This window comes from Mucilaginibacter frigoritolerans, from assembly GCF_007830615.1.
In the GTDB taxonomy this organism is placed as follows: Bacteria; Bacteroidota; Bacteroidia; order Sphingobacteriales; family Sphingobacteriaceae; genus Mucilaginibacter; species Mucilaginibacter frigoritolerans.
Genome location: NZ_VLLI01000012.1, coordinates 1 through 57,671 on the forward strand (window position 1 = coordinate 1; position 57,671 = coordinate 57,671).

General features: G+C 39.0%; 51 protein-coding genes and 1 tRNA gene (1 of these 52 running past the window's edge). 20 read left to right on the top strand and 32 right to left on the bottom strand.

Annotated features, from left to right (window positions below; genetic code table 11):
- Positions 1-265, top strand: a 265-nt coding sequence (locus JN11_RS18395; protein WP_211360832.1) for a transposase, incomplete at its 5' end; no start/stop codon positions are given.
- A gap of 272 nt (positions 266-537) precedes the next feature.
- On the opposite strand, the gene JN11_RS18400 is transcribed toward JN11_RS18395, so the two are convergent.
- A complete protein-coding gene (locus JN11_RS18400) occupies positions 538-1,200 on the bottom strand; it encodes a metal-dependent transcriptional regulator (protein WP_144914922.1) in 663 nt (220 codons plus the stop codon).
- A 127-nt stretch (positions 1,201-1,327) separates the two neighbouring features.
- Here JN11_RS18400 and JN11_RS18405 point away from each other — a divergent pair, with 127 nt between their 5' ends.
- The 5 genes from JN11_RS18405 to JN11_RS18425 all read left to right on the top strand — a co-directional run bounded on the left by JN11_RS18405 (position 1,328) and on the right by JN11_RS18425 (position 9,667).
- Positions 1,328-3,805, top strand: a complete 2,478-nt coding sequence (locus JN11_RS18405) for a TonB-dependent receptor (RefSeq protein WP_144914924.1) — start codon at positions 1,328-1,330, stop codon at positions 3,803-3,805.
- A 7-nt stretch (positions 3,806-3,812) separates the two neighbouring features.
- On the top strand, positions 3,813-4,472 hold the full coding sequence (locus tag JN11_RS18410) for a metal-dependent transcriptional regulator (RefSeq protein WP_144914925.1): 660 nt from the start codon (positions 3,813-3,815) through the stop codon (positions 4,470-4,472).
- Complete coding sequence (locus JN11_RS18415) at positions 4,453-5,805, top strand: Nramp family divalent metal transporter (RefSeq protein WP_144914927.1); 1,353 nt, start codon at positions 4,453-4,455, stop codon at positions 5,803-5,805. The genes JN11_RS18410 and JN11_RS18415 overlap by 20 nt, the downstream gene beginning before the upstream one ends.
- 285 nt (positions 5,806-6,090) lie before the next feature.
- Positions 6,091-8,886 carry an outer membrane beta-barrel protein gene (locus JN11_RS18420; protein ID WP_144914929.1) on the top strand — a complete coding sequence of 932 codons (2,796 nt, stop codon included), beginning with the start codon at positions 6,091-6,093 and terminating at the stop codon, positions 8,884-8,886.
- A gap of 7 nt (positions 8,887-8,893) precedes the next feature.
- On the top strand, positions 8,894-9,667 hold the full coding sequence (locus JN11_RS18425; protein ID WP_144914931.1) for a GLPGLI family protein: 774 nt from the start codon (positions 8,894-8,896) through the stop codon (positions 9,665-9,667).
- A gap of 181 nt (positions 9,668-9,848) precedes the next feature.
- On the opposite strand, the gene JN11_RS18430 is transcribed toward JN11_RS18425, so the two are convergent.
- The 5 genes from JN11_RS18430 to JN11_RS18450 form a co-directional block, all read right to left on the bottom strand.
- Positions 9,849-10,280, bottom strand: coding sequence for a DUF1801 domain-containing protein (locus JN11_RS18430; protein WP_144914933.1), 432 nt, complete (start codon positions 10,278-10,280; stop codon positions 9,849-9,851).
- A gap of 103 nt (positions 10,281-10,383) precedes the next feature.
- Positions 10,384-10,602 (bottom strand): hypothetical protein, encoded by a 219-nt coding sequence (locus JN11_RS18435; RefSeq protein WP_144914934.1) that lies wholly within the window; start codon positions 10,600-10,602, stop codon positions 10,384-10,386.
- A 44-nt stretch (positions 10,603-10,646) separates the two neighbouring features.
- The gene (locus tag JN11_RS18440) at positions 10,647-11,309 is read right to left on the bottom strand and encodes a hypothetical protein (RefSeq protein ID WP_144914936.1); all 663 of its coding nucleotides are present in this window, start codon (positions 11,307-11,309) and stop codon (positions 10,647-10,649) included.
- 36 nt (positions 11,310-11,345) lie between these two features.
- A complete protein-coding gene (locus JN11_RS18445) occupies positions 11,346-11,840 on the bottom strand; it encodes an SRPBCC domain-containing protein (protein ID WP_144914938.1) in 495 nt (164 codons plus the stop codon).
- A 12-nt stretch (positions 11,841-11,852) separates the two neighbouring features.
- Positions 11,853-12,164 (bottom strand): ArsR/SmtB family transcription factor, encoded by a 312-nt coding sequence (locus JN11_RS18450; protein ID WP_211360833.1) that lies wholly within the window; start codon positions 12,162-12,164, stop codon positions 11,853-11,855.
- Positions 12,165-12,358: 194 nt separating this feature from the next.
- Between JN11_RS18450 and JN11_RS18455 the strand changes: the two genes are divergently transcribed.
- Positions 12,359-13,219, top strand: a complete 861-nt coding sequence (locus JN11_RS18455) for a helix-turn-helix domain-containing protein (RefSeq protein WP_144914940.1) — start codon at positions 12,359-12,361, stop codon at positions 13,217-13,219.
- A 94-nt stretch (positions 13,220-13,313) separates the two neighbouring features.
- Positions 13,314-14,027, top strand: coding sequence for an alpha/beta hydrolase (locus tag JN11_RS18460; RefSeq protein ID WP_144914941.1), 714 nt, complete (start codon positions 13,314-13,316; stop codon positions 14,025-14,027).
- 177 nt (positions 14,028-14,204) lie between these two features.
- Here JN11_RS18460 and JN11_RS18465 read toward each other — a convergent pair whose 3' ends face one another.
- Positions 14,205-14,594 carry a winged helix-turn-helix transcriptional regulator gene (locus JN11_RS18465; protein ID WP_144914943.1) on the bottom strand — a complete coding sequence of 130 codons (390 nt, stop codon included), beginning with the start codon at positions 14,592-14,594 and terminating at the stop codon, positions 14,205-14,207.
- A gap of 89 nt (positions 14,595-14,683) precedes the next feature.
- On the opposite strand from JN11_RS18465, the gene JN11_RS18470 reads away from it, so the two are divergent.
- Positions 14,684-15,691 carry a zinc-dependent alcohol dehydrogenase family protein gene (locus JN11_RS18470; protein WP_144914945.1) on the top strand — a complete coding sequence of 336 codons (1,008 nt, stop codon included), beginning with the start codon at positions 14,684-14,686 and terminating at the stop codon, positions 15,689-15,691.
- Between the two features lie 347 nt (positions 15,692-16,038).
- On the opposite strand, the gene JN11_RS18475 is transcribed toward JN11_RS18470, so the two are convergent.
- From JN11_RS18475 to JN11_RS18490, 4 genes are all read right to left on the bottom strand, one after another.
- Positions 16,039-16,614, bottom strand: a complete 576-nt coding sequence (locus JN11_RS18475; protein WP_144914946.1) for a YceI family protein — start codon at positions 16,612-16,614, stop codon at positions 16,039-16,041.
- Positions 16,615-16,668: 54 nt separating this feature from the next.
- Positions 16,669-17,148 carry a hypothetical protein gene (locus tag JN11_RS18480; protein ID WP_144914947.1) on the bottom strand — a complete coding sequence of 160 codons (480 nt, stop codon included), beginning with the start codon at positions 17,146-17,148 and terminating at the stop codon, positions 16,669-16,671.
- A 5-nt stretch (positions 17,149-17,153) separates the two neighbouring features.
- Positions 17,154-18,113: a heme-binding domain-containing protein gene (locus tag JN11_RS18485; RefSeq protein ID WP_144914948.1), complete on the bottom strand. Its 960-nt coding sequence runs from the start codon at positions 18,111-18,113 to the stop codon at positions 17,154-17,156.
- A gap of 274 nt (positions 18,114-18,387) precedes the next feature.
- Positions 18,388-19,035 (bottom strand): GIN domain-containing protein, encoded by a 648-nt coding sequence (locus JN11_RS18490; protein WP_144914950.1) that lies wholly within the window; start codon positions 19,033-19,035, stop codon positions 18,388-18,390.
- A gap of 273 nt (positions 19,036-19,308) precedes the next feature.
- On the opposite strand from JN11_RS18490, the gene JN11_RS18495 reads away from it, so the two are divergent.
- Both JN11_RS18495 and JN11_RS18500 read left to right on the top strand, forming a co-directional pair.
- On the top strand, positions 19,309-20,661 hold the full coding sequence (locus JN11_RS18495; protein WP_144914951.1) for a sensor histidine kinase: 1,353 nt from the start codon (positions 19,309-19,311) through the stop codon (positions 20,659-20,661).
- Entirely contained in the window at positions 20,654-21,355 is a 702-nt protein-coding gene (locus JN11_RS18500; protein WP_144914952.1) for a response regulator transcription factor, read from the top strand. The genes JN11_RS18495 and JN11_RS18500 overlap by 8 nt, the downstream gene beginning before the upstream one ends.
- Before the next feature lie 68 nt (positions 21,356-21,423).
- Here JN11_RS18500 and JN11_RS18505 read toward each other — a convergent pair.
- Positions 21,424-21,497: transfer RNA gene (locus tag JN11_RS18505), tRNA-His, on the bottom strand.
- A gap of 220 nt (positions 21,498-21,717) precedes the next feature.
- On the opposite strand from JN11_RS18505, the gene JN11_RS18510 reads away from it, so the two are divergent.
- Together JN11_RS18510 and rnhA are read left to right on the top strand one after the other, a co-directional pair.
- Positions 21,718-23,808: a heavy metal translocating P-type ATPase gene (locus JN11_RS18510; RefSeq protein WP_144914954.1), complete on the top strand. Its 2,091-nt coding sequence runs from the start codon at positions 21,718-21,720 to the stop codon at positions 23,806-23,808.
- 121 nt (positions 23,809-23,929) lie between these two features.
- Complete coding sequence (gene rnhA / locus JN11_RS18515) at positions 23,930-24,400, top strand: ribonuclease HI (RefSeq protein ID WP_144914955.1); 471 nt, start codon at positions 23,930-23,932, stop codon at positions 24,398-24,400.
- A 103-nt stretch (positions 24,401-24,503) separates the two neighbouring features.
- On the opposite strand, the gene fbp is transcribed toward rnhA, so the two are convergent.
- The 10 genes from fbp to JN11_RS18565 form a co-directional block, all read right to left on the bottom strand.
- Entirely contained in the window at positions 24,504-25,553 is a 1,050-nt protein-coding gene (fbp, locus tag JN11_RS18520; protein ID WP_144914956.1) for a class 1 fructose-bisphosphatase, read from the bottom strand.
- 26 nt (positions 25,554-25,579) lie between these two features.
- The gene (locus JN11_RS18525) at positions 25,580-26,068 is read right to left on the bottom strand and encodes a metallophosphoesterase family protein (protein ID WP_144914957.1); all 489 of its coding nucleotides are present in this window, start codon (positions 26,066-26,068) and stop codon (positions 25,580-25,582) included.
- Positions 26,061-26,351: a hypothetical protein gene (locus tag JN11_RS18530; RefSeq protein ID WP_144914959.1), complete on the bottom strand. Its 291-nt coding sequence runs from the start codon at positions 26,349-26,351 to the stop codon at positions 26,061-26,063. Before JN11_RS18530 ends, JN11_RS18525 begins: the two co-directional genes overlap by 8 nt.
- A gap of 1 nt (position 26,352) precedes the next feature.
- Positions 26,353-27,066: a tRNA1(Val) (adenine(37)-N6)-methyltransferase gene (locus JN11_RS18535; RefSeq protein WP_144914961.1), complete on the bottom strand. Its 714-nt coding sequence runs from the start codon at positions 27,064-27,066 to the stop codon at positions 26,353-26,355.
- Between the two features lie 2 nt (positions 27,067-27,068).
- Positions 27,069-27,458 (bottom strand): SMU1112c/YaeR family gloxylase I-like metalloprotein, encoded by a 390-nt coding sequence (gene gloA2, locus JN11_RS18540; RefSeq protein ID WP_144914962.1) that lies wholly within the window; start codon positions 27,456-27,458, stop codon positions 27,069-27,071.
- Positions 27,458-29,680 (bottom strand): phosphoribosylformylglycinamidine synthase subunit PurL, encoded by a 2,223-nt coding sequence (gene purL, locus JN11_RS18545; protein WP_144914964.1) that lies wholly within the window; start codon positions 29,678-29,680, stop codon positions 27,458-27,460. Before purL ends, gloA2 begins: the two co-directional genes overlap by 1 nt.
- A 129-nt stretch (positions 29,681-29,809) precedes the next feature.
- Positions 29,810-30,643, bottom strand: coding sequence for an energy transducer TonB (locus tag JN11_RS18550; protein ID WP_144914966.1), 834 nt, complete (start codon positions 30,641-30,643; stop codon positions 29,810-29,812).
- Positions 30,644-30,812: 169 nt separating this feature from the next.
- Complete coding sequence (locus JN11_RS18555) at positions 30,813-31,394, bottom strand: DUF4468 domain-containing protein (protein WP_144914967.1); 582 nt, start codon at positions 31,392-31,394, stop codon at positions 30,813-30,815.
- A gap of 64 nt (positions 31,395-31,458) precedes the next feature.
- Positions 31,459-32,568 (bottom strand): porin, encoded by a 1,110-nt coding sequence (locus JN11_RS18560; protein ID WP_246139054.1) that lies wholly within the window; start codon positions 32,566-32,568, stop codon positions 31,459-31,461.
- A gap of 229 nt (positions 32,569-32,797) precedes the next feature.
- Positions 32,798-34,387 (bottom strand): ammonium transporter, encoded by a 1,590-nt coding sequence (locus tag JN11_RS18565; RefSeq protein ID WP_144914969.1) that lies wholly within the window; start codon positions 34,385-34,387, stop codon positions 32,798-32,800.
- 556 nt (positions 34,388-34,943) lie between these two features.
- Here JN11_RS18565 and JN11_RS18570 point away from each other — a divergent pair.
- Entirely contained in the window at positions 34,944-37,118 is a 2,175-nt protein-coding gene (locus tag JN11_RS18570; protein ID WP_144914970.1) for a glutamine synthetase III family protein, read from the top strand.
- Between the two features lie 37 nt (positions 37,119-37,155).
- Here the strand turns inward: JN11_RS18570 and JN11_RS18575 are convergent, their stop codons facing one another.
- Positions 37,156-38,937, bottom strand: a complete 1,782-nt coding sequence (locus tag JN11_RS18575; RefSeq protein WP_144914972.1) for a chloride channel protein — start codon at positions 38,935-38,937, stop codon at positions 37,156-37,158.
- Positions 38,938-38,998: 61 nt separating this feature from the next.
- On the opposite strand from JN11_RS18575, the gene JN11_RS18580 reads away from it, so the two are divergent.
- Positions 38,999-40,180 carry an AIR synthase related protein gene (locus JN11_RS18580; protein ID WP_211360835.1) on the top strand — a complete coding sequence of 394 codons (1,182 nt, stop codon included), beginning with the start codon at positions 38,999-39,001 and terminating at the stop codon, positions 40,178-40,180.
- 70 nt (positions 40,181-40,250) lie between these two features.
- Here the strand turns inward: JN11_RS18580 and JN11_RS18585 are convergent, their stop codons facing one another.
- On the bottom strand, positions 40,251-43,592 hold the full coding sequence (locus JN11_RS18585) for a TonB-dependent receptor (RefSeq protein ID WP_144914973.1): 3,342 nt from the start codon (positions 43,590-43,592) through the stop codon (positions 40,251-40,253).
- A gap of 450 nt (positions 43,593-44,042) precedes the next feature.
- Between JN11_RS18585 and lpdA the strand changes: the two genes are divergently transcribed.
- The gene (gene lpdA, locus JN11_RS18590; protein ID WP_144914975.1) at positions 44,043-45,431 is read left to right on the top strand and encodes a dihydrolipoyl dehydrogenase; all 1,389 of its coding nucleotides are present in this window, start codon (positions 44,043-44,045) and stop codon (positions 45,429-45,431) included.
- 122 nt (positions 45,432-45,553) lie between these two features.
- On the opposite strand, the gene JN11_RS18595 is transcribed toward lpdA, so the two are convergent.
- Positions 45,554-46,084, bottom strand: a complete 531-nt coding sequence (locus JN11_RS18595) for an RNA methyltransferase (protein WP_144914977.1) — start codon at positions 46,082-46,084, stop codon at positions 45,554-45,556.
- Positions 46,085-46,181: 97 nt separating this feature from the next.
- On the bottom strand, positions 46,182-47,357 hold the full coding sequence (locus tag JN11_RS18600) for a galactokinase (RefSeq protein ID WP_144914979.1): 1,176 nt from the start codon (positions 47,355-47,357) through the stop codon (positions 46,182-46,184).
- A gap of 159 nt (positions 47,358-47,516) precedes the next feature.
- On the opposite strand from JN11_RS18600, the gene JN11_RS18605 reads away from it, so the two are divergent.
- Positions 47,517-47,807 (top strand): YciI family protein, encoded by a 291-nt coding sequence (locus JN11_RS18605; protein ID WP_144914981.1) that lies wholly within the window; start codon positions 47,517-47,519, stop codon positions 47,805-47,807.
- A gap of 89 nt (positions 47,808-47,896) precedes the next feature.
- Here the strand turns inward: JN11_RS18605 and JN11_RS18610 are convergent, their stop codons facing one another.
- Together JN11_RS18610 and JN11_RS18615 are read right to left on the bottom strand one after the other, a co-directional pair.
- Positions 47,897-48,655: a hypothetical protein gene (locus tag JN11_RS18610; protein WP_144914983.1), complete on the bottom strand. Its 759-nt coding sequence runs from the start codon at positions 48,653-48,655 to the stop codon at positions 47,897-47,899.
- A gap of 139 nt (positions 48,656-48,794) precedes the next feature.
- On the bottom strand, positions 48,795-49,658 hold the full coding sequence (locus JN11_RS18615; protein ID WP_144914985.1) for an aldo/keto reductase: 864 nt from the start codon (positions 49,656-49,658) through the stop codon (positions 48,795-48,797).
- Between the two features lie 137 nt (positions 49,659-49,795).
- On the opposite strand from JN11_RS18615, the gene JN11_RS18620 reads away from it, so the two are divergent.
- Positions 49,796-50,230, top strand: a complete 435-nt coding sequence (locus tag JN11_RS18620; protein ID WP_144914986.1) for a DUF6526 family protein — start codon at positions 49,796-49,798, stop codon at positions 50,228-50,230.
- Between the two features lie 77 nt (positions 50,231-50,307).
- Here the strand turns inward: JN11_RS18620 and JN11_RS18625 are convergent, their stop codons facing one another.
- Together JN11_RS18625 and JN11_RS18630 are read right to left on the bottom strand one after the other, a co-directional pair.
- Positions 50,308-51,693 (bottom strand): DUF6600 domain-containing protein, encoded by a 1,386-nt coding sequence (locus tag JN11_RS18625; protein ID WP_144914988.1) that lies wholly within the window; start codon positions 51,691-51,693, stop codon positions 50,308-50,310.
- Between the two features lie 144 nt (positions 51,694-51,837).
- Positions 51,838-54,561 (bottom strand): carboxypeptidase regulatory-like domain-containing protein, encoded by a 2,724-nt coding sequence (locus tag JN11_RS18630; protein WP_144914990.1) that lies wholly within the window; start codon positions 54,559-54,561, stop codon positions 51,838-51,840.
- Positions 54,562-54,740: 179 nt separating this feature from the next.
- Here JN11_RS18630 and JN11_RS18635 point away from each other — a divergent pair, with 179 nt between their 5' ends.
- Positions 54,741-55,526: a CHAD domain-containing protein gene (locus tag JN11_RS18635; protein WP_144914992.1), complete on the top strand. Its 786-nt coding sequence runs from the start codon at positions 54,741-54,743 to the stop codon at positions 55,524-55,526.
- A gap of 8 nt (positions 55,527-55,534) precedes the next feature.
- Positions 55,535-56,014, top strand: coding sequence for a CYTH domain-containing protein (locus tag JN11_RS18640; RefSeq protein ID WP_144914994.1), 480 nt, complete (start codon positions 55,535-55,537; stop codon positions 56,012-56,014).
- Between the two features lie 21 nt (positions 56,015-56,035).
- On the opposite strand, the gene JN11_RS18645 is transcribed toward JN11_RS18640, so the two are convergent.
- Positions 56,036-56,326 (bottom strand): hypothetical protein, encoded by a 291-nt coding sequence (locus JN11_RS18645; RefSeq protein ID WP_144914995.1) that lies wholly within the window; start codon positions 56,324-56,326, stop codon positions 56,036-56,038.
- 178 nt (positions 56,327-56,504) lie between these two features.
- Positions 56,505-57,671, bottom strand: the 3' portion of a protein-coding gene (locus JN11_RS18650) for a hypothetical protein (RefSeq protein ID WP_144914997.1). The gene runs 3 nt beyond the window's last position; only the last 1,167 of its 1,170 coding nucleotides appear in the window; its start codon lies off the right edge, out of view — the gene reads right to left on this strand; it ends in the stop codon at positions 56,505-56,507.

Sequence of the window (57,671 nt, forward strand, 5' to 3'; positions counted from 1 at the left end):
CGATGAAATGCACAAGCGGATGAATGAAGCATATGGCAAACAGATGATGATTATAAGAAAAAGCACCGTGGAACCCATCATTGGAAACCTTATTGAATACCTGGGCATGCGGAAAGTCAACACCATTGGGATAAAACTGGCCAATAAATGTATGATAATGGCTGGGATCGCATATAATCTCAAGAAACTAATAAAATACGGCGGAAAATGCTTTTGGGATGCGTTATTAAGTCTGTTATCGCCACGATTTGTTTTCTCACTTTAATGAATCTAAGGTTAACATAAATCGTCAGACTGGAATTGTAATTCCTAAACGCTTCGTTGTGCAACAGCCACGAAACGCTTGGACATATAACCATTTAAGCGTTCCGCTTAAATTAAACCGCCTTGCTGCCCGTAGTCTTCAGACTACCACAAACAAAAAGCCTCCTATTTTAATAAGAGGCGTTTGGGACAGTTGTAATACAATTTCAGAACCAATTTATAATGGTGATTTACAGAAAATAGCCCGAATTTGAAGAATTTGATGGTACAAATTTAATTAGAATGGTCAACCAAAATGCTTTCTCCAAATTTTTGAGAAACAGTAGTTTTATCGTTGCTGCCTATACTAATCACCAGGGAACCGTCAAAAGGGATCTTTTCAATCAGCTGAATAGTGGTTCCTATACCAATATCCAATTTCAACAGATATTGTAAAAAAGTGCTGCTGGTATCGCGCACAGCAGCTACCCGGCAAATAGTACCTTCTTTTAAATTCGCCAGGGTCACTGAATAAGATTTTGGGACCTTTCCATTTGCTTTTGGAATTGGGTCGCCATGTGGGTCGTATTCGGGGAACTCGAGAAACTTATCCAACCTGTCGGCAAGGGTATCATCTTTAATGTGTTCCAGTTCTTCCGCTATAGCATGGATCTCGTCCCATTGGTAGCCCAGTTTTTCCAATAAAAACACTTCCCACAACCTGTGCCTGCGAACAATCAGCACTGCATTCTTTTGCCCCTGCGTAGTTAAATGCACACCTTTCTTTTTATCATAATCAATCAACTCTTTCTCCACCAGCTTACGGATCATATCTACCACCGATGCCGGGTTATTACCCAATACGTCTGAAATAGCTTTAGGTGTGATCTTTTGCCCTTTTTCCTGCGATAGCCGGTAAATGGCTTTCAGGTAATTTTCTTCTGATAGCGTGTACATGGAATTTAATTAGCTGATAGCAAACCTAATTAAAATATTTTTGTATTTATATAATTAGACAAGACTAATTTTATAAATTTGCCTAATAGTAATTATGTAATATGTTTGCACCATATATTATATTACTATGAATCGAATTTACTTATTACTGATTTTTTTTATCGTGTTCAAAGTTTCGGCACAGGAGGTTTCATTAAAAGGCAGGATCACCAGCGATGGCGCACCCGTGTCCTATGGGACTATTATCCTGTCGGGTACAACTCTTGGCTCAACTACCAACGATAAAGGGTTTTACGAAATTAAAAATGCACCGGCAGGCAATTACCAATTGATTATTACCTGTATCGGCTATCAAACCCAAAAAGCTCCGGTAATTATTAAAAAGGGAGTAGCCACCGTACAAAATATTGAACTAAAAGCAGATGCAAACAAGCTCAATGAAGTAGTGGTTACCGGGGTATCCAAAGCAACGCTGATCCGGGAAAACCCGCTGGCAATGGAAGCGGTATCTACGAAGCAAATAGACCAGTCCGCAGAAAATAATACCATTGATGCCATCGCCAAAAGTGCACCCGGCCTGCAAACAGTAAAAACCGGACCGAATGTTTCCAAACCATTTATCAACGGCCTGGGCTATAACCGGGTGCTGACCCTTTATGATGGCCTGCGGGTAGAAACGCAACAATGGGGTGACGAGCATGGCGTACCGATGGATGATTATATCATTGAACGGGCAGAAGTCATCAAAGGGCCTGCCAGCTTAATGTATGGCTCTGATGCGATTGCAGGTGTTTTAAGTTTATTCCCGGCTATACCAAAGGATACTGACAGGCTGATACATGGAAGGTATTTATCTGAATACCAAACCAACAACGGCCTTATAGGAAATAGTTTGAGTCTTTTTTATGGCAATCCGCATTGGGCCTGGGCCATCAGGGGTTCAGAACGTATCGCCCGGAGCTATACCGACCCTATTGATGGACGAGTGTATAATACCGGTTTTAAAATGTACAACGGTTCTGCCTTTCTGGGTTACCACAATGCTCAAGGTTATTCACACTTAAATTTTACGATCTATGATAACCGCCAGGGCATCCCGGACGGCAGCCGTGATTCGCTTACACGCAAATTCACTTACCAGATTTATGAATCTGAAGGTGAAAATACTTTATTGCCCCAGGTAGATAACCTCAAGGACAGGCCCATTGTGCCACAAAATGTATTAAATTCTTATAACCTCAGTCCCCTATCGCAGCAGATACAGGATTACCGTTTATATACTGATAACTTTTATCATCTGGGGCTGGGCGACATTAAAGCATCGCTTGGTTTTGAGCAAAATGTACGCCGGGAATATGACCATCCAACTGATCCAGACCAGGCTGGTGAATACATTGTATTAAATACAATTGATTATGGCTTGCGCTATAACGCGCCATCTTTCCTCAACATCGAACCGTCCATTGGTATCAATGGCATGTACCAGACCAATACCAATAAGGATGCAACCGATTTCCCGATCCCCGCCTATCATTTGTTTGACGCGGGGGGCTATGCCTATTTAAAGTGGAAGCAAGACCGTTGGACAATTGCGGGTGGTCTGCGTTATGACCACCGTAGCGAGGACGGGGATGAAATGTATATCGCATCCGACCCATCAACCGGATTTTTCCGGCAGGTGCCAAATGGTACAGCCGGAGCCGTACAACAGTTTCCTGCATTCAGCCTGGATTTCCAGGGCGTTTCGGGAAGTATCGGAACAACCTACCAGATCAATGATGAATTAAGTTTTAAAACAAATATTGCCAGGGGTTACCGTTCGCCTAATATTACGGAAATTGCCTCCAATGGTCTTGATCCGGGTGCGCACATCGTTTATAGAGGCAACCTGGGCTTTAAGCCGGAGTTCAGCTTACAGGAAGATGCGGGCCTATCAGGCACTTACCCAAACTTCTCTTTCAATGTTACTGCCTTTAACAATTATATTCAGAATTTTATTTACGAAGACCAGGAAGTGGATAAAAACGGCAATCCCGTGGTCATCATTCCCGGTAACCGGACCTTGCAGTATCAGTCGACAAATGCGCAGCTTTACGGAGCCGATGCAACGCTTAACATTCACCCGGAGGGCTGGAAAGCCTTTCATTTTGACAATGCCTTTTCTTTGGTTTATGGTTATAACCTGAACCCGAAATATAAGGACGCGGAAGTGAACGGCGAATACCTGCCTTTTATTCCGCCACCAAGGTGGTTGAGCAGTATCAGCTATGCAGTGAACACTAATGGCAAAACCCTGCCATCCATTACCATAAAAGCCGAAAATGACTTGAACCTGGCGCAGAACCGTTACTTAGGCTTATACCAGACGGAAACACCAACCGCTGCCTATGACCTTGTGAACCTTTCGGTTAACGGGGATATCCATTATGGCAAGGGACATAGCATCCAATGTTTACTGGCAGTTGATAATTTGCTGAATACTGCCTATCAGAACCACCTGAGCAGGCTGCAATATTTTGAATATTATACGGCTTCGCCCAACGGTCATCTGGGAATTTATAATATGGGCAGGAATGTAGTTTTTAAAGTAATTATTCCTTTTTGATAAAATCATGACGGCAGCAGAACAAGAATATATCAAACAGATTTATACAGGCATTGCTGACGGCCATTTGCCTATGCAAACTTATATGCTGGCTGAGCTGGTCGGGGCAAAACCTGCCTCGGCCACTGATATGGTAAAAAAACTAACCTTAAAGGGATTGCTGAATTACCGGAAAAACCACGGCTTTAGTCTAACCGAAAGCGGCGAGCAGGTGGCCTTGCAGATTATTCGCAGGCACCGCCTATGGGAACTGTTTCTTACCGAAAACCTGAAGATTGATTGGAAACAAGTACATGCTATGGCTAATGAATTACAGTCAATAAACAGTGACCTGCTGGTCAATAACCTGGAAGCATATCTCGGCTACCCGGTGTATGATCCGCATGGCGAGGTTATTCCGGATGCCAAAGGTCACCTGCCACAAACGGAACGCATGGAGATATATGATCTGAAAGTAAACCAGGGAGCTACAGTTACAGGGTTTAGAGATAGCGGTTCAGCTTTTTTAGCCTATATCGAAAAATTGGGCCTACTCATTGGGGTCAGGATACAAGTCACATCGCTGATTGAATATAACCATTCTGTTGAAATTGCAATAAGCCAGGTCTCCTCATTTATCATCACCAAAGAAACAGCACAAAAAATATATGTTACTATCAACGAATAAAACAGCTAAACACAAACAGGCATGGAGAAGGGAAAAAGACAGCCATTCCCTGCCCGAAGTATTCTCATCCATTAAGGTTCCGATGGATGGCAGCTTTTGGAAAAAACTGTTGGCCTTTTCCGGACCGGGTCTGATGGTCACGGTCGGTTATATGGACCCCGGCAACTGGGCAACGGATATTGCAGGAGGAGCGCAATTTGGTTATACTTTATTATCTGTGATTTTGGTATCCAATTTATTTGCAATCATCCTTCAATACCTTGCGTTAAAGCTGGGAATCGCAACCGAGCGTGATCTCGCCCAAGCCTGTCGTGACCATTACCATCCGGCTGTAAGTTTCGGCTTGTGGGTGCTTTGTGAAATTGCCATTGCCGCCTGTGATCTGGCGGAAGTTATCGGATCAGCATTAGCATTTAACCTCCTTTTTGGTATTCCGTTAACCATTGGAGTATTAATTACTGCTTTGGATGTATTGCTCATTCTTTTTTTTCAGAAGAAAGGTTTCCGACTGATCGAAAGCATTGTGGCTGCTTTGATATTGATTATTTTAGGCTGTTTTGGCTATGAGATAATCGCCTCCCATCCTGACGTTTTCCCTATGTTAAAAGGGCTGCTTCCCCAACTAAAAGTGGTGACCAATCCATCCATGCTATATATTGCTATAGGCATTTTGGGTGCAACGGTTATGCCGCATAACCTGTACCTGCATTCAAGTATTGTACAGACCAGAAACTACCCGAGAACCGAAAAAGGAAAAAGGATGGCGATCAAATTCGCGGGTATTGACAGCACGCTTGCCTTACTTTTTGCATTTTTTATCAATGCGGCCATCCTTATCGTTGCGGCTGCCAGTTTCCATACCAGTGGGCATAAGGATGTGGCAGATATAACCGTGGCCTACAAACTATTATCGCCTTTGCTGGGTGCAGGTATGGCCAGCATCCTGTTCGCGGTCGCCCTGTTGGCCTCCGGTCAGAATTCTACGCTGACTGGAACACTTGCCGGACAGATCGTCATGGAAGGATTCCTGCATATCCGGCTGAAGCCCTGGCTGAGACGGCTAATCACCCGTTTAATTGCCATCATCCCAGCGTTCATTGTTACTATGATTTCGGGTGAAAAAGGAGTGGCTTCTTTATTGTTATTGAGCCAGGTGATCCTTTCCATGCAACTAAGTTTTGCAGTAATTCCTCTTATCATTTTTACCAATAACCGTTTGAAGATGGGTGCATTCACTAACCGCACCTTCACCAAAGTAATCGCATGGATTGTTGCGGGTATCATTCTGACGCTGAATTTGTACCTGCTTTGGGATACTTTTTTCAAATCATAAAAGCTTCTGATAAGTTAAAAGATGAAAATGCCCGGAACACACAGATAAACAAATATTTAAATAGTTAATAAATTATACATAGAATTTTCCCCATCAAGAAATGGTTATATGTCCAGGCGTACCGCTTAAATTAAACCGCTAAATTACGTGTGACCTGCAACGTTTATATCCAATTTGGAGTCTATTGCAGAGATTGAGTTATCTGATTTAATTAATACAGTTTAGCATATACAGTACTTTAATTACTAATTATTTAGTTATATCTTAGAGCGACTGATTAACCTAATGAAACCTGCAATTTTACTTTTCATGTTTTTTGCATTATTTGCTCTTTCAGCATCTGCGCAAAATAGTTATACCGTTAAAGGTGTAATAGCCGATAGCGTTGAGCACGTAAAACTGGGCACTGCATCAGTTGCAGTGTTGCGGGCAAAGGATTCGGTATTGATGAAATTCACGTATGCCGGAAAAGATGGTTCGTTTGCTGTTTCAGGCCTTCAAAAAGGGAAATTTATCCTGTTAGTGTCTTATCCGGATTATGCGGACTATACGGAAGAATTCGGTCTGGATTCAACAAATCAGTCGCACAATTTTGGATCCATCAGCATGACCCTAAAAGCGCGCTTGTTAAAAGAGGTGATGATAAAGGGAACCGCTTCCCAAATGAAAATAAAAGGCGATACAACGGAATTTAATGCGAGGGCCTATGTCATTCAACCCAATGCAAAAGTAGAAGACTTGCTGAAACAGCTGCCCGGAATAACGGTTGACAAGGATGGCAAAATTACCGCTGAGGGCCAAACAGTAAGCAAAGTTTTGGTTGACGGAGAAGAGTTTTTTGGCGATGACCCGACATTAGTAACCCGGAACATAAGGGCTGATATGGTGGATAAAATTCAGCTATACGACAAAAAGAGCGACCAGGCTGCTTTTACCGGCGTAGATGATGGCAAAACCGAAAAAACCATTAATGTAAAGTTGAGGGCGGACAAAAAACAGGGCATTTTTGGAAAAGCACGGGCTGGTGACGGTCCTGAAGGTATTTACCAGGGTCAGCTATTGGTTAATCTTTTTCAAAACAAAGAAAAGCTTTCGGTTTATGGCACCACAGGCAATAATGGCAAGGTGGGCCTGGGCTGGGAAGATGAGCAAAAATATGGCGCAGGCAACCAACTGGACGTTACCGACAATGGCATCAGTATCAATACCCAAAGTTCGGACGATCTGGATGTTTTCGGAGGAATTTACAGCGGGCAAGGTTTCCCGTTGGCACAATCGGCAGGCGCGCATTACGATGGCAAGTGGGATGATGACAAACAATCCGTGAACGCCAATTACAAAATAGCCTCTCTAACCATTAATGGGCTAAATGATGTGCTTACGCAAAACAATATCCCCGGCAATGTATCAAACACCGGTTCCGACAAAAACTACCATAACTCCGTATTCCGCCAAAAGTTGAGTTTTGTTTATCAAACCAAGCTGGATACTAGCTCAAACCTCAAAATCTCAATCGATGGAACGTTTAAACATATCGTAACAGATGACAATTATAGCGCAGCCGATACCATAAACAACGTACTGGTAAACAACAGCACCCGCCAGGTGAACAATATTGCCGACCAGCGGGCCTTTAACGGGAGCGCTTTTTATACCAAAAAATTTCGTAAACCCGGGCGTACACTATCATTCCTGGTGAGCGAAACATACAGCCAAAGCCAGGCAAATGGTTTTTTAATGTCGCATATAAATTTTTACAACCCGCAAAAGGCTATCGACAGCACGCAGATTATCAACGAAGCGAAAAACAATAACCTGCAAAGCAATATATTTAATACCAATCTTACTTATTCTGAACCGCTTACCAAAACGTTTACACTGGTCCTTAATTATGGCGTCGGGGTAAATACCGCAAGTGCCGATCGCAATACTTTTAACCAATCGTCTTCGGGCAATTATAATGTACTTGTTGATAGCCTGAGCAGCAATTATGAATTTAACCAGTTTCTCAATCACGCCGGCGCTGTTTTGAGTTACAAAAAAGGAAAACTTAGTTTCAACTTCGGCACCCGTATAACCGGCGACCACTTTCACCAGATAGATGAGTTTACCAATGATGAAACTGACAGAACTTTTATCGACTGGGCACCGCAGGCAAGGGTTGAGTACCATTTTTCGGGGCAAAAAATGTTTAGCCTCGCTTATAACGGTACCACCACACAACCCACGCTGGATCAACTGCAGCCCGTGGCATCCAATACCGATCCGTTAAATATAATAGTGGGCAACCCAACGCTAACACCAGCCTTTACCAATACTTTCAACGTGATGTACCGGTCGTACAAAGTAATTACCGACCAGTTTTTTGGTGTATATGGCACTTATTCATTCATTTCTAATCCAATTGTCAATCATATTAATTATGACCTCAACACAGGTAAAAGTGTAAGCGAGTATTTTAACCTGCCGGGCAAACAGACCACTAATTTTAATGGGGGGCTAAATTTCGGTCGTAAATTTAAGGACCTCGGCGGCATTAATTTAGGTGTGGGCCTTAACGTTAACGGCAACACCTATTACAATTACTCCAATGATTCGCTTAATATGTCGAAAAACTACGTGTTTAATCCCACGCTTATCTTTTCAATATATAAAGACAGAAAGGTGAATTTTTATGTATCAGGCGGCCCTACCTATACCATCAGTCAAACGTCGTTACAACCTAATATCAATAATAACGGCTGGGGCGCCCGTGCCGATGTGGATGGCACCATTTACCTGCCCGGAAAATTCCAGATAGGCACCTACAGTAACTACCAGTACAATGGGGCCACTGAGTCGTTTCACCAAAACTTCAGCCAGGTTATTTTTAATCCTTTTATCATCAAAACATTCCTCAAAAACGATAATTTATCGGTCGAACTATGGGCAAACGACCTGTTTAACCAAAACTCAGGCTTTAGCCGTGTTGCTCAGGGTAACCTGATTACCCAAACCAGCTACAACACGCTGAAGCGGTATTTTATGCTTACTATCAATTACGATTTCACAAAAATGGCCGTTGGTGCAGCAGCTAAATAATGACATCATGAAAAAGAAAATCATATTATGCGCAATTTTATCCTGGCTGGCAGCGGGTACCAAGGCACAGCACGCTCACTTTACTACCTCGGGTACAATTGAATTTGAACGGCGCGCAAATGCCTATGCCGTTATTGGAAAAGCTATTAATAAAGATAACGAGGCCTGGATGCAACCCGCGTTCGACTACTATAAAAAGAATAATCCTCAGTTCAGGGTGCTAACCGCAAAACTGGTATTTGCCGACGATAAAACGCTGTATACACCCTATGAGGTTGATTTACCCCCAAATGCGATAATGAACGATAGCCCTGTGTTAAACCAGTTTAATACCATTTTTACCGACCTTACTGCCAAAAGTTATGTGGACCAGAAAAAGGTATTTGAACAAACCTACCTGGTTAAAGACAGTGTGCGTAAAATTAAGTGGAAAATAACTGATGAAACCCGTACTATAGCGGGTTATACCTGCCACAGGGCAAACGGCATTTACCTCGACTCTATTTACGTAGTTGCGTTTTACACTACACACATACCGGTACCAGGAGGTCCCGAGTCTTTTACAGGCCTGCCGGGAATGATCCTCGGCGTTGCCCTGCCACATGAAAACATTACCTGGTTTGCCACCAAAGTTACTGAAGGTTATATTACGCCAAACGATCTGGTTCCCCCAAAAAAAGGCAAAACGACTAATGAAAAAGGTCTCTGGAAAATTCTACAGGATGCTTCTGAAAGCTGGGGGCGCGTAGGCAAGTTGTATTTAAAAGGATTTATGCTGTAGCGCTGGCTTTCAACTAAGACTTAAAGTGTGTAAACTTTCGCTTGATATTAAAAGCCTCATTAAACTGATCGAAGTTTGCCCAAAAGCACACCACACAATACTATTCAAAACAACTGTTCTTTAGCCGTACCAATTATTTAATGGTGTTAATCAAAATCATGGTAGTGTCTCAGTTTGAAATTTAATTTTCACTTGTAACCTCAACCCCGTACCGTATGGCCGCTTCAAGTACATCAATGTTTATATCTTTCAGCGTTTTAAACTTAATGCAATACCCGGTTACGCTGGCCTTGCCCAGTTCTTTCCCATACGTTTGAGCCAGGTATGTTTTATCTTTAATACCGAGAATGTATACAGATATTCCGGTTGTGTTTGCGCTCAAACCAATTTGAAAAAATTCCCTGGTTTTTCCATCAGCATATTTTATGGTGTAAAACCCATAGCCTATATTAGGGTTACTAACCGTTTTATTTTCGCTGTTTATACCATTATCGAACCATAATTTACAACCGGGTAATGCCTGAAGTGTGCGCATATGCAAAGTTTGCATATCACTACGCTTTGGTTCAGGTTGGCTGGTAATATACGCTTTGATTTGTTCTTCGATGCTCATATCATTACTAATTGATGGGGTGCTATTTTATGGAAAATTCGATTAAAATCGGCATTAAGATCAAATATAAAAATCTTCAGCAACAGCATGAAAATCCGATCCGCTAATAATCCAACTCCCTGCAATTAAAACCTGCTGTAAGTAACAACAACTCTACCGAAGCAGGATTTAGTTCGGTAGACTCGATACGTAATACTTTATCACGATCTTGCAAGTCGAAATTCCATTGGCGAATTGTTGGAAAGGAAGTGAGCAAGGGCGCAACCATGCTCACTTTTTTCTTGCTGGTTACATTCGTCTTAAAAACTAATATTTCCATCATAATCTTAATTGTTACATAATGTCCCTTTCCGCAGAGAAATGAGTTTATTGCTTGCCGCGTGACATCGCGTCAAGTTGATCTTTTGATATCTTATCAAAATCAGGTGCTATGCCAAACGTGCCTACAGGGGCCTTTTGATCAGAAACGCCGGTTATGGTATATTCATTAACTACAAGTGCACCATTGGGTCCTTGTTGGAATGATGAATACTGTATAGGGACGCCACCAATAGCCGCATAATATTTGTCGATAACATCAGAGGGCAGCGATATATCATTGGTTATCCAGATATCATAAGTTTTTTGAGTCTTAGTATCTGTTGCCACTACCTTTTTACAGTTAAAACCAGATATCTGTTTCGTTTCGGTCGATGGCGCAAATGTAAGTGTAGGGAAAGTACTTAAAACCTGGTCAATTTCTGCAGGTGTATAAATTGCAGCTTTTTTAATATTGGCAGCAGGTACGCTGGCTAATACAGCATAAGACTTGTAGTTGGCGTCGGCTAAAAGCTTAATATTTACCGGGCCGGCAGCAAATAATGCAGCGGTGGAATCACTTCTGAAATATTCCTTAACTTCAACATCTTGGCCGTATCCTGTTGTTTTCATGGTAACCAGGCCTTCTGTGTAGTTTTTTTGCGCATTGGCGCTCAAAATGGTTGCTGATACGGCAATGCCGAGAGCAACACTCAAAAATTTGGTTTTCATAATTTTATATTTTGTTTTAATACATTTTAAATTGATCTATTCCGAAGCCAGCAACTCATCCAATTGGTTATAACCCATGATAGTGCCTTCTTTAAAGCCCATTTCAACAAACATTTTAACGGTGGCCTCCTCGGTAAATATTTTCACTACATCAACCTTCGTTTTATTACCATCAATGGATGAGAATTTAGTCTCAGTGTATGATCTTGGGCCGCCGGCAACCGTCTTACCGTCCTCATCCGAAAACATATTTGTTGATGAAATAACGCTGCCATTTTCTATAGCGGTAAATTCAGCATGGGTCCAGTGCTTCTGACCCTCAGGGCTAACCATAGCATAAAGCCATATTCCGCCAACGGTAAAATCCATAATTTTAGTTTCGGCCGTCCATGGTTTCGGCGCTATCCATTTTTCAATCAGCTCTGGCTCTGTAAAGGCCCTCCATACTTTTTCAATTGGCGCGTTAAATTCACGTGATATGTAAATCTTTTTACCGGCCAAATCTGGTTCAAATACAAAATTGTTTGTCATGATTTTTTTGTTTTATAAGTCATTTAATAAATTATCTAACTGATCAAAACGGGTCTCCCACAACTTGCGGAAGGCTTCCATCCAAAGGTCTATCTCTTTCATTTTATCAATATTTAGCTGGTAATAAATTTCCCGCCCGCGCTGATCCTGATCAACAGCGCCGCATTCGGCCAATATCTGTATGTGTTTTGATACGGCCTGCCTGCTACTCCCAAAGTGCCCGGCTATGGCATTGGGTGTCATAGCGCCTATAGTAAGTAGCGTAAGTATAGCCCTGCGGGTAGGGTCGGCTATTGCCTGATAAATATCACGTCGAATGTCCATTTGCAACTATTTGATTGCAAATGTATATGCAATTATTCGGTTGCGCAAGTGTTTTTGAAAATATTTTTTATCCGGAAGCCGATAAATGAAAAAAAGGGGGTGATACTTTGGGCTGTTACCAAATCGATCATGGGTTTGGTGCTATTGTATTTTGCGTGTCGATTTAATATCTTGCTAATTAAATACTACCTATCATGCGGCTTAAATTAAGGGAGGAAAATACAAATGGCGAACTACTTTTTTTAAAAGATCAAACAGGTTTTGACAGGCAATCGTTCACCAGGGACCGCTTTGACAAGTATTTTACCATAGCATGGAACCCCAGCGAAAGTCAAACCATAACTATCGATGGCTCTGCATATGATTTCCCGAAAGATTCTTTACTAACCCTGTTGTTTAATCAATCTTTCAGCTTCGAAAATTCTACCAATGTTGTTGCCTGGCAGTTTAATCGCGAATTCTACTGCATTATTGATCACGATAGCGAAGTGAGCTGCGTGGGCTTCCTGTTTAGCAGTACCGACCATTTATTTATTAAGCTAAATGACGAGGCAAAGCAAAAGTTACAGCTACTGTCAGACGTTTTTATTGAGGAATTCAATACTTCAGATAATATCCAGAATGAAATGCTGCTGGTGCTGCTAAAGCGACTTATCAGCTATGTAACCCGTTTGGCAAAGCTGGGATATGCACCAGTCAAAAAGCTTCCGGATGAAAGGTTTCACATCATCCGAAAGTTTAACCTGCTGGTAGAAGCAAATTTCAGATCAGAGCATGCTGTTAGTTTTTATGCAGAACAACTTTGTAAGTCACCTAAGACGTTATCCAATCTTTTTGCCATTTTCAACCAGAAAACGCCATCGCAGGTAATCCAGGAAAGAATCGTTGCAGAAGCCAAACGGCTTTTGTTCTATACAGACAGATCGATAAAGCACATCACTTTTGAGCTCGGTTTTGAAGACGTGTCCTATTTCTCCAATTTTTTCAAAAAAAACACCGGCGTATCACCCTCTGATTTCCGAAACTCACCCAAAGATGCCAAAGAAGGGAAATAATCGCAACTAATCGGGAAATGTGTCCATCAGCCGGGCCTGCATTTCATGGCACCTTTGTATCGTTGACACAAACAAAAAATCAACGATTAAGAAAATGGAAACACTAAATGTAAAAAACGAGATCAAAAATGTTGTATTGGTTCATGGCGCCTTTGCAGACGGCTCCGGCTTTAAAGCACTTTATAACGAATTAACCAAAAAAGGATATAACGTATCGGTTGTACAGAACCCTTTAACCTCACTGGAAGATGATGTTTTGGCAACACATGTTGCTTTAGACAGAATTGGCGGTCCGGCAATTCTTGCAGGTCACTCGTGGGGCGGTGCTGTAATTACCGAAGCCGGTAACCACCCTAACGTTGCTGCCCTGGTTTATATAGCTGCATTTCAGCCAGACAACGGTGAATCAGCTCTGCAGTGGCTCCAGACAGCTGCCCCAGCCCCCGAAAACGGCGTACTTCCTCCGGACGATAAAGGAATTGTTTATTATGACAAAGATAAATACCATGCCGGCTTTTGTGCTGATATTGATGCTAATGAAGCAGCGTTTATGTATGCATCTCAGGGCGCCTTTTATGCAAAGGGTTTTGTAACGCCCATAACCCATGCTGCCTGGAGAGATAAACCTGCCTACGGCCTGATTGCTACAGAAGATAAAAGCATCGCCCCGGAGATTCAACATGCAATGTACAAACGTTCCAATACAAAAGTTACCGAGATAAAGGGCAGCCATGTAATATTTATGTCGCAGCCCGAAAAAGTGGCGGCAGTTATTATAGAGGCTGCAACACAAGGCGCGCAGAAATAAAATACTACGTTTGATGAGAAATACAAAGGCATGCCGTTTCGGGCAAGCCTTTGTATTTTCGGTTTGAAATTTAATCAGTAATGCTATCCTAAACTACTCAAACATACATAAAGTGCTATTAATTAGAATTTTATTACTCCTCTTATTATTGGCTTATTTTTTAATTAAAATTACCTCTCAAAAGCTCTCATGAGATAATGTCGAGACTTCACCAGCTACTTGAGATCTATGGCGCGTTCCCCAAGCATGCAGGGCATCACATATGGGTACAATTTCCCTGCCTATATCAGTCAGGGTATATTCTACTCTTGGTGGAACTTGTGCGTATACACGCCTGGCAATTAATCCATCCGCCTCTAGCTCACGCAACTGTAAGGTTAACATACGTTCGGTAATATTTGCGATCTTTTTCTTCAATTCTCCATATCGCTGCCTCTCTGTGTTCAGTTGCATTAAGATCAATAGCTTCCATCTGCCGCCCATTAGTTGCACCGCATATGTCAGATTACAGTCAGTTAAGAACTTACGATTAATGCTATTTGTTGAACTTTCTTTGATTTTTGCCATTACTTACATTTTTGTATGTATCATACATTGGGTTGGTAACATAGCAAATTTAAGGTACATACTTTAAACTTGTACAAAAAAAATAAAATATGTCTACTAAAGCAAAAGAAGTACAAGGTATACGATTCCACCAGACAGGTGGACCAGAAGTATTAAAGTTAGAAAAAGTAAATGTACCGGCGCCAGGTCCACAGGAAGTACGTCTGGAGGTAAAGGCAATAGGTCTCAACCGCGTTGATTCCATGTTTCGGAGCGGTTATTATTCAGAGCAGCCTATCTTTCCCTCCATGCTGGGTTTTGAAGCCTCCGGCATTATAGAAGCTGTTGGAGCGGAAGTAAAAGATTTTGCTACGGGAGATTCAGTAAGTGTAGTACCCGCTTTCTCCAATCATCAATATGGCACCTATGGCGAGTTAATTCTACTACCGGCTTATGCCATTCAAAAGAACCCACCAAATTTAAGCTTTGATCAGGCAGCTGCGCTTTGGACAAGCTATATTGCAGTCTATGGCATGTTGGTGGACAGCGCCAATTTACAGCCTGGTCAAGTAGTATTGTTCAATGCAGCTTCAAGTAACACAGGGTTCGCCATTACTCAATTAGTTAATTATTTAGGTGGCATTTCCATTGCTTTGACCAGCTCGGCATCAAAAAAACAGGCGATATTGAATTCAGGCGCACAGCATGTAATTCTAACAGGTAAAGAAGATATTGCAAAAGAAGTATTGAGTATAACCAGAGGCAAGGGCGCAAACGTTATTCTTGATGCAGTCGGCGGGAAGTATTTCGAACATCTTGTAGCAGCTGCGGCTGAGCGTGCGCAAATATTCGCCTACGGCGCTTTGAGTTTTGAACCCGCAGTATGGCCAGCCGTTCCTATTTTATTAAAAATGCTTTCGGTTAAGGGATACAACATGGGTGACCTGCTTATGGATTATACTAAACAACAAGCCGCTATCGCATTTGTGAGAGCAGGGGTGGAAAGCGAAAAGCTTTTGCCGGTAGTTGGCCCAAAATTCCCTTTAAGCGATGTTACCGACGCACATCGCAGCCTGGAAGCCAACCAGCACACAGGAAAAATTATTCTTACCGTTTGATGAAAACCTATTGCAGAAGGCGATACAATACATTGACTATTTAGCTCATAGTCGATATTATTACCGTACCATCACAAACAAAAAAAGCCTCTCGTTTTCATGAGAGGCTTTTCGGGTGAATCATAGGTCTTATTTCCAATCAGTTTATAGTTGATTTAAAGAAAATTGCTGACTTTTTCAGCAATCCTTGATAGAATAAATATCGAACCAGTTCACTAACGTGAAAGGATTCCCGATATTTGTTTGGTGATCATCGTTGTCGCCTATTTTGAATCTTGCTGTTGATCTGCAATATTTGAGCAGCTTCAGGCGCCCTAAATTATCCGGGATAGGGTTGAGATTCAATATTAGTCCTTATCAAATTCTCCGTTGGCGTTCAAGGTGATCTCGTCGCCCAGCATAGCAGCCGGATATTTAGTGATGCCAAAATCAATCCGGTTGATGGTGCCGGAGATTTTAAAACCTGCACCGGGTTTGTTGTGCATGCCGATGCCGGTACGAACATAAGCATCCAGAATAACCTGTTTAGTAACACCGTGTAAAGTGAGGTCGCCTACAATCTTATAGGTTGAAGCAGATGTTTTAGTTACCGATGTGCTTCTGAACGTTATTTTAGGAAATTTCTCAACATCTAACAGTTCCGAACTCTTTACCTCTTTATCGCGATAATCATTATCCGTTGAAATGCTGGCGGCATCGGCAGTGAACACGATAGTTGAGCCTGCGAAATCATCGCTCGGTGCGCTAATAGTAGCATCAAATAATTTGAAGGAACCTTCAACATCACTCAGCATATTGTGAGTGATAGTAAAAGTAATTCTGGCGTGCGCTTTATCGGCGGTCCAAACAGACGGGGTAATGGTTGTGAAAGAGAATAGCAAGGCGGATGCACCTACTACTACTATAGCAGATAACTTTTTCATGACTTTGATTTTTATGTTTAATTTTTGATTAGAAATTTATAGGTCTTTGCGGTACTAAAACATAATAGAGGGCTTCAAACTAAGTATATATTTTGCCCGGGCATTTTGTCCCAATGTATCGGTATCCACTTTTAAACATGCACCTTTAAAACGGCTGTATATGCCGATATTTTTATCTGGATCTACTTTCAGCATTTCAACCGACAATAGATCGCCGGGAATGTTTCCACCAATCCAGCGCTTGTCTGCTTGCTGTTTCCAAGTTATTAATGCAAATACAGATGTGCGCCGGGATTTCCTATTTCCAACCAGGGCGATCGCTTTAACAGAATCATTACCATATAAAGTAGCCATAGTACCCGATTTTTTATTTACCATTGATGTAATTATTTTGAACCCCATTTTACTAAAGTTAAAGTCTGCAGGAAGTGATGCCTTTGCGTTAAGTTCGCCGGCTTCGGGCGTGTTTTTATGGTCGGCGCAGCCAGATACCATAAAAGATGCAATTAGTAATACAAATGACACTGTTTTCATCGGTTTTAATTTTTAATTGGTTGGGTAAAAACAAAATCGTTGTCGCTAAGCGGCCGGTGGCAGTTAATACATTCATTGGTGAACATAACTGTTTTACCATAGGGTACCAGTTTCGGAGTTTTAAAACGTGCAAACCCCCAGCCATGGGTAGAAACAAATTTTTCTTTATCCTTAATCATAAATTCCACCTGTTTAAATGCCCCGGTAGTTATATTGCCATTATTATCAACCACTTGATCCCAGGCAACTTTGGCAAAAACGGTACCTTTAGGCCAGGGATTGATCTGATGATCTTTTATGGCTTTAACGGCAACCTCGTTACCAAATATTACGCGCATAGTGCCATTGTCAAACCGTTCGGTAGTACTGATAGCTTGCCAGTTTTTGTAATCAGGAATAAATTCAACACCGTTCAGCGCTTTTGGCAATGACGTAATTGCTGTGGCCCTGTTTTTTAGCAGTTCGTATTGCTTATCCCTGGCGTTCAGTTTTGCTGTATCCATGGGCGTAATGCCAGTGATAGTATTTAAATAATTTTTTAGCGTATTTAAGTCCTGTTCAGACACTTTTGACGATGTATGCACCGTCTCGTAATCTTTTACCGGCATGGCCCCTGCGTTAATTTGGTTTAAACATTCCCATAACTTCGCTTTTTGATCGACTGGTGCTAATTTGTTCCATTCGGAAAAATTCATTAGTTCGCGACCTCTTTTTATATGTGCCGCAACCTTCCATGATACCGGCGCTATTTTATCGTACCAACGAAGGTTCGTTTCATTAGAATGGCAATCATAACAAGCGCGCCGTAGTATAACTTTCACCTCCGCCGGAGCTTGAATATCACCGGTTACAGGCGGGTTGGTGATAACCGGCTGCTTAATTTGCAAAGCCCCAAAAACAAGGGCGCCTGTTACAACGAATGCGAAGAAATAAAATCTAAAAGCCTTTTTTGGGATAACTTTCATAAGTTTTTTATTTAATATAACGGTATGTGCTTAGCCAATGTTAACAACTACTTTCCCGTTTGTTGTTCTTTGTTCCTGTGCCTGATAGGCTCGGCTCCTCTTCCTATATGGGCTATTCGGAATATGCTCAAAGCCTTTCTCGACCTTGACGGAACATTAAGTTTATCAGTAGCTTTTTCATTTTGACTGGTTTTAAATTGACTGCTCGTTTTCTTTGTTGAGCAAAACTAACGGTATAACCGCTATGCTTTTGTTAACTGTTTGCTAACGAGTGTTAACCATTGTTAACTGCGCTTTCTGTAATTGTGTTATCTTTGTTATAAAAGTTGGTATTAAATTCAACAGGCATTCGTTGAGCCGGATCCATACGTTTCTTTAACATTTGGGCTGCGATAAAATTTGTTGAGTTGAGCGTTGAAGCATAGTTAACAGCCAGTTCACTTTCTATTGCTGTACCGCTAATGTTTGCTAATGAACTATCATTCAATTTGATATGTATGAAACAACAATCAAGGTTAAGATCTGCCTTTGCCTTGTCGTATAATTCGATATCCAAATCCAGGGACGAAAACCTGCCTTCAGTTTTTACCAATACATCGTCATAAGCGGTCAGGGCGTTCAGATCGTATACCGTTACCCAAACGTCCAATCTTTCAGCACTGTAACAGGTAATACGCAAAACACCATTCTCTATCTCTACCAGTGCATCGTGATCGTAATAGGTACCGCTCATTTGCACGCCATTTTTCTCACCCGACAGTAAATGCAACCGGACATTGCCGTGCACTTCAATTTTATAGAACTTATTGATCCAGGTCAATTCGGTTAATTCCTGATTGCTTCCTGGATTTGCTGCAAAAGTTTTGGTCCCTGCAGTTAAGATTAATAATACTGTTGCGATTTTTAAAAATGTTGTTTTCATGATTTTTAATTTTAATAATGTTGTTGTTTTTAGTTGAGCAAAGTTGCCATGAAAGCGACACGCATTTTGTTAACTCATTACTAATGAGTGTTAACTAAACTTAATTCAGATTTTAAAATAGTTTAAGCCAGATTTGGATGACAGAGCGATTGGATGAAGCTGATTCCGCCTGGCCGGCCAACTCTTTAAGAAAGATAAGTCATTAGAACTTAGTGTTAACTATTGTTAACTGTGCGGGGTTAAGGTTTTTATATATTTAACTTCGCCAATACAATGAAGAAAAGACTCACGTTTACATTTATTCTTGCTGCCATCACAGTAACCGGAATTTTGAGCTTTCAGACATACTGGGTATATACATCTTATCGTACAGCCGAGCACAACTTTGATCGTGATATGGTGTACGCGTTGCAAGAAAGCCTGGATGCCTATCCGCTGAAGGTGAGTAAGCTTCCAACTTCCTTAGCTGGAAGCTCGCCCTATTTGTCGGTGGCTGAGGCGGTGCCTGATGAGCCACTACCAGCTAAAAGCTATGGCCCTAACAAAATTGCTCATGATGCGGTCCGGTTGCACCAGGTAACCGTTTCACCTGCCAACCTGGTAGCTGTACAGGAAATGGTGGCGCGGCTGATCGCAGAATCATCACAAAAACCGCTAAATATGTCTGTTTTAGCTGCGCTTTATCAGAGTGCACTTACTAAATACCATATTGTTCATCCATTTAAACTAATTCTAATAAATCAAAGCAAAATTCAGCCCGGGGACATAACGGCCAACGTTAAATTTTCGAAGTATAAGGATGCTGTTAAAGTTGAAATAACAGATGCCCGTCAATACCTGCTGTCGCAAAATATAGCGCCTGCGCTACTCTCAGTCTTATTGATCCTGTTATCGGGCAGCAGCCTTTATTATATGGGACTCATTATCCGGCGGCAGGTAAAACTGGATGGCATAAAAAATGATTTTATAAATAATGTAACTCATGAATTGAGGACGCCAATCTCGATACTAAAATCCACTCATGACTCATTACTTCATTTCAGCGACTTATCCGATATTGATAAAACCAAACGCCATTTGAATATAAACGTTGATATTTTGGATAAACTGGATAAGAATGTTGACCGTATACTTGATATTACCCGGCACGAACAGGGCATTAAAGTGACTAATTACCAACTCATCAATATTGATCATTTGATGAATGATGTCATCAATAGATTTGCCGCATTCGGCGCTCATGGAATTGAATATCAGTCCGGATTAGTAAATAAACTGATAAGTACCGATAGTTACATTATAGATACTGTAGTTACAAACCTGGTAGACAATGCGATAAAATATTCCAGGGAAGATGTTAACATCCAGATCATCACATCTCTGGCCGGAAAAGGCTGGAAGTTGCAAGTGAAAGATAATGGAATCGGCATTAGCGATCAAAACCTTCCTTATATATTCGATAAGTTTTACCGGGTGCCTTCCGGCAATATTCACGATGTAAAGGGCTATGGTTTAGGCTTAAGTTATGTGAAGCTGTTAATTAATAATTTGAAAGGCACCCTCAGCGTAAAAAGCAAGTTGGGTACAGGAACAACATTTACCATAAAATTTCCGGGCAATGAATAAGATCAAAGTAATGCTGGTTGAGGATGAAGCCGTATTGGCGTCTATAATTAAAGAAGCGTTGGAAACCAGGGATTTCGAGATCACTGTTGCAGCTAATGGCGTTGAAGGCTGGAGTCTTTTCAACACCAAAAGGCCCGACCTCTGTGTAGTGGACGTCATGATGCCAAGAAAGGACGGATTTTCCCTGGTCCAGGATATTCGCAAAATTGATGAGATGGTTCCCATTATCTTCCTGACCGCTAAAACTCAGACAGAAGACATAATTAAAGGATTTGAGATGGGTGGTGATGACTACATGAAAAAGCCGTTCAGTATGGAAGAACTTGTTGCCCGTTTAAAAAGCCTTATCCGTCGGAAATTACCCGCACAGTCTGCGGAGCATTTGACTACCCAGAAGATCACTACTATTGGTGCTTATAACTTCTCCATCTCCCGGCTCGAACTTTCGTATAATGGTCAAACTGTGTACATCTCGCAACGGGAAGCCGAACTGCTTGATCTACTGTTACAGCATAAAAATAATATACTTGACAGGAGAACGGCTTTGCTGAAAATTTGGGGTGATGATAATGTGTTCAATGCCCGTAGCATGGATGTTTATATAACCCGTTTACGAAAATATTTCCTTCATGATAAGCTGGTAGAAATTCAGAACATCCGTGGTTACGGTTATAAATTGATTGAGCATGAATGATCTGTTAAAAGATTCTAAACAAAAAAGCCTTACGAAGTTTTAAAAACTTCGTAAGGCTAAATTTGAAGGGTAAATGATGGGGCTCGAACCCACGACCCTCGGTACCACAAACCGATGCTCTAACCAACTGAGCTACATCTACCGTTTTGGAGAGTGCAAAAATAGAAATCTTCGGCCGATTTGCAAAGTCTTTTTTAACAATATTTATTTCTTTTTCAAAACAGCATCATAACAGGTAAAATCTATAACCAGAAACACTTTCTGCCTTAATAACTTATGCAATGATTGCAACATTTATTAATATTACAATCAGCTTACCCAAAATACTGTATATAGCTTCAATTAATGGGTAAATTTGTAATATGGCAGAGCAATTAATTGAACTTAACGTAACTGGGATGCATTGTAATAATTGCGCCTTATCCGTTCATAAATTATTGGAAAAAAGAGGGCTTCACAATATCCTGGTTGATTTTGCCAGCGAAGAAGTTAAATTCTCCAATGATAATGAAGCTGATCTTCCAGGTATTATTAAAGATATAGAGGGTTTGGGTTATAAAGTAGTGGATGACCCCGCCTTACAGATAACTCCATTTTATGAAAAAGTGGAGAATAAGTTTTTATTCTGTGCTATTTTAACCGCCCCGCTCCTGCTGCATATGATTTTGCCCTGGCATTTTTTACACTTGCCTTTGGTACAAATGCTTTTATGCCTGCCTGTTTTTATAGTTGGATGCCTTCATTTCGGTAAAAGCGCCATTAATTCTATAAAAGGCGGGGTACCTAATATGGATGTATTAATATTTGTAGGCTCGTCTGCAGCTTTTATTTATAGCTTAATTGGCACCATTGAAAATTTAGGTGAGCAGTATCAGTTTTATGAAACCTGTGCAACCATCATCACTTTAGTGCTGTTAGGTAATGTTTTTGAAAAACGTTCGGTAACGCAAACCACATCAGCCGTAAAAGATCTGGTTAAAATTCAGCAGGTAAACGCTAACAGGGTTGTTAATGGCGGTATTGAAGTAATCAGTGCAAGAGATGTACGCCCCGGCGATACTCTTTTGGTAAACCAGGGCGACAAAATCCCGGTTGACGGTGAAGTACTTTCGGGCAACGCTTCTGTAGACGAAGCCATGCTTACCGGTGAAAGTATCCCGGTTGAAAAAGAAAAATATGATAAAGTAATTGGCGGTACCATTGTACAAAATGGTAACATCCGCATGATAGCCACCAAAGTGGGATCCAATACGGTGTTGGCACAAATCATCGAATTGATGAAAAAAGCGCAGGCTGCTAAACCTCCAGTACAAAAATTAGGTGATAAAGTTGCGGCTGTTTTTGTTCCGGCAGTGATACTTATTTCGCTTATCACTTTTATCATTACCTTTTTTGCTGTTCATACCAGCTTGCAGGTGGCGTTAATGAACGCTATTGCGGTATTAGTAATATCATGTCCTTGTGCGATGGGACTTGCTACACCAACCGCTGTAATGGTTGGCTTAGGGCGTGCCGCTAAAAACGGGATATTAATAAAAGGAGGCGATACTATTGAAGCTGTATCCAATACCAAGTTTGTAGTTTTTGATAAAACAGGAACCATAACCACCGGAAAATTCCGCATTTATGATATAAAAACTGAAGGCGAGGCAAGTATTGAACAGATAAGAGGTGTAATTGTGGCCATTGAAGAAAGATCAAACCACCCCATAGCCAAATCATTAGTAAATGAATTGTTGCCATTTCAGCAAACAAAGCTGATCCTAAAATCGGCCAAAGAAGAAAAAGGATTAGGTATGCGTGCAGAAGATGTTGATGGCAACCATTATTTCCTCGGATCAGGCAAAGCAAAAGACGACAGTGATTTCAACTTATCCCTCTATAAAAACCAAAAATTGATAGCCCAGATAGCTATTGATGACGAAATAAGGCCTGAAGCAATAACGCTTATTAAGCAACTTAAAAAAATGAACATTGTACCGGTACTGTTAAGTGGCGATAAAATGAACAGATGTCTTAAAGTTGCCAGGCAGATTGGTATTGACGATGTGCATGGAGAAAAATTACCAGACGAAAAGCTACAGGTGATTGATATCTACAAACAAAAGGGTAAAACCATTATGATTGGCGATGGCATTAATGATGCTCCTGCCCTTACCAAGGCCGATGTTGGTGTTTCTATGAATGATGCCAGCCAGGTTGCCATGCAATCGGCAAGAGTAATATTGCTAAATACCGATCTTCAATCAGTTATCAAGTTCCTGCAAATTAGCAGGCATACTTTAATCACCATTAAACAAAACCTGTTTTGGGCTTTTGCCTATAATATAATAGCTATACCGGTAGCTGCTCTTGGCTTTTTAAATCCAATGGTTGGTGCGTTTACCATGGCCTTTTCTGATGTAGTAGTAATTGGCAACTCGCTGCGTCTTAAACGGAAAAAGATCGATTAGTTCATTGTTGATAGTTCACGGTTCATTGCCTTAATTTATTTTATATTTTTGGCAACGTTGATCAGGAATATTCAGGGCCCAACAACCATGAACGATTAACCATGATCCATGAACTAAAAAAATGATCGAAATATTTACAGACGGAGCATCAAGTGGTAACCCCGGGCCGGGAGGCTATGGCGTTATCCTGCGTTCGGGCAAACATTATAAAGAACTTTCTGAGGGCTTCCGTAAAACAACCAACAACCGTATGGAATTACTTGCGGTAATAAAAGGTTTAGAGGCCATTAAAACCCCGGGACACGATGTAATGATCTATTCCGACTCGAAGTATGTGATTGATGCTATTGAAAAAAAATGGTTGCTGGGTTGGCTCAAAAAAGGATTTGCAGGCAAAAAAAACAAAGACCTTTGGCTTCGGTATTTAGATATCAGCAAAGTTCATAACGTTAAATTTACTTGGGTACGTGGGCATGCGGGTCATCCAGAAAATGAAAGATGCGACCAATTAGCGGTGGCCGCCGGCAAGCAAAAAAATCTGCTGATTGATTCTGTTTTTGAAGTGGAAAACGCTAAAACAAATTTGATGTGATCCGAGTATGTAGTTTTAAGTTGACAGTTTGCACTCTCAAATACCGCTAACTCAAAACTGTCTATTACTCTTTACCTACGGCAAACTGCAAACTCAAAACTGCCTACTGTAATTCCACTACACCTTCAAAACTCTTTTTGGTTTGTTGTGGCGAAAAGCAAAGCATCATTTCTTCGGCCTTTTTTACCATGTTTTCTGAGCCTATAAATATAGCCGACCGCTGGTGCAATTGTTCCACATCAAGTTCCAATATACGCTGATATCCATTGCTGGCCTTACCCCCTGCTTGTTCAATTATAAACGCCATGGGGTTACATTCATATACTAAGCGGAGCTTGCCCTTTGGCGTGCTTGCCGTTACCGGGTAAATGAATATGCCACCTTTAATTAAATTGCGATGCAAATCAGCTACCATTGATCCGATATACCTTGATGTATAGGGCCTCTTTGTTGCAGCGTCTTCCACCTGGCAATATTTAATGTATTTTTTTACCCCATCAGGAAAATGAGTATAATAACCTTCATTAATGGAATAGATCACCCCATCCTTTGGTATCTGCATATCAGGATGCGAAAGGCAAAACTCGCCTATCGACGGATCAAGCGTAAATCCGTTAACGCCTTTTCCTGTGGTATAAACCAACATAGTTGATGATCCATAAATTACATAACCCGCAGCTACCTGTTCAGTACCCCGTTGCAGCACATCATCTATTGTGGCTCTTCCTTCGGTTGATTTACGATGATAGATGGAGAAAATAGTACCAACAGCCACATTTACATCAATATTTGATGAACCGTCAAGCGGATCCATGGCAACAATATATTTGGCATCCTTTGATATTTCAGAATCAATATGGATACATTCATCATTTTCTTCTGATGCCACAATACAGCACTCCCCGCCGTGTTGCAATGCTGATATAAATTGTTCGTTAGCGTAAACGTCCAGCTTTTTCTGCCCCTCTCCCTGCACATTAATAGTTCCGGCTTCTCCTAAAATGTCAGCCAAACCAGCTTTATTTACTTCGCGGTTTACAATTTTGGCTGCTATGCCTATGTCCCTTAACAATCGTGATAATTCGCCTTTGGCGTATGGAAAATCCGCCTGTTTTTCGATGATAAATTGCCCCAGCGTTTTCGCTATTTTCATATACTTAGTGTATTTATTACATGCAATTACTGCAATTCAATAAGGTCTAAGGTATGAATTTTATCTTCAGAAATACAAAATCTAATTAAAGTACGCACCTTTTGCCAGCCCTGTTTTCCTGCTGCCCCGGGGTTTATATGCAAACAGTTGATCTTTTTATCGTAAATAACCTTTAAAATATGCGAATGCCCGCAGATAAAGAGCTGCGGAGGCTTAGTGTATATTTCACCCTTAACCTGCGGACTATATTTACCTGGATAACCACCTATATGCGTCATCCAAACATCAACGTTTTCGCAGTTGAACCGTAGATGCTCGGGATAGGTTAAACGAATGTCAGCATCATCAATATTACCATATACACCTCTTAATGGTTTAAAAGCGGCAAGTTTATCGGCCACTTCAATATTGCCAAAATCGCCTGCATGCCAAATCTCGTCACAGTTTTCAAAATGCCTGAAAACTGCATCATCAAGGTAGCTGTGCGTATCGGAAAGAAGACCTATTTTAACCATGTAATATAAATAAACCTATAACATTCAAAATCGTAAATAATAGATAAGCGACAATTAAAGTCCCACACATAATACTATTTTCGCGAAATAAGGCTTTTAAGTGAAGATAAACAGCAACACAAAAAAATAAAAAATAAATTAAAACCAACCTGAAGGATTGCCAAGCAAGCACAGTAAAAACAGGTGTATGAAATCCAGGTTCAACCGAAACGGCAAATGATGATAAAAACGGTACTATGGGTATTATTAACAAGATGGTTAAAATTATTGATATAATTTTCATACTAAAAAGCTAAAAAATAAGGCTTAAGCAAATTTTTATATTCGTCTGAATATACACCAACAGATTTGTAAATATTTAGCCTGGGGTTTTCTGCTACAAGTTTTTCAAACCCTAAACACAAAATCTGCCGGTGCGGTTTGGAATGCTCAAATGAATGGATAGCTATTGCCTTCTGCAAATATAATCCATTCTGATTTGCCAATGCTTCGGCTAAAGGAACAGCCTGAAAGGGCAGTATTAACCAGCATGCCCCTTTTGAAGAGAGATGACATGATATATCTTTCATCAATCGCTCAAAAAAACTGGCATCAGTATGTTTTGCCAACGATTTCTTTTCCTCTGGCGATTCCAGGGAGTTCATATAAAAAGGAGGATTTGAAACAATTAGCTCATACATATTGCCCTGATGCTCATCAAAAAAGTCGTTGATACTTACAGGAAATAAATTTAAACGCTTACTGAAAGGAGAATTATCAAAATTTTGAGCGGCCGTTTTTGCAGCAGAAGCATCTATCTCAACGGCATCAATTTTAGCATTGCTAAACTTTTGGGCCAGCATCAACGCTATTACCCCTGTGCCTGTGCCAATATCCAGTATATTTTCAGGACTATTAGCAGTAACCACGGTGCCAAGTAATACGCCATCAGTATTGATCTTCATGGCGCAGCCACTTTGGTCAACGCTAAACTGCTTAAATTTAAATATTGCAGACATGGCTATTTCTCGTAAAACTCAATCGGCAATCCATCCGGATCTGCAAAAAAAGTAAAACGTTTGCCGGTGTACTCGTCAATCCTTATTGGTTCGGTAACTACTTCAAATGCATTAACGTGTGCCACCGCTTCATCAATATTATCAACCTCAAAAGCCAAATGACGTAAGCCTGCAGCTTCGGGCCGTGATGGCCGTGCCGACGGATCAGGAAATGAAAAAAGCTCGATCTGGTATTGTCCTCCAACTTCCAGATCGAGCTTATATGATTTTCTTTCGGTACGGTAAACTTCCTGTACAATCTTTAAACCAAGTACTTCGCTGTAAAAATGTTTTGACTTTTGATAATCAGAACATATAATGGCGATATGGTGTACCCGGTTTAATTTAAACATTATGCACCTAAAATTTCGTGAAGTACATTACTATGCACCATCTTTATATCATTTATATGGCCAAATGATTCTTCATCAATAGTTAAAAAGCCATTATTAACGGTTCCAAGCAAGCTAAATTCAGTTTCGCTGGTAGCCATCATTTCAATAAAACGTTCATGGTCTGCCGGGGCAATACTTACTACCACCCTTCCCTGGCCTTCACCAAACAGAAAAGCATCTTTACGGATAGAACTGTCTGATTCAATTTCAAAGCCCAAACCATTCGGTAGTGATGATTCAACCAGTGTTACATATAAGCCACCGTCAGCCACATCATGAGCCGATTGGATTACTTTATGTTTAATCAGTTCTTTAATCACCTGGTGCATGGCATACTCTTTATCCAAATCAAAATATGGTGCCGGAGCTTTCAGTATTTTATGGTATGATGCTAGATATTGTGATGATGCAATATCATTAACAGATTCGCCGATTAAGTAAATCAGGTCACCGGGCTGTTTAAAGTCTGATGTCATTAGGTTAGACAGATCGTCCATCACACCCAGCATACCAATGGTAGGCGTCGGGAAAACCGGACCATCATCGGTTGACTGGTTATAGAAACTTACGTTACCACCTGTAACCGGGGTTTCAAACTTACGGCAAGCTTCGCCCATACCTTTAATGGCGCCAACAAACTGCCAGTACACTTCAGGCTTATATGGATTACCAAAGTTAAGGCAGTTGGTTATAGCCACAGGTTCGCCACCTGCACAGGTAATATTACGTGCTGCTTCGGCAACAGCTATTTCTGTTCCTTTTTGCGGATCAGCATAAACATATCGTGAGTTGCAGTCAACAGTAATTACAATTGCCTTGTCGGTATCTTTCACCGCAACCACAGCGGCATCACTAGGGCGATTGGTGGTCATGGTTGATGTACCGATCATGGAATCATATTGATCAGTAACCCATCTTTTTGATGCAATATTAGGGTGACTAATTAAATGTTCAGCAACAGCTACCAAATCTTTTGGTTCTGCTACATCTTCTATCTTAAATTTTTGGTTTTCTTTAAAATAAGCTGGTTCGCGGTATTCGCGTTCGTAAACCGGTGCTCCGCCGCCTAATACCAAATCATCAGCTGGTACATCAGCAACCAGTTCACCGTTTACATAATATTCCAGGCGCTGGGTATCGGTTACTTCGCCAATAATAGCGCAATTTAAATCCCACTTATCAAATACAGCTTCCACTTCTTTCTCACGGCCCTTATGCACTACAATCAGCATGCGTTCCTGTGATTCAGAAAGCAGTATTTCATAAGGCTTCATATTTTCCTGGCGCGTAGGCACTTTATCTAACCAAATCTTCATACCATGCTCGCCTTTAGCAGACATTTCAGAGTTGGAGCAGATAATACCTGCGGCACCCATATCCTGCATCCCTACAACGGCACCGGTTTTTATAACTTCAAGTGTTGCTTCCAACAATAGTTTTTCCTGGAAAGGATCACCTACCTGTACAGCAGGTAAATCATTAACTGAATCTTCCGTAATATCTTTTGATGCAAAAGCAGCACCGTGAATACCATCCTTACCCGTTGCTGAACCAACTATATAAACCGGGTTACCCACTCCATAAGAAGTGGCAGATACTGTTTCGCCAGCTTTTACAATTCCAGCAGAAAAGGCGTTAACTAATGGGTTTACATTGTAGCAATCGTCAAAAAACAACTCGCCACCAACAGTAGGGATTCCAAAAGCATTGCCATAATGGCTGATACCTTTAACCACACCTTTTACTAACCATTTAGTACGGTCGAGCGTTAAATCACCAAAACGCAATGAGTTTAGTTGGGCAATTGGCCTTGCACCCATGGTAAATATATCGCGGTTTATACCACCAACACCCGTTGCAGCTCCCTGGTATGGTTCTAATGCCGAAGGGTGGTTATGTGATTCTATTTTAAAGGCACAGCCAATACCGTCGCCCAAATCAACCAATCCGGCATTTTCTTCACCTGCTTTAGCCAGCATCCGCGGGCCATCTTTAGGCAAAGTTTTCAGCCATGTAATTGAGTTTTTGTACGAACAGTGTTCGCTCCACATTACCGAAAAAATAGAAAGTTCGGTAAAGTTAGGCACGCGCCCTAATATTTCTTTTATACGTTCAAATTCTTCGGGTAGTAATCCAAGATCTTTGGCGGTTTCAACGGTGGTTAATTCCTGGTGCTCCAATTTGTTATTGTTTATTTGAAAGGAAGCACAAAATTAGAAAAAAAAGCGGAAAGGAAAGGAAAAAGGTGAAAGCTTAAAGCAATGGCTTGAAATGGACCTTTGGCTTTAAACTTTCACCTGTAAGTTTATTTAATCACCATTAGATACCTGGAAATTTATAGGGATCATATACTTAACACGTACTGCTTGCCCGTTTTGCTGACCAGGCTTCCAGGCTTTAGCCAGTTTCAATACACGCATTGCTTCTTCATCAAATCCATGCCCTGCAGGTCTTTCTACCACTATATTGGATAAACTGCCATCCTTCTCAATAACAAAACTTAAAATCACTTTACCACTCACTCCTTCATCCTGTGCCGCTGCCGGGAACCTTAAATTCTTCCTTAAAAACTTTGCCCATGCTTCTGCTCCGCCAACGGGTTCAGGCATTACATCAAGACCATCTCCCAATGAGTGTACTGTATTATCAGGTCCGGGGGTGCTGCCATTTCCATTTCCGGGAGTTACATCCGGCAGATCATTACCTTTTTCAGCAGTACCTTTTGCATCCACATTTGAAATTACACTATTATTAAGCACCTCATTTTTTGGAGGATTAACAGCCTGTTCATCTCTTGTTACTACCATTTGAGGATCTTTGATAGTAGCGGCAGGTTTTGCCGGTGTTGCTTTCAACGACTTTGCTGGTTTCGGTGGATCAATCTTTTTTATTGGCTCCACTGGAAGCTTCATCAGGTTGGGATTATTATCAACAACCGTTACATGTATCATCTTCGGTTGTCTCATAAATAGCAGACTTCCACCAAAAACAACAGAGATAGCCAGGAAGGCAATACCCATGGCTCTTACCATGGTACTGGCGTAGTGTTGCCTTAATTCATAGGCTCCATAAGTTTTGTTACGATTTTCAAATACAAGGTCGAGCCACTCGGTCTTGTACAAATCAAATTTTGAGTTAAGCATAGTGATTGAAATTTAATTTTAATATAAAACGATTTGTAAATATTTTATATTGCTAAAAATTAAACTTTTGATATTCTTTCAATCAACTATATAATTAGTTATAAATTTTACACCTATAGGTTTAGTTTATTAATAAAATGACAAGTAAATGCAACTTTGTGTATTTAAACTACCACTTATCTGTGACTACTTTTTTGACATTTTCTTCCTTTTTCGGCGCGGAGACAGGAATACGCAATATAAATTGCTTTAGGTTATCACCAAATTGTTTACAAAATGCACCTGTTTCATCCAGGTAACCGGTTAAGTCTTTTTTATCCAATTTTGACTCAGCATTTTCCAAAGGAATTACAATTCCCTGTTTTGGAACATAATTATTATATCTGTCACGTTCATAAGGGGTAAACGTAAAATCGGTTAACCAATACCTGTATTTCTGATCTTTAAATTCAACATTTAAAGTATAATCAATTTCTCCTTTTTCATGCTTCAAAACTGAAATACCGCCATAAACCAAAAACTTTCCCTCTCCGGTTAAATTCTGCCCGTTTAGCTTCACCTTCATTTTAGCATAATTGGTTTTTAAAAAGCTTACGCCCCGTACATGCAGTGTATCTGCCGTCACTCCTGGTATATCAACTACCTGATAATAAATATATTTATTATGCTCATCAAATGATAATAAATCGCTTTGGGCCAATGAAATCTTAACCAAAAAAATACAGACAAGTGTGAGTAGTAATATTTTCATGCTATAAAGATAAAAGCCGCACTGATAAATTCAGTACGGCTTTTAAATAAATTGTTATAAAGATTTAGAATGCATATACGGCTGCTAATACAAACTGCGAAGCCGAACTTGTCGCTACATTGCTGCTATTGGTAAATACATCGCTTTTTGAGGTATTATCAAACCTGAATTCAGGGATAATAGTTAAAGGACCTGCTTTAATGTTAGCAGTAAAAGTAATACCAGTGACATCATCGCCTGGAAGCGGACCTGCAACTAAACCGGCACCACCTGTACTAACCGGAGCACCATAAGTGCCTGTCTTATCTTTAAAGTACTCACCTCTCAAACCTAAAGTTACTACTTTAGATACTGCCAACTGAGGATACAGTGCAACACCTGCAAAACCACCTGTAAACCCGTTTGATGCAGAAAAATCAGCAGCATTTAAGCCCAATTTAAAGGCATCGGTTATTTGATAGCTAGTAGTTAGGTCAACTTCTGTTCCATTTGATGGGCCGGTTACCAGGTTGATATAAGCAGTCCAGTTTTTAACAGGAGTTACAGTTAATTGAGCACCAAAAGTATTCACCCTGTCGGCTGATTTATAAGTATTCCAGTAATCATTAAAAACACCTGCCATTAAACTAACTTTATCAGAAAAAGCATACGTAGCTTTAAAACCCGCATTCTGGAAAGGTCCATTGGTAAACAGGTATGAAGTTGAATAATTAAAGTTAGCTGCAGGTGATATTACCTCATAACCTACAAAGGTTGACATATAGCCCATTGTTAAACTAAACTTCGATGTAACGTTATAATTTACATATAAGTTTTGAATGTGATAACCTGCATTTGGAATAGACTGATCACTTCTTGGGCCAAATGATAATTCGCCAACAAATGATGCGTTACCTACCGTCTTTTTTAAACCCAGGTCAATCATACCTATTGATATGGAATTTTGGTCACTCGCAAAACTTGTCGGAATATTGGGATGACCAGAAAAATCATATTTATAATAAGTATCAACTGAACCTGAAAATACCAGGGGTGCATCAGGTGCCGGAGCTGGTGCTGCGGGAGCTGCTGCCGCTGTTTTGCCAGTGTCGGCTGGCATAATAACAGCCGCCTGGGCTTTGTAGGTCAAAAATGTTGCAGCAGATAAACTTAAAAGTAAAAGTCCTTTTTTCATGATTGTTTGATAAGGAAAAATTAATAGTTTGGTTGATTGATTTGAATTGAATTGGTAAAAGTTATGGCATAAAGTATCCCTGTCCGAATTAAGTGTCGGTTTAATTCAGCAGTTTGGTTTTTAATAATTTACACTAGTAAAATAAAGAAGCCCCTGTGTAATTGGCTTTTGTGGATGTGGAAAATTGAATAATTTAACCAATCACACAGGGGAATATAAGTTATCGCATTTACGCTGTAACTTTAGGGCCTTTTTCAAACAGGCCGCTTAAACTAACATCATCGTCCTGAATAGGGTAAGCATCGGTACCATGGTCAAACATGTCCAAACCACCAGTTCCGGTTTCACCTTTCTCTTCAACACGCAGTTTCCAAGGATGTGGTAAAAACATTATCAGTTTCATCATAACCCAGGTTACAACAAATACAGCTATAGCAATAGTAAATGTACCTATGGCTTGTGCTTTTAACACACTGGCATCACCACCATAAAATAATCCTTTTACTAGGTTGGGCGCAGTATTATCTGCACCATATGGGCCTGTAATACCATACTCACCGGTAGCAAACAGACCTAATGATAATGTTCCCCAAATGCCAGCAAAACCATGTACCGGTACTGCACCAATCGGATCATCAATACGTAAGTACTCAAGTAATTTAACACCACCAAATACTACGAAACCGGCAACACCACCTAATATAGTAGCGCCAAGCGGACTAACCCAGTAACACGGACAGGTAATAGCTACCAGGCCTGCAAGGAAACCGTTAACGGTAAATCCTAAATCAAATTTACCTTTAGTTTCGCCCCACCAAAGTGCAGCAAACATAGCCATCATACCACCACCGCAAGCAGCAAGGGTTGTATTAGTGGCAACACGGCCAATACCTTGTATATCCATCGCAGAAAGTGTACTGCCCGGATTGAAACCGTACCAACCGAACCATAATATAAAGCCACCTACAGCAGCCATTGGTAAATTATGCCCCGGAGGCATTCCACCGCCATCACGTGCAAATATACGCCCGATACGTGGCCCTAAAACAATTGCACCTGCCAATGAGGCCATACCTCCTATAGTGTGAACTACAGTTGAACCTGCAAAGTCACGGAAACCTTGTCCTAAGCTTGTAAAGAAATGTCCGGCAGTACCCATTGTAGCTAAAAAGCCATCAGGTCCCCAGGCCCAGTGACCTATAATTGGGTAAATGAACCCTGTAATACCAATACTGTAAAGAATATCTCCACGGAAACCTGTACGGCCAATCATTGCACCTGAAACTACAGTTGAGCAGGTATCAGCAAAAGCATACTGGAATATCCAATGTGCAATTACAGGAACACCAGTACCCGGATATAAATCTGGTGTACCTTGCAGGAAGAACCAATGTAAACCGATAAATCCGTTACCGCTGCTAAACATAAATGCGTAACCTATTGCATAAAATAAAATACCGCAAAGACAAGTATCAAAAATACACTCCATCAATACGTTTACGGTTTCGCGTTTACGGGCAAAACCGGCTTCAAGCATTACGAAACCAGCCTGCATTGCAAACACTAAAAACGCGGCAACCAATGTCCAAACTGTATCGATTGAATTCATCATTGATGTTTCAATATCAGTTGGCTTTGGTGGAGTGGCCGCAGCATGGGCTGATGTACCGATCAGGCCTGGCAAAATCATCATTGCTAAAACAACCAGCCCAAGGCCAATCATTTTCCCCCCAAAAATGGTCGCTCCAAACGCCCATTTCTCACGTGTCAGTTGTCGGACTGAACTGAGCGATTTGAACTTTGTTAAATTTACTTTCATTGTTTGTTTAGTTTAATTTAGTTTGATTGATATGATATTAAAAGTGAATAAGCACTTCAGGTTATATTTACTCAAGAATAGCTATCGCAATTCTATTTTTTTATTAAAAATTCAATAATTATATCCTTTTTGTAAATATTTCCATGAAAATATGGATGAATTTTAACAATAACAAATCTAATCACAATAAATTAACATAAAAATTACAACTTTTACGAAAATTATAAATTTAAGGTAAAAAACATTAGTTTTTTTAAATATTTAGCAACAAAAAAAAATTAAGGTCAATATTTCTATCTTTTTTATCAAAACAATAATAGATTTAGATTACAATTTACATTTAACGCTACATTTTAATCCTTTTTTGGGTATTTTAAGACATAAAAATACAAAAACAAAGCATTTTTAGTTAAAAAAACATCAAATAATGACGAAAAATCATTCTTTTATCAAAATTTTATAAAGTTTTATAACTTATTTATTTATTTAAAATTCATGCATATAATAAAGGATAGTTATATTTTTGATGTTAATCCTTTATTTAAATTACCGTTCTATGGCTAATATCAGATTTCAGGCATTGCAGGATGTACTTACACGTACTATCCCTGATGTTAAAATACCTTCACCAAAAATTTCGGATTTCTTTGGTGCTAATGTTTTTGATAAAAAGAAGATGAAAGAATACCTTTCTTCAGAAGCTTATCAAGGCATTGTAAATTCTATAGAAAAGGGTGAACCTATTCCTCGTGATTTAGCCGAACAAGTGGCATCGGCAATGAGATCATGGGCTATGAGTAAGGGAGCTACACATTATACACACTGGTTTCAACCACTAACAGGCTCAACTGCCGAAAAGCATGATGCTTTTTTTGAACCAACACCTGATGGTGGTGCAATTGAAAGGTTTTCTGGGGATGCTTTGGCACAACAAGAGCCAGACGCTTCCAGTTTTCCTAGCGGAGGTATCCGTAATACCTTTGAAGCACGTGGCTATACTGCATGGGATCCTTCCTCTCCTGCCTTTATTATGGCACGTACTTTATGTATCCCTACTGTATTTGTTTCTTATACCGGCGAAGCACTTGACTATAAAGTACCTTTATTAAAAGCACTAAACGCTTTAGATAAAGCTGCGGTTGATGTTTGTCACTACTTTGATAAGAGCATTGAAAAGGTTAATGCTTCATTAGGGATTGAGCAGGAGTATTTTTTAGTAGACATAGCCTTATTTAATGCAAGACCCGATCTTTATTTAACCGGCCGTACGCTATTTGGCCACATGTCTGCAAAGAACCAGCAATTGGAAGATCATTATTTTGGGTCGATACCAGAACGTGTTTATGCCTTTATGCAGGATATGGAAACAGAGGCCTTATTATTAGGTATTCCATTAAAAACCCGTCATAATGAAGTTGCCCCTTCTCAATTTGAATGTGCTCCTATTTACGAGGAAATCAACCTGGCAATTGATCACAATCAGTTATTGATGGATTTGATGGATAGGGTTGCTAAACGGCATAATTTCAAGGTATTATTACACGAAAAGCCTTATGCAGGTATAAACGGCTCCGGAAAGCATAATAACTGGTCAATGATTACCAATACGGGTAAAAACCTGTTATCGCCGGGAAAAACACCAAAAAACAACCTGATGTTCCTTGCCTTTTTTGTAAATACAATAAAAGCTGTTTATGAACATGCTGACTTACTAAGAGCCTCAATAGCCTCCGTAAACAATGATCACAGGCTTGGAGCCAATGAGGCTCCTCCTGCAATTATCTCCATATTTTTAGGAACTCAGTTAACAGATTTGTTAGATGAGATTGAAACATCACGCATCAGCAAAAAAATAAAGGACGACGCCTTACTATGGCAAGGGATTCCTAAAATCCCGCAAATATTAAAGGATAATACCGATCGTAACCGCACCTCGCCATTTGCGTTTACAGGAAATAAATTTGAGTTACGGGCTGTAGGCTCATCCGCCAATTCAGCAAGCCCGATGACTATTCTGAACACTATTGTAGCCGATCAGCTCAAGAAATTCAAATATGATGTAGATAAACTGATTAAAAAGGGTGAAAAGAAAGATGTTGCTTTATTAATTGTTTTAAAAAAATACATAAAAGAATCAAAAAGCATTCGTTTTGAAGGAAATGGCTATAGTGAAGAGTGGGAAAGAGAGGCTGCTTTAAGGGGGTTACCAAATATTAAAACTACACCAAAAGCACTTGATGCTTTTATTTCAGATAAAACAGATTTACTATTTGAAGAAACCGGGGTATTTACCCGTCGCGAGGCACACGCCCGCCATGAAATTTTGCTTGATGCCTTTTATAAGAAGCTTCAAATAGAGGCCCGTGTAATTGGAGAATTAGGTATGAATGTTATTATTCCTGCCGCAATTGCCTATCAAAGCAAATTGGTTGAAAATGCAATCGGATTAAAGGATCTGGGGTTAAGTAAAGACACCTATAAAGTTCAACTGGATATCATTACCAAAATATCAGATCATATAAATATTGTTAAAGCTGATATTGAAGAAATGGTAGATGCACGCAAAAAAGCAAATACTATTGAAAATATGCGCGATAAGGCAATAGAATACGATGAGAAGGTAAAACCATTTTTCCAATCCATCCGCTATCATGTTGATAAGCTGGAACAATTGGTAGATGATTCACTATGGCCATTGCCAAAATTCAGGGAATTACTATTTATCAAATAACAAAAAACCCTTCTCTAACCGGGAAGGATTTTTTGCTTTAAGCGTGTGAAAACAAATCGGCCTCACGATGCTGTCTGATAAACTCCTCCCTATATTTAGTTAATAGCGTTGATTTAGAAACAAAACCTATAAATACACCATCTTTTATCACCGGCAATTGCCAAACATCTGTTTTATCAAACAAATCCATCACACTATTTACTGATGCATCATAATTGACGATGGCAGGTGGTATAACCATTATTTCCGCTACCGTGTCATCATCATTAATTTTCTCAAAAATATGTTTCCGTACCTGGTCAAGCCATATTACCCCTTCCAGGTTTTTCTGCTCATCCAAAACAGCAAAAATATTTGCATTGGTTGATGACAATATTTTATAAAAATCAGAAATCTTAGTTTCAGAGCTAATTGCTGTGAACTGCTTATTCACAACGCTTGCCAGGGTTATGGCATTTAACATGTCATAATCCTGGTCGGGATGTATATTTTTTTCATGAATCAAATCATGCCAGTACATATTATGCGGATTATATAATCTTGCTATAATGTATGATATTGATGCCACAATCATCAATGGAATAAACAAAACATATCCTCCTGTAATTTCAGCTATCAGGAATATGGAAGTTAAAGGCGCATGTAAAACACCGCTTAATGCTCCTGCCATTCCAACTGCAATAAAGTTACTGGTATTTAAATGTACAAGCCCCGTTTGGTTTACAGCAAAAGCAACAAACAAACCCAAAAAAGCACCCGTAAACATTGTTGGCGCAAAAGTACCGCCATTCCCACCTGATCCAATGGTAATACCAGCGGCAATAATTTTCATAAACACTAAACAGGCTATAAAAATAATCATCACTATAGGCTGGGTTAGCCACGAGCTGAAAAATGATTCTTCTTTAAGCGAATTTATATTACCGTTTAATATTTCCTGAAGGTAATGGTATCCTTCCCCAAACAAAGCAGGAAATATCATTATAATCAGGCCTAAAAATAAACCGCCTGCCAATGCTCTTACATAACGGTTTTGCTTTTTTAATATCCCTTTTTCAAGTGCGCCGCCAACCTTTGAAATATACACAGAAATATAACCGCTAAATAAACCGAGTAATATATAAAAAGGCAATGCCTTAAACGCCCAACCTTCTGTAACCAGATGAAACAATTGTCCGGAATATAAAAGTTTAGATACCACAACTCCTGTAGCCGATGCAATTAATAACGGGATAAAAGTTGGGATGGTTATTTCTCCAATAAGAATTTCTAAAGAAAACAACACCCCGGCAATAGGACTATTAAATACAGCGGCAATACCTGCGGATGCACCTGCTGCCAATAAAACCGTTTTTTCGTAAGGACTTAAATTGAAAAACTTACCGGTATTTGAACCTATGGCAGCCCCGGTAGCTACAATAGGAGCTTCCAAACCTGATGAACCACCAAATCCTACTGTTAATGAACTGGTAATTAAATGCGAATAGATGTTATTATACCTGATATTTGACCTGTTTCTTTTTATATTGACCAAGATGTTTCCTATTCCTTTTTGAATTTTATCGCGGTTAAGCAAATGCTGATACGCAACCGTTAAAAAAATACCTAAAGCTGGCAGAAAAACATATATAATATGATAAGGAAGATGTGAGGATATATTTCTGCTGACTTCTTCCATCGTTCGCACTAAAAATTTGAGGGCAACGGCAGCTAAACCACCAAAAAAACCAACAAATACACTGCAATAAATTAAAAAATTACGCTGACTGTTTTGTCTCAAACGCCACTTCTTAATTTTATAGGAAAGTTTCTTTAACATGGATTTACAGGGAGAATTTACAAATTAACGACTTTTTTGCCGCAAGACTGTATATTTGTTCATGATTTCATCGCAAAGATATGATCAACGGGGCGTATCGGCCTCGAAGGATGATGTACACAACGCTATTAAAAATATTGATAAAGGAATTTTCCCAAAAGCCTTTTGTAAAATAGTACCAGATATTTTAACCAACGATGCAGATTATTGCAATATTATGCATGCTGATGGTGCTGGCACAAAATCGTCATTGGCTTATACTTATTGGAAAGAAACCGGTGACATTTCGGTTTGGAGAGGAATAGCACAGGATGCTATTATCATGAACCTTGATGACCTGCTTTGCGTTGGTGCAACTAACAATATCCTTTTGTCATCTACCATCGGCAGAAATAAAAATCTGATACCGGGTGAAGTTATTGCTGCCATTATTAACGGCACGGAAGAAATACTGGCCGAATTGAGAGACAACGGCATAGGCATTTTCTCAACCGGCGGCGAAACTGCTGATGTTGGCGATTTGGTTAGAACCATTATTGTAGATTCTACCGTTACCTGCCGCATGAAACGCAACGAAGTCATATCAAACCACACCATACAAACGGGTGATGTAATTGTGGGTCTTGCTTCCTACGGCAAAGCAAATTACGAAAAGGAATATAATGGAGGCATGGGCTCTAACGGGTTAACCTCTGCAAGGCACGATGTTTTTAACAAATCAATAGCTGAAAAATATCCTGAAAGTTATGATCAGGCCATTCCTTATGAGCTTATATTTTCGGGCAGCAAAAAGTTAACCGATCTTATCGATATTGGTAACAATGAAAGTGTAACTGCCGGTAAACTGGTATTGTCCCCTACCCGAACTTATGCACCTATTATTAAAACAATTTTAGACGGCTACAGGCATCAAATACACGGTATGGTGCATTGCAGTGGTGGCGCACAAACTAAGGTGCTTCACTTTGTTGATGATGTACATATTATTAAAAACAACTTATTTCCGGTTCCGCCATTGTTTAAGCTAATACACGAAGAATCAAAAACAAGCTGGCAGGAAATGTACAAAGTATTTAATATGGGTCATCGCATGGAACTATATGTTCCCCAGCAAATTGCGAGTGAGCTGATTAGTATTTCGCAAAGCTTTGGTGTTGAGGCTCAGATTATTGGCCACGTAGAAAAGGCCAACAAAAAGCAAGTAACCATTCAATCTGAGTTTGGGGAATTTGTATATAATTAATTCTCATTGCAATCAAAATAAAAAACCCGACCATTTCTGATCGGGTTTTTTTGGGTCTAATAACTATTTATTAGTTAAATATGTATCTGATACCAAGTTGTACCTGGTAACGAGACAATTGACTTGTATCGTAAATAAATGATTTAGTTACCGGGATTAAGTTGGTTTTATCTAAATATGGGAAAGAATATTCAGCGTGACCTGTCACAGGGTCAATTCCCTGGTATTTAAGCACGGTAGTACTTCCACTGTTAAAGCCGTTAAATGAATCCTGGTATAATCCCCAGTTTTTATCTAACAAGTTACCAAAGTTGATGATATCAGCAGTAAACTCCAATGTATTTTTAACATTACCTGATTTAATGAAGAAATCTTGAGCAAAGTGAAGATCAAGCCTGTTAAAATAAGGCAATATAACGCCATTGCGTTGGGCATACTGACCTCTGTGGCTGCTTAAGTATGAATCCTGGCTAATGAAGTTATTTAATTGATTCCAGATTTGAGCTGGAGTACGCGGATCTGTTGCAAAATCTTTAACTAACTCAATGTCACTTTGATTTCTTGGAATCCACAATAAATCATTTGTTGCTCCATCACCATTTGGATCGCCACTTGTAATGTATGAAATAGAACCGTTATTGGCAACTTCATATATTAAACCAATAGTGGTAGACGTATGTTCCCAATATTCTTTTTTGTAAGAAGCAGATGCTATTATACGATTTGGTTGAACATATGAACTGTTTGAAAGGTTATCACCATTTGGATTACCAGCAACCTGGCGTGAACTCCAGATAGTGCTTGCAGTTGAACCGCCATCATTAACATCTTTTGATCCACTATGGGTATAAGCCGCGTTGAAATATAAGCCATTGCTAAAGCTTTTTTGCAATTGACCTGTAACGAAGTATGAATAACCCTGATTAGTATTGGTCAGGTAATATAACCCTGTGATTGATGGATCTTGTGCTGTTGCAGCAGAGGCAGCAGGTGTAGTGTTTTTAGAAGTATACCTTATCTGGCCTTCAGGACCTGGAATAGTAGTATAACCGTTAGAAAGCACTAAGTTTTCAGTATAGATTGCATTGATATCTTTAGTATAAGCACCTTCAATAGTTGCAACTACACCACCTGGTAAGCGCTGATCAACGGCTAAATTAGTTCTCCAGATTTTTGGATATTTAAGTTTTGGATCAGTAATATCCAATTCGTAAGATGTATTGGCTTGAACAGTACCTGTTGGACGGTTAGCATTTACATTTGGATTAAAGATCAATTCAGCATTTTGAGCAGATGTATTTGTTGCAGCACCCTTAACAATTGTATATGAACCAAACAATACACCATTGTTTGATGCCTGGTTAGATATCCATACAAAAGGAACAGTACCTGCGAATAAACCACTACCACCGCGAACCTGTGTTTGTTTATCGCCATTCACATCCCAGTTAAAGCCAACACGTGGTGATAGTTGCACCCTGTTTTTTGGTAAAACTGATGGGTTTACAGTAATACCTTGTTGAAATTGAATATTTTCAACATTAGGATTCTGAGGTAGTGAAGTTGGGAAAGCATCATAATCAGCTCTTAAGCCATAAGTTAATCTAAAATCGTCAGTTACATGATATTTGTCCTGAACATATAAGCTATAAATAGAAGCTTTTATTTTAGCAAAAGGAAAAGCACCACCTGGAAGGGCTGAATTACGTGTTGTATAAGCTGCAGCTGGTAAACCATTTAAAAAGTCGGAAGCTGAGTTATAGGTGTAAAGACCATTGTAATCAGGGGCGAAACCATTTTTATAACTTTGGATCTGATCACTTGTACCAATAGTAATTTCATGTTTACCAGCATAAATGGTATAATCATCAGAAAACTGAAATATATTGGTATACAAAATATTATTTGCAGTATACAATTCAGAGCCAAAAGAAGTTAACACATTACTTGCAGGGGTAATAACTGTTCCGTCAGCAGCTGATGTTCCATTACCAATATCAACCAATGGCATGCTACCTGAATTTCCTAAAAATGTACGGAAATCACGTAAAGCAGAATATCCAGCAGTTAATCTGTTAGACATATTGTCGCTAACACGGGTATCTAATTCAATAATACCTATGTTAAAGTTATTGTTAATTCTGTAACCTGAGCCGTAAAATGGAAGTGATGTACTACTTGCATCTCTTGTTGTTCCATAGCCAACACTAGTAGTGCCATTACTATTGGTAATACCAGAGTTACTGATAGGGTGATCACCGTATGATTTCAGGTAAAAATACTTAGCACTTAAAGTATTGTTTTTATCAATATTCCAATCAAGCTTAACAGTTGCTTTATTGCTGTAAGTATCAAAATTATATCCTTGGTATGGACCTGGATTATAGTTATATTTTGACTCCAGATAGCTAGCTATCTGGTTAAGTGTAGCTGCACTGGCTTGTGAAACGGTTGCACCGCTTACACCAGGCGCACTTGCTACATAAGTTGTTGCAGGCTGGCTGATACGCTCTTCTTCCCCTGAAACGAATAAGAATAATTTATTTTTAATGATTGGGCCACCTAAAGAAACACCGGTTTGTCTGTAAGAAAAAGGAGTTTTTGCTACGCTTGTAGGTCCTGCATCATAGCCAGTTAAATCAACACTACGTACATAATCATATATAGTACCTTTAAAAGTGTTTGTTCCTGATTTTACAACAGTGTTAATACCTGCACCAGTAAAATTACCCTGACGAACGTCAAATGGAGCAATATCAACCTGGATCTGATCAATCGCATCTAATGAAATTGGTTGCGAGTTAGTTTGACCACCTAAAGTTGTTGCTAAACCAAATGAGTTGTTAAATAATGCCCCATCAACAGTTAAGTTATTGAAAAGGTTGCTTCTACCGCCAAAGCTTAAACCATTTGCCGATGGAGTTAGTTTGGTGAAATCACTCAATGAACGGTTGAGTGTTGGCAACGCATCAATTTGCTGGCGGTTAATGGTTTCACTTGCACCAGTACGGTTTTCATTGATCACTTTTCCACCCGATCCGGTAATTACTACTTCTTTCAGATTGGTAGAATTATCTTCCAGTTTGGAATCGATTTTTTGATCTTGTCCAATTGATAACGAAATGTTTTCAAGGATAAAATCTTTGTAACCAATAAATGTAATTTTAAAGGTGTACGGCCCGCCAACCCTTAAGTTGGGTAAATTGTAACGGCCATCGGCACGCGTTACAGTTGAATACACAGTTCCCGTAGGTAAGTGTGTAATGGTTACGGTTGCACCGGGGATGGGGCCTTTGCTGTCGGATACAATACCGTCAACACTGGCTGTTGTTACACCCTGGGCAGATACATTTTTACTGATGAAAAATGTTAAAACCGTAAGTGATAAAAATAAGAGTAAATACTTCCTCATACTTCGATTTGTTTTAAAGTTAAACGTTTAATAGTGTTTCAATTTTGTTACAAAGATAGGAAACGGGGAATTTGCTAATGTTAAGATAATATTAATAATTACTAGCTATTTATCAACATTTATCATTAAAAACATCAAATAGTTTAATAAAAAAGGAGCAATTCCGTATTTTTTGTAAAAACAAAGCCGGTTATCACAAAAATTTTAATCTGCATTTTATATTTACTTATGTATGATTTGGTGATTTTCTCTTTTGGTACCTTTTACTTAGATTTGAGGACTTATTTAACGTTTGCAAAACGTGTCAATAATCAACTAAGAAAACATAAAAAATTAATTCCCGTTAAAGGCGTTTACGCTTAGCGCTTGTAAGGCTATTCTAAATATCAAATAAGCGGGCTTGCTTAAAAATACACAAACATCATTTAATAATATATTATAATCAGAAATATGAACTACGATTTAATTGTTATAGGTTCAGGTCCGGGCGGCTATGTTGCTGCTATACGCGCTTCACAACTTGGTTTAAAAACTGCCATAGTTGAAAAAGAGTCGCTTGGAGGCATTTGTCTTAACTGGGGTTGCATACCAACCAAGGCCTTGTTAAAAAGTGCTGAAGTATTTGAATATATAAATCATGCGGCAGACTATGGTATAAAAGTTGCCAGCAGTGAAATTGATTTTGAATCAGTAATAAAAAGAAGCCGCGGTGTGGCTGATGGAATGAGCAAGGGCGTTCAGTTTTTAATGAAAAAAAATAAAATTGACGTCCTTACAGGTACCGGCAAATTAAAAAATAAAGGTACCGTAACTGTTACTGCCGCCAGTGGTGATGTACAGGAGGTAACGGCTAAACATATAATCCTTGCAACAGGGGGCCGTTCACGCGAATTACCTAATCTTAAACAGGATGGTAAAAAAGTAATTGGCTATCGTCAGGCAATGATCCTTCCAAAAAAACCAGAATCAATGATAGTAGTTGGTTCAGGAGCAATTGGAATTGAGTTTGCCTATTTATATAACGCTCTTGGTACTAAAGTAACTGTAGTTGAGTATTTGGATAATATTGTACCGCTTGAAGACGAGGAAGTTTCAAAACAACTCGGGCGAATCCTTAAAAAACAAGGCATCAATATATTAACCGGTTCAAACGTTGAATCGGTTGATGCCAGTGGCGATTTATGTAAGGTACAGGTAAAAACAGCAACCGGCACCGAAACCTTAGAAGCTTCAATAGTTTTATCTGCTGTAGGTATTTCAACTAACATTGAAAATATTGGACTAGAAGAAAATGGTGTTGCTACCGATAGAGGCAAAGTAGTTGTTGATGATTTTTACCGTACCAACGTTGAAGGTGTTTATGCCATAGGCGATATTGTTAAAGGCCAGGCACTTGCTCACGTAGCATCAGCTGAAGGAATTATTTGTGTGGAGAAAATTGCAGGCTTAAATCCTGAGCCATTAAACTATAACAATATTCCGGGTTGTACTTACTGCTCACCAGAAATTGCTTCTGTTGGCTATACAGAAAAAGCAGCGAAAGAAGCTGGATATGAGGTAAAAGTTGGAAAATTCCCATTCTCTGCCTCAGGTAAAGCAAGTGCAGCCGGTGCAAAAGAAGGTTTTGTAAAAGTTATATTCGATGCTAAGTACGGTGAGTTTTTAGGGGCCCACATGCTTGGCCACAACGTTACTGAAATGCTGGCTGAAGTTGTTACCGCACGTAAACTGGAAGCAACCGGCCATGAGATTATAAAATCGGTTCACCCTCACCCAACCATGAGCGAAGCTTTAATGGAAGCTGCTGCTGATGCTTACAATGAGTGTATACATTTATAGTAGATAGATCATAGTTATTGGTTCATAGTTCATAGTGCTTTTCAACTGTGAATTATGAACCAATATTTTTTTCGGATGATAAGATCTACTTCCACCATGAACCATGAACTATCAACCATGAACTACACAACCATCTTCGAAAAAAGGTCCCACAAGACTATTCCTGCCGAAACCACAATATTAAAAGAGTGCTTGGTACCAAACTGCGGAATTTCAATACAGGCATCAATATTTTTCATTACCTCTTCATCAACTCCATTCACTTCATTGCCAAATATCAAGGCATACTTTTCATTTGCTTCAGGCATAAAATCATTAAGCATAATACTTTCAGCAGCTTGTTCAACTGCTACAATTTTATAACCTTTATCCTGTAATTCTTTTACAGCCAATAAAGTATTATCAAAATATTTCCAATTAATAGATTGAGTTGCACCCAGTGCAGTTTTTTCAATTTCACGATGAGGGGGCTGTGCCGTAATGCCGCAAAGACAAAGCTGCTCAACTGCAAAGCCATCGGCAGTACGAAAAACAGAACCTATATTGTGCATGCTTCTCACATTATCTAACACCACAACAACCGGGAATTTAGTTCCGGCTTTAAATTCATCAACCGTAACCCGGTTCAGTTCATCAAGTTTAAGTTTCCTCATGTTTACCAGCTAAAGGCACAAAGCTAAAACCCTGAAGCATATTTTACCGAATGAATTTATTTAAAACCTTATTATCTTTTTATATTCCAACAACAGCTTACATTCTTGCATCTTCAAATGCAGCTAAAACCCCTACTCCATCACCAATAAGAGAGCTATAAACTGACGGTGCATACCCAATCTTATCAGTATAATAGGCTGCTACTCCTTTACTAAACTCTTCAAAAGCCTCTTCTTTTACCAACGCAATGGCACATCCACCAAAACCAGCACCGGTCATACGGGCGCCTGATACATTCGCATCCGTTTTACAATAATCAACTACAGCATCTAATTCAACTCCACTAACTTCGTATAAATTGCGCAATGAAGCATGTGACGCATACATTAATTTGCCAAACTCATCCAAATTACTTTGACTTAAAGCCTCTGCGGCTAACTTAACCCTGTCATTCTCCTCAATAACATGTTTTGCCCTGTTATAAATAATCTTGTCTTTTATTAAATTACTGTATTTATTAAAAGTATCGGTATCAATATCACACAGGTTTTTAATATCCAGTTCCTGTTGCAACAATTCAAGCGCTTTGGCACACTCCTGTACACGTTCGTTGTATTTTGATTCGGCCAGTTTACGTGGTTTATTAGTATTTATAATAGCTAATACATTATTGCCCAAATTACTGTCAACCGCTTTATATTCCAATGTGTCACAATTTAGCATCAGTGCTTTATTCTTTTCGCCAAAAGCAACTGCGAACTGATCCATTATGCCACTGTTTACGCCTATAAAATTATTTTCAACCGATTTGGAAAGCTTTACAAGCTCGAGTTTTGAATAACCACTATTAAAAATATCATTTAATGCAAATGCAGTAACCACTTCAATAGAAGCTGATGACGACAAGCCTGAACCAATAGGAATATCGCCATAAAAAAGCAGATCCATCCCTTTTAACTGATGACCATCTTTCAAAAAATGTTCAATAACCCCCAGTGGATAATTAAACCATCCTTCGCCATCTTTCTCATAATTATTTTTCAAAGGGATACTTAATTCATCACTAAAGTTTAAGCTTTGAAAGCGAAACACACTATCTTCATTAGGTGCCAGCAATAAGTAAGTACCAAAGGTAATAGCGCAAGGCATTACCAATCCACCATTATAATCAATATGCTCACCGATAAGGTTTACACGTCCCGGAGAAAAATAAGAATAGGTAGCTGGTTTATTATATCTTTTAGTAAATTCCTTTAATAAATTGTTCTTCATTAGTAATCTATAATTGGTTGCGTTAGGCAAATATTGCAAAAATGTAAAAAATACAGTTATTATTATTTTTTATTTTAGATTTTAGTTGCTAACACGGTCATTTTTTGCTCAATAATACTACGATATTTGTTTTTTACAGATAAATTTAAACATCTAATTATGAACCAATATTTGATTACAGCTTACGATTATACAGATAATGGAGCATTGGATCGGCGCATGAACATACGTCCATATCACCTGGATGGTGCAAAAAAACTTAAAGAAAGTGGTAATTTTATCTTAGGGGGAGCTATGCTTAATGAAGAAAATAAAATGATTGGCTCCGTAATGATCCTTCAATTTGAAACGGAAGAGGGATTAGAAATATGGAAACAAACTGAGCCCTATATCACTCAGAAAATATGGGAATCTTTTGATATAAAACCTTTCAGGGTTGCTACTTTATAAGTAAGTAAAAATTTCACTTAAAAACAAAACGCCCCGGCAGATTTATAATTTTGCCGGGGCGTTTGGGCTTTATCAAATGCTATAATTAATTAATGCTTTGTTTTTTGTCCGTTAATTAGGTTTATGGTATACACTGTCCCATTAATAGTTAATATTGCAGTGTCATTATTATTAAACACCAGTGTACCGGTATAGCTAAAATTGCCTTTTTTGGGAACATCCCCGGCTATGGAAATGGTTGCTGTACCACTAACGATAGAGCGTGCCGCCTTTTGTACAGTTAAGCCCTTAATTACGATATCGATAGCACTACTACCGGCATTTGTAGTATCACGTTTTGATTTAAATGACCCATTACTTTTATATTCTCCATTAATAACAAAATCTGATGCTGATGATTGCAAACCGCCAACGGTAAATATGGAACTGCCTGAATTACTTGTTGAAATATTAGGTCCGCTGTACGATCCACTATAAATCAAACTACTCGAAAGACTATCAGGATGATTGGCAGTATCACAAAGAACCATAAAGTTGTAGGTTAAATTATAGCTATAAGTAACTGTTGCACCTGTAGTACTTTTACGGGATATAGTGTCGGCTTTGGTTGTGCCACACGGCTGGTGCGTGTTTGCCAGTGAGGCGGCACTCAAGGTAACATCGCCGACTATATTGGCGACACCATTTGAATTCAAAGATAACGATCCTGCTACCATATCTGCAGCATCATCGGTTGATACATTGCCTGACAGCGCACCGGGTTTGGGGTTTGTACTGTTGTAAGTTTTGTTACATGCTACCGCACCTAACAGCAGCAATCCAATCATAGATAATTCTAACTTTTTCATAACTAACATTGGTTTAATAGGGATAATGTTGCTTTGATTGCTTATCTCATAAATGGTTTAAATGAAAAAGTGAAATTTACTTTTCCATTTAATTTATAAGCTCAAAACAGCATTATTCATACTAAAACACAATCAATTATTACTTAGGAGAGATGCTATTTAGTTCTTTAATATCGCTTTCGCTAAGTGTAATTGAAACAGCTCCCATGTTTTCTTCAAGATGTTCAACACTTGAAGTGCCTGGTATAAGCAAAATATTTTCTGCATGATTTAACAACCAGTTTAAAGCAACCTGATGAACCGTAGCATTATGTTTATCGGCTACTTGTTTTAATTTATCCTGACTGGAAACATTACCGGCATTTAATGGGAACCATGGAATAAAAGCAATGTTATGTACCTTACAATATTGTAATACATGCTCCCATTTTCTGTTATCAACGCTATACATATTTTGTACAGACACAACTTCAAAAAACTCCTGTGCTTTTTTGATAACATCCACATCAACTTCCGACAAGCCGATATGTTTTATTTTACCTTCCTGCTGGGCTTTTTGTAAAAATTCAAAACTCTGTTCTGCAGGAACAATAGGATCAATTCTATGTAGCTGATACAAATCAATTTGATCAAGTTTTAGCCTTTTCAAGCTACCTTCGAGAGCTTTTTGTAAATGATCCGGATGTGCATTTATCGGCCATTCATCAGGCCCCGTACGCAATAGCCCTCCTTTTGTACCGATTACAAGCCCCTCCGGATAAGGATAAAGTGCTTCCTCAATCAATTCTTCAGATACATGAGGGCCATAGCTATCTGCTGTATCAATAAAATTCACGCCCAATTCAACTGCTCTTTTTAAAACCCTTTTTGCTTCTTCCTGATCCTTTGGCGGACCCCATATACCTTTACCTGTAATGCGCATTGCACCGTAACCTAGCCTGTTAACAGTCAGGTCCCCTCCTATTTTAAAAGTATTACTGGTTAAAATTGCTGAACTATTCATAGATATTAATTTTGGTTTAAAATTATTAACGCTATTTTAAAGTAAATGTTCTTGTTACCTGCATTAAGCATAATCGTATGGTTGAAAAATGATAAATCAAATAATACCTATATTGGCCCAAAAATTCAACCTGTATCATGATACAACAAAACTATGCCAACCACTCCCGCTATGTAAAGGGATATCACTTTATATTAAGTGCTTTTTTATTATTTGGCACCGTAGCATCATTTATAAATGCATGGCTTCAATGGATAGCCCACGATAATTTTTTAAGCGCTTTATTAGTAGCACTTCTTTTTATTTGCAGCGTTTTTATTTTTTTGTTTGTTCGTCAGTTTCCGATGAAAGCACAAGACAGGGCTATACGTGTTGAAGAAAACTTAAGGTATTTTATTTTAACCCGTAAACCGTTAGATAGCAGAATAACTATGAGCCAAATAATTGCCCTTCGTTTTGCCCAGGATGATGAATTTATAACACTGGTTGATAAAGCTCTGCATGAATCAATGTCTGCAGATGAAATAAAAAGAGCCATTAAAAACTGGCGTGCTGATAATTTCAGGATGTAACAGAAATACAGATAGCAAAAAAGGCACCTTTGATAACTCAAGGTGCCTTTTTTTGATTGTGTTTATTTGTTATACTACTAATTCTGCTGCTTTACCGGGGTTGGAGCAGTAACTGGTACTGGTGCAGGTGTTATAATCTTTGGTGCCTGCTTAACCTTGTTTACCGGTGGTTTAGTAGGTGGAGCTTGTCCACCTAAAGGCCTGGCTTGTTGTTGATTAGGTTGCTGAGCACCTTGATTATTATTTTGCACATTAACCGGCCTTGGAGTTGGTTGAACTTGCTGATTATTGCCAGGATTGTTCCCTTGTCTAAAACCCTGACTGTTATTAGGTTGATTTTGTGGTTGTGATGGATTTGGATTATTTCCCTGACCATTACCAAGCCTGCCGTTTTGTTGGTTTGCTGGTTGTGATGGGTTTGGATTATTTCCCTGTCCATTACCAGGCCTGCCGTTTTGTTGGTTTGCTGGTTGTGATGGATTTGGATTATTTCCCTGTCCATTACCTGGCCTACCGTTCTGTTGATTTTGTGGCTGCGATGGATTCGGATTATTTCCCTGCCCAAAGCCCGGTCTTCCGTTTTGTTGGTTTGCTGGTCTGTTTTGCCCTGTGTTATTTTGTCCATAGCCTATAACTTTTCTAGGAGCAGGCGTATTTGAATTATTACTATTACCATTATTAGGATTTTGCTTAATAACCGGCTGATAAACGTTAAGCTGACCATTCACCATTGATTGCCCTGGACGATTGCTGGGATTTATTCTGATTTGCGGTATGCTTCTATTGGTGATATGTTCTACATCGCCAGCTCTAGGCCCCCTATTATAGTAAACCACATTTCTGTTATTTACAACAGTGGTATTAGTATTGTTGATAATAGTGGTGTTATTTATAACGGTTACATTGTTTCTAACAACGTAATTATTCATATTGGTTTGGGTAATATGGTTGGCATCAACGTAGGTCCAATCATTATTTCTTGGCCTCCATCCATTATTTACCCCTGGTGGAATTGGTGCCCATCCATAATAATCGCCGGATTGTCCCCAGGCAACCCATGCAGGAGCCCATTCTTGTCCTGGTGTCCATAACCATCCATAATCAGGATCAAGAAACCATCTTCCATAATGAAAGGTGGCCCAGCCCCAGCTATAATTTGATACCCAGGTCCAACCATAATCGCTGTAAGCCCAATAGCCATTTGTTTCATATGGTCTGAAATCAGGATCAACATTGGGCTGCCAAACGTATCCATAATTCGGGTAATCAATCCACTGGCCATAGGGACTCAATTCATCATAAAACACCTGATTGGTTTGCGGTTGATCTGCATAAGCAGGTTGTTGTTGTGGAGGCGGTTGAGTATTATAAACAGGTTGTGCAGTTTCAGTAGTATATATAATTGGCGTACAACCGGCCAATGCTGCAGAAAGTAGGAATATCAAATAAACTATTTTTTTCATGACAAGGCGTCTTTAATATGCTTATTGCAAGTATGACGCCACCAAGATAAATAAGTTTAGTCAATTGTAATAAATATATTACAAACTAAAACAGCATTATAAAAACACTGTTTGACTAGAAAATATGTTTGCGTTTTTAATTTACTATTTCACTTTATACTGAAAAACAGTACGGCCAATGTTTCCATCATCGTCAATTCCTTCAACTATAACACGATAAGTGCCTTTTCCCTCTCCATTGTAATACTCAAAAGTTGCGGAGCCGGTTTTATCTGTAATTACATTCGGATTCCAGTAAATGGTATTACGAAAATCATTTATATCCTTCAAATTATCTTGTGTATTATATACAGGAGAATAAAATACTCTGGCTTTATAAAAGCCCTTTGGCATAATGGTAATTACATTTTTCTGCATGGTCAAAAATGATAAATCCATATTTTGCTTGTCAACAGGCGAAAAACTGTGACTTTTTGTAGTTATAGATATTATACCATTACAATCATAAAAGGTCATCACTTTTGCAATTCCATCTTTAAAAAAAACTTCAATAGACTCAATATCGGCAGGATTTATACTTGAAAGGTAAATATCATCAACGGCCAGGCCATTAACAAAAAACTTAACCGGTTTTTTATTTCCGTTCATATAATCCTTTTGTATGTAATACTTATCGTCAGAATGCCACAATCCAAATACCCTGCCTAATACACATCCCTCAAAGTCGCTACTGCAATCTTTCAATGCATCAGGTCCCAAAACCTGATCTGCTTCAAAGCTTAACCCTACAAGCGATTTATATGGAGCATGCAGGACTTTCGCTTTTTGCGCCTTAATCACCACTTCTTTCAACAAATGAGTATTATCGTTTTGTTTCCTTTTATTAAACAAATACACATTCATTGCGCTATCAACGTTATCTATTGGGATTTGACTATAAGTACCTTTCACCAACGGCATCGCGGCAGGAATATCAACCATAATCATCAAATTATCGCTATTAACGTTGTTACGGGCGCTCAAAGTTATTTTGGTAAAATCATAAACAGAAACATTTGAAAAGGTAAAATGCCCTTCTGCATCAGTAACTGTATTGGCACTTATGTTTCTGTCAGGAATACTGATACTTACATTTCCTTTAAACACCGGCACTCCACTTTCGGTACGTAAAGTACCGGATATATCAATCTGCTTTTCAGCAAGAAAAGTGATAGGAGGATATTTATCAACCAGGATATTAGTATAAGAAAATCGTCTATAACCTTGTGTAAGCATCAATACATCAAGATCTGCAAGTTTCTTATCATCAATATGATTAAAATAATAATTGGGCTTTTCAATATAACCTCTTAAATCTGAGGTAAGCAATAGACTGCTCAATATGGTTGTTTCAGCATCTTCACTAAATGGGATCTTCGTACCATCAACCACCGCTACCGAAAAACTTCCGTGTGCCGGAAGCGCTTGATTTTTAGCAGACAATGTCATAGTAACCTTTTGCTTAACATTATAAGAAGGGAGATTAGTATTTAAAGAAATACTTATGGCATCATTATGCTGAATAAATACTAGTCTTTCGCTTAATGGATCTCCGTCCGCTGCAAAAAGTGTAATTTGTAAAATACCTGTTGGGAATTTACTTTTAGGTATAACTCCTGTGTAAACTAAACTCTGTAAAGCTGCTAAACCAGTATAATAAATTACGCCACCACTTTGTGCAACAATATAAAAACCCTTGTTCTGATATCTTTTTAAAAACTGATCGTTTGTTGCTATTTTAATACTTATGTTGTCCGGATCATTATTATTAACGCCAATAACAATTCCGTCCTTCGTTACACCTGGTAAATCGTAAGTATTTTTTGATCCATCCGGAAAAAGAACAATGGCTTTGTAGGTTTTATTGTTTTCGGGGATTAATGGAAATAAACCCATTCCTGCATGTCCGGAAGAAAAAGTTGCAACTTCAACACCTGTATTATCAACTACCGAGCCGCTAACATTAATTCCCATACCATCAGTTCCTACTGCTTTAAAGGCAATTTTTGAACGCACACCACTTATCAGGTTGCCGCCTTCAGGAAAAAACTGAACATCAGCAGAAGCCAGTATCGTTTTTAATGAAAATGTATTTACAATTGGGTTTTTACTGCCTTGGTCAACGGAGGTCACCAAATCAGGTGAAACAGATCCCGTTAATTTATCGCCTTGAAAAGTAACAGTTAAAAAACCATTTTTATCAGTTACTCCTTTTCCTTTAACTATAGCTTGATTTTCAGTTTTGAGATCATAATTTACTTTCTTATCGGCAATCGGATTTCCATCGTGGTCTTTATAGGATAGTTTGGCAGTTATATAAACACTATTATTCTTTTTTGTCTTGGTAAAGGTGGCCCCAGATGCTAAAGTGTTATCGGCTATATCGCCTACACTAATAGCTTTATTAAAAAAATATTCGGAGCCAAAATTTCGCATCCAATTGGTGTATGCTCTTATGTAATAGTTACCTTGCTTATATAAAGCCTTTGAAAGCACAATATCACCAAAGGCAATGCCATTAGCTGCTTGCAACTTTAATGATTGAATTATGGAATCTTTATCACTAATTACATCAACATAAATTATCCGGCTCAATGCTGAGGGCTGATGCAGAGAACCGATAGTAAGGTAAGCCTTAAACCAAACAGTATCACTAACGGCATAATAAGGTTTATCAAAATGGAGATAAATTTTCTCAAAAGGATGCTCAGTAGATAGCTTCTCCGTTTTTGAAACTATAGTATTTAATGAAATACTATCCTGCTGTGCAAATGCCTGTGCGATAGTAGTAATGAATAATAAGATAAGTACGTATTTTTTAAAATCCATTTGATGGTATATTCAATTTAAAAGTGGCTAATATATCCATTAATGCTTAAATCATTTGGCGTTTAACAATGCTTTAACAATATTTTTACCTTTAAAAGGATAATGAATATATTTCTTAAGTTTATCTAAGCAAGATCTATTCATTCTATATAGAGCTTTTGCCTTTAATAATTTTTATTATGAAGAAAAAAGAAGAAATAAAATACCTGGATAAAGAATGGGAAGAGATGGATGCCAGCTTGAAATTATTTTTAGAAACAGGAGATCAGGAAGCACTTCATAAATTTAGGGTACAGATAAAAAAAATAAAAGCGATACTTAGTTTGATTGAAGGAAGTTCGGATGAAAAAGGTTTGTTAAAGCAATTTAAACCGGTACGCAAAATCTTCAAAAGTGCTGGCTATGTACGGGATGCACATGTCCACTTACAATTAAGTTCAAAATATGGGTTTGAAAATGAAGAGTTTGAAAATAATCAGCAAAAGATAATAGAGGAAGGTACAATAGAACTTCAAAACAAAAGCAAAAAAATCATCAGTAACATAAAGAGCACACGCAAGGAGCTTAAAAAGCAATTACCCTCGGTATCTAATGAATCAATTGTTCAATATTACAAACAACAGCTTGAACAAATTGCTGTTAATTTTACCGTTTCGGGTTTTACTGAAGATATGCATACGAACCGAAAACTGATAAAAATTTTGGTTTACAACCATAAATTCGCAGGTGAGGCTTTAAATAGTAAATTGAATTTCAACAAGGTATATTTAGATAAGTTACAGGAGGCAATCGGAAAATGGCATGATAATGTGCTGGCGGCTCAACTATTCTCATCCCCACCACTTAACGACAAACCAATAGTTATCCGCATAAACAGAATAAATGCCGGAGTAAAACGAACTATAACCTCATTGGGAAATGATTTTATGAAAAAGGCTACTACCTTTGAAAACGAAAATAATTAACTAATAAAATGGGCGTTGAAATAGAAAGAAAGTTTTTGGTTGATAAAGATAAATGGGCGCATGTTATTAAACCAACCGGAACACATTACAGGCAAGGGTATTTGCTGGATGAAGCCAAACGCATCATTAGGGTAAGAACTACCGATAAACAAGGCTTCTTAACTATTAAGGGTATAACTAATGGCATTACCCGTAAGGAATACGAATATAAAATACCAGTTGAGGAAGGCGTTGAACTGCTTGATGCATTTGCGGAATCTGAAGTTGAAAAAATCAGATACAAAATAACTTTTGAAGGCAAGCTTTGGGAAGTTGATGAATTTCATGGCGATAATACAGGCCTCCTAATGGCCGAAATTGAATTACAACATGAAGACGAAGCATTCATTAAACCTGACTGGATAACAATTGAAGTAAGCAACGACGGGAGATACTACAATTCTAATTTATCAAAAAATCCTTTTAAAAACTGGGGCAATAAGAGCTAAACTCAACAATTGCTTATTTTATTAATCACAATTAGGTAATTGTAAAAGGTAATCGACAGCTTCATTGCTAGCTGTTTTAACGTATTTATTGCCATTTGGGCAAACTGCCGGAATAAGGCCCAGCTTGTTACCATATTGATCAATAATGTAGGCCTCCCCGCTCTCTTCTTTTATCCAATCATATATTTTTGTACGGTCGGTTATTCCTTTTACGTTTATTCTTTCATTTATCCATTCAAGATAATCAATCGCGAGGTATGGGTTATCAAATATTCCATCTTCTTTTTTAATGCAAATTATACGTACAGCCATCTTTAATAGTGTTTTAATTGAGGAGGTTGGGTAAAAATAAATTAAAACGAGTACCAGAACCGTAGTATTTTTCCTGAATTTGATACGTAAAACTACGTGAGTTCAGCTATAATATTAAATAATAACTATAGGATAATTACATTGCCTAATAAACAACAATCATTAAGCGAAATTGGGCTTATTGAGCACAAGTATTGGCACTTATGCGGAAAAACTTGAAGCTAACGGGTATGGTTACTGAATTAGTAAAGCCCCTGATAGCAAAAATGCCTATATATTTAGGCTTCATATCAAACTCCTGGCTTACCACCTCCTTAAATGCTGTATTTTCGTCAACCCCGCCAGCATACAAGAACCTGTATTTGTTACCGCTTTTTTCAATCCGGAGTGCGGAGTTTTTCAGATTCTTAAAAAGAGCTGGATTTTTTTTCAGACTATCAAGAAAAAAGATTGGTTTATGTGCTATTTCTTCGGGTTTACCAAACCCCTGGCCTAACGAAGTTATAGCCTGAATAAGTATTTCTCGCGGCATTTTCATCCCACCAAAATTATCGTTAAATGCCAATGACATTCTTATGCTTTTCCCCGTAAAAGAAGTATCTTCCAATAATAAAATGCCTGCCTGTTGCCATTCATCTTGCGGTATAAAATCACTAAAATGTACTTCGGCAGTAAAACATCCCGCGGGTATTGGATGTAACAGTAAATTTTTAATATCAGGTTTGGAAGATGGATCGGGCCAGTAATCTCCACGCAAGGTATACAACGTAAGTTGCCCGGGTTTAACGGCCCGCTTATTCCAATAAGTGTTATCCTTTGATTTGATGAACCATCCATTATTATTCATGACGTGTTCATCGGTGTTATGAAAATACTCAGTAAACTGATAACTGCTATCCGTTTCCAATTCATATCGCAAATAAATACCTAGGGCTATTATTACAGACATAATAACAGCAACTGCTATCCATAAACGTTTTTCATTGGACTTAGTATTACCGGGAGTTTTTTGTATCCTCTCCCGGTAAAGAAACCAGTACGGATAATGGCTTTCATCATTTTTTCGTTGGATTTCGGTGGTATACGGTGCTTCCAGCACATACCTTGCCAATGTATCTAATGTAGCAACAGAAGGGTTCTCTTTTTTGCCTGCCTTGCTATCCATAACAAAAAAAGAGTAATTCTTAACACTCTTCCATCCTATTGAAAGCCCGGTTAGCCCGGTTATTTTATTGCAAAATATCTTACTTTCTGTTTCTGTTAAAGGGTTTTCCATTGCAAAGCCAAAGCATTTCCAATACGCTTCTTTAAACAAGGTTACAAAGGTCAGAAAATCCAATTCAAT

Excerpts from the sequence above, each read along its gene's own strand:
- JN11_RS18470 (WP_144914945.1), top strand. The coding sequence starts at position 14,684 with ATGTCTACTAAAGCAAAAGAAGTACAAGGTATACGATTCCACCAGACA.
- JN11_RS18615 (WP_144914985.1), bottom strand. The coding sequence starts at position 49,658 with ATGAATAGTTCAGCAATTTTAACCAGTAATACTTTTAAAATAGGAGGG.
- JN11_RS18495 (WP_144914951.1), top strand. The coding sequence starts at position 19,309 with ATGAAGAAAAGACTCACGTTTACATTTATTCTTGCTGCCATCACAGTA.
- JN11_RS18600 (WP_144914979.1), bottom strand. The coding sequence starts at position 47,357 with ATGAAGAACAATTTATTAAAGGAATTTACTAAAAGATATAATAAACCA.
- JN11_RS18480 (WP_144914947.1), bottom strand. The coding sequence starts at position 17,148 with ATGAAAACAGTGTCATTTGTATTACTAATTGCATCTTTTATGGTATCT.
- lpdA (WP_144914975.1), top strand. The coding sequence starts at position 44,043 with ATGAACTACGATTTAATTGTTATAGGTTCAGGTCCGGGCGGCTATGTT.
- JN11_RS18535 (WP_144914961.1), bottom strand. The coding sequence starts at position 27,066 with ATGTCTGCAATATTTAAATTTAAGCAGTTTAGCGTTGACCAAAGTGGC.
- JN11_RS18490 (WP_144914950.1), bottom strand. The coding sequence starts at position 19,035 with ATGAAAACAACATTTTTAAAAATCGCAACAGTATTATTAATCTTAACT.
- JN11_RS18595 (WP_144914977.1), bottom strand. The coding sequence starts at position 46,084 with ATGAGGAAACTTAAACTTGATGAACTGAACCGGGTTACGGTTGATGAA.
- JN11_RS18640 (WP_144914994.1), top strand. The coding sequence starts at position 55,535 with ATGGGCGTTGAAATAGAAAGAAAGTTTTTGGTTGATAAAGATAAATGG.
- JN11_RS18530 (WP_144914959.1), bottom strand. The coding sequence starts at position 26,351 with ATGAAAATTATATCAATAATTTTAACCATCTTGTTAATAATACCCATA.
- JN11_RS18620 (WP_144914986.1), top strand. The coding sequence starts at position 49,796 with ATGATACAACAAAACTATGCCAACCACTCCCGCTATGTAAAGGGATAT.
- fbp (WP_144914956.1), bottom strand. The coding sequence starts at position 25,553 with ATGAAAATAGCGAAAACGCTGGGGCAATTTATCATCGAAAAACAGGCG.
- JN11_RS18410 (WP_144914925.1), top strand. The coding sequence starts at position 3,813 with ATGACGGCAGCAGAACAAGAATATATCAAACAGATTTATACAGGCATT.
- JN11_RS18455 (WP_144914940.1), top strand. The coding sequence starts at position 12,359 with ATGCGGCTTAAATTAAGGGAGGAAAATACAAATGGCGAACTACTTTTT.
- JN11_RS18445 (WP_144914938.1), bottom strand. The coding sequence starts at position 11,840 with ATGACAAACAATTTTGTATTTGAACCAGATTTGGCCGGTAAAAAGATT.
- JN11_RS18450 (WP_211360833.1), bottom strand. The coding sequence starts at position 12,164 with ATGGACATTCGACGTGATATTTATCAGGCAATAGCCGACCCTACCCGC.
- JN11_RS18555 (WP_144914967.1), bottom strand. The coding sequence starts at position 31,394 with ATGAAAATATTACTACTCACACTTGTCTGTATTTTTTTGGTTAAGATT.
- JN11_RS18440 (WP_144914936.1), bottom strand. The coding sequence starts at position 11,309 with ATGAAAACCAAATTTTTGAGTGTTGCTCTCGGCATTGCCGTATCAGCA.
- JN11_RS18550 (WP_144914966.1), bottom strand. The coding sequence starts at position 30,643 with ATGCTTAACTCAAAATTTGATTTGTACAAGACCGAGTGGCTCGACCTT.
- JN11_RS18605 (WP_144914981.1), top strand. The coding sequence starts at position 47,517 with ATGAACCAATATTTGATTACAGCTTACGATTATACAGATAATGGAGCA.
- JN11_RS18525 (WP_144914957.1), bottom strand. The coding sequence starts at position 26,068 with ATGGTTAAAATAGGTCTTCTTTCCGATACGCACAGCTACCTTGATGAT.
- JN11_RS18405 (WP_144914924.1), top strand. The coding sequence starts at position 1,328 with ATGAATCGAATTTACTTATTACTGATTTTTTTTATCGTGTTCAAAGTT.
- JN11_RS18415 (WP_144914927.1), top strand. The coding sequence starts at position 4,453 with ATGTTACTATCAACGAATAAAACAGCTAAACACAAACAGGCATGGAGA.
- JN11_RS18635 (WP_144914992.1), top strand. The coding sequence starts at position 54,741 with ATGAAGAAAAAAGAAGAAATAAAATACCTGGATAAAGAATGGGAAGAG.
- JN11_RS18585 (WP_144914973.1), bottom strand. The coding sequence starts at position 43,592 with ATGAGGAAGTATTTACTCTTATTTTTATCACTTACGGTTTTAACATTT.
- JN11_RS18510 (WP_144914954.1), top strand. The coding sequence starts at position 21,718 with ATGGCAGAGCAATTAATTGAACTTAACGTAACTGGGATGCATTGTAAT.
- JN11_RS18465 (WP_144914943.1), bottom strand. The coding sequence starts at position 14,594 with ATGGCAAAAATCAAAGAAAGTTCAACAAATAGCATTAATCGTAAGTTC.
- JN11_RS18425 (WP_144914931.1), top strand. The coding sequence starts at position 8,894 with ATGAAAAAGAAAATCATATTATGCGCAATTTTATCCTGGCTGGCAGCG.
- JN11_RS18485 (WP_144914948.1), bottom strand. The coding sequence starts at position 18,113 with ATGAAAGTTATCCCAAAAAAGGCTTTTAGATTTTATTTCTTCGCATTC.
- JN11_RS18420 (WP_144914929.1), top strand. The coding sequence starts at position 6,091 with ATGAAACCTGCAATTTTACTTTTCATGTTTTTTGCATTATTTGCTCTT.
- JN11_RS18630 (WP_144914990.1), bottom strand. The coding sequence starts at position 54,561 with ATGGATTTTAAAAAATACGTACTTATCTTATTATTCATTACTACTATC.
- JN11_RS18460 (WP_144914941.1), top strand. The coding sequence starts at position 13,314 with ATGGAAACACTAAATGTAAAAAACGAGATCAAAAATGTTGTATTGGTT.
- JN11_RS18430 (WP_144914933.1), bottom strand. The coding sequence starts at position 10,280 with ATGAGCATCGAAGAACAAATCAAAGCGTATATTACCAGCCAACCTGAA.
- gloA2 (WP_144914962.1), bottom strand. The coding sequence starts at position 27,458 with ATGTTTAAATTAAACCGGGTACACCATATCGCCATTATATGTTCTGAT.
- JN11_RS18400 (WP_144914922.1), bottom strand. The coding sequence starts at position 1,200 with ATGTACACGCTATCAGAAGAAAATTACCTGAAAGCCATTTACCGGCTA.
- JN11_RS18575 (WP_144914972.1), bottom strand. The coding sequence starts at position 38,937 with ATGTTAAAGAAACTTTCCTATAAAATTAAGAAGTGGCGTTTGAGACAA.
- JN11_RS18570 (WP_144914970.1), top strand. The coding sequence starts at position 34,944 with ATGGCTAATATCAGATTTCAGGCATTGCAGGATGTACTTACACGTACT.
- JN11_RS18475 (WP_144914946.1), bottom strand. The coding sequence starts at position 16,614 with ATGAAAAAGTTATCTGCTATAGTAGTAGTAGGTGCATCCGCCTTGCTA.
- JN11_RS18560 (WP_246139054.1), bottom strand. The coding sequence starts at position 32,568 with ATGAAAAAAGGACTTTTACTTTTAAGTTTATCTGCTGCAACATTTTTG.
- JN11_RS18645 (WP_144914995.1), bottom strand. The coding sequence starts at position 56,326 with ATGGCTGTACGTATAATTTGCATTAAAAAAGAAGATGGAATATTTGAT.
- JN11_RS18625 (WP_144914988.1), bottom strand. The coding sequence starts at position 51,693 with ATGAAAAAAATAGTTTATTTGATATTCCTACTTTCTGCAGCATTGGCC.
- JN11_RS18500 (WP_144914952.1), top strand. The coding sequence starts at position 20,654 with ATGAATAAGATCAAAGTAATGCTGGTTGAGGATGAAGCCGTATTGGCG.
- JN11_RS18580 (WP_211360835.1), top strand. The coding sequence starts at position 38,999 with ATGATTTCATCGCAAAGATATGATCAACGGGGCGTATCGGCCTCGAAG.
- JN11_RS18610 (WP_144914983.1), bottom strand. The coding sequence starts at position 48,655 with ATGAAAAAGTTAGAATTATCTATGATTGGATTGCTGCTGTTAGGTGCG.
- rnhA (WP_144914955.1), top strand. The coding sequence starts at position 23,930 with ATGATCGAAATATTTACAGACGGAGCATCAAGTGGTAACCCCGGGCCG.
- JN11_RS18565 (WP_144914969.1), bottom strand. The coding sequence starts at position 34,387 with ATGAAAGTAAATTTAACAAAGTTCAAATCGCTCAGTTCAGTCCGACAA.
- JN11_RS18435 (WP_144914934.1), bottom strand. The coding sequence starts at position 10,602 with ATGATGGAAATATTAGTTTTTAAGACGAATGTAACCAGCAAGAAAAAA.